The following is a 57671-nucleotide window of genomic DNA, read 5'->3' as shown; positions in this document are numbered from 1 at the left end:
CAGAAGATAGAGACATCGATTTCCCGTTCAAGCAATATTGGAAAACGCAACTATGCTATGCTATTATTATGCTCCCGTCTAGGGCTGCGCGTCTCGGATATAGCCAATTTGAGTTTTAGCGACATAAATTGGGAAACCAATAAAATAACGCTTGTGCAATATAAGACCGGAAATCCATTGACACTTCCACTTTTACCTATAGTTGGTAATGCCATTATCGACTATGTTCGGTATGCACGCCCAAAATCCATGTCAGACAAAGTGTTTTTAAGTTGTCGTCCTCCATATGGGGCACTTAATGGAGGAGCGGTTCATGGAGCCATCTTAATTGTTTTTAAGTCTTCTGGAATCGAATTCGGGAACAGGCATCATGGAGGGCATGCATTGAGATTCAGTCTGGCGCAAAGAATGCTGGACAAATCCACGCCAATCTCAATTATATCGGAAACACTGGGTCACTCCGAAGCAGATACAACAAGAACCTATGTCCGGATAGACCTGTCACATATGCTGGGATGCGTACTAGATGTTCCGGAATCCAGCGATTGCTTTTATACGCAGAGAGGAGGGTGGTTCTATGACTGATCCATTTGACTATCGGGGAGTATTGGCTCCTTATATGAAAGCCCTGATCCGGATCAAAGAATCCTGTGGGTCCACCGTGCTATCAACCAAATGGACTTACAAAGAGTTTGACGAGTTCACCATAATATATGGTTTATCAAATCCAGTTATCACGAAAGATCTGATAGGTGCCTGGGCAAAGTCCAGGGAAAATGATTGTAGTAGAACATTCTATGGAAAATGCTCCCGTCTGGCCCAACTGGCGAAATACATGAATGAGCACGGGGTTAAATCATATATCATGCCTTTGCCAAAATGTACGAACGATCGTGGTTTTGTACCCTATATCTTCACTGAAGAGCAGATGCTGGCCATATTCCGGGAATCTGACGGGCTTCAGCGAGGAAGCCATCGAAAAGATGACCCAATTATATCCCTACCCTGTCTTTTTCGACTTTTATATAGTACAGGCCTAAGAATCACAGAAGCAACCTCGCTGCGAAACAAGGATGTGGATCCCGACAGGAATGTATTAAGGGTTGGCACTTGGGGCAATACTAAAAATGGAGAAGAACGCCTGGTTCCCATATGCAGCTCTTTAAAGGAGGCCCTTCTGAAATATTTACATTACAGGAGCATGCTCCCCGTAAAAGGCGTTACTGATAGCGAACGTCCATTCTTCATTAAATTGAATGGTACAGCCGTGTCTTCCGCCAACGCATACAACTGGTTCAAAAAGGTATATACGAAATGTGGAATTGCATATAAAGGTGAATGCTTTGGTCCTCGGGTGCATGATATAAGACACACCATGGCAACGCATTCTCTTGCAAAAATGATAAGAAAAGGGCTTGATGTGTACACTGCCCTTCCATTACTGGCTGCTTGTCTGGGACACAAGTCTCTTACATCCACCGAAGAATATGTGAGACTCACCTGCAACGAATATCCCGAACTATTGGAAATGTGTATTTCCCTCAATGAATTTATATATCCCCAAAAAGATGGCAACGAATAACATAGCAAAATATATCACAGGTTTCCTTGGTGTGTATCTTCCGCACGAGCGAAACGTCAGCCCCAATACCATATCCGCGTACCGCGATGGTTTTGTCTCCTTTTTTTCCTTCTTGAGGGATGAGAAACAGATAAAGATTGAAAATGCGATTTTGTCAGATATTAATAGGGATAATGTGGTTGAATATCTACGATGGCTGATTGAGCGGCAGGGAAACAGTATTGCGACGCGCAATAATAGATTGGCAGCGATACATTCCTTTGTAGCATATCTTCAGTATGATAGCATCGAATACCTGGATCAGTGGCAAAAAGTCCTGAAGATTGGAAATCTGAAAAAAGCACATCCTACCCCGGTATACTTTACAAAAGAAGGAATAAAGCTTCTACTTGAACAACCGGATAGTGCATCTTATCAAGGGCTGAGACACCTTACGGTCCTTGCTTTGATGTATGATACAGGTTGTCGGGTACAGGAACTGGCTGACCTGACGGTAGTGTCAATGCGAATACAGTATCAGCCATACTCGATCAAGGTATATGGAAAAGGAAGAAAAGTGAGAATAGTACCGCTTTCTGAGCATGTCGTCGTAATACTCAAGAAGTATATGGAAAGGTACAATGTTGACTACGAGATTGATATAAAAAGACCGATCTTTTGTAATAGCGCGGGGAATAAACTCACCAGAGCCGGTATAACTTATATCTTAAAGAAATATGCAGATATGGCCCGTATATACGATTCTAATCTTATTCCCGAGGTTACCAGTTGCCATCAGTTAAGGCATAGTCGCGCAATCCACCTGTTGCAATCTGGTGTAAATCTGGTTTGGATAAGGGATCTTTTGGGGCATACCTCGGTCCAGACCACAGAGATATATGCAAGGGCCGACTCAAAACAGAAAAGAGAGGCTATAGAACAGGCATCGGAATGCCTTACACCTAACCAGGTTACCGGAGAATGGATCGATAACAGTAACTTGATAACTTGGCTGAAAGGGCTGGGTAAGAAATAACGATTATGTAAAGTCCAAATGTAAAGCCGTAACGCAATGCTCTGTGAATCAATGTACCTTTCAATGGACTTTACATATCCATATTGTTGTCATAGCCATTGCGTTGTAATCGATTTGTACAATCTATTAACAAGTCGAAACGGCCATAAACCAAAGTAGAGGTATTTCACCAACCAGCACAACAAACAATCAAACTTATTTTTTTAATTAGACGCTTACAAATGAAAAGAGTATTTATACTCGCTAGTTTGGCTATTAGCTTATGCCAAATCGGGTGTACTTCCAAAAAGGAAGAAAAGGAAGAAAAAGAAAAATTTACAGCGACCTCTCCGGTACAAATGGATACAACTATCCGTAAGGATTTTGTCTCCCAGATTAGATCCTTCCGAAATATTGAGCTTCGGGCTCAAGAGAAGGGCTATCTTGAACAGATTTTCGTGGACGAAGGACAATTTGTCCATCAGGGGCAACTACTTTTTCGGATTATGCCGAAGATGTATGAGGCCGAATACCGCAAATCTTCCGCAGAAGTTAATGTAGCAGAAATTGAAGTTCAAAATACAAAAACATTAGCTGATAAAAATGTTGTATCGCCCAATGAACTCGCTATGGCCAAGGCAAAGCTTGAGCAAGCCAAAGCCGAGGCAGCGATTGCAAAATTACATCTCTCTTTTACAGAAATCAGGGCACCTTTTGACGGAACCATTGATCGGATTCCATTGAAATTGGGAAGTTTAGTGGATGAAGGTGAATTATTAACAAGTCTGTCCGATAATAGTGAGATGTTGGTTTATTTCAATGTTTCCGAACCAGAATATTTAAGTTATCAAACTAACGTTAGTAAACGCGGGGATACCCATGTGGGCCTGTTACTTGCCAATAACGAGCTATTTGCTCAAAATGGTCTTGTAGAGACCATAGAAAGTGAATTTAACAGTGAAACCGGAAATATTGCTTTTAGAGCGAAATTTCCCAATCCAAACCGTCTATTAAAACATGGTGAGAGCGGCAAGGTGGTGATGAACTTTCCGTTGAAACAGGTTTTAATTATTCCACAGAAAGCGACATACGAAATGCAGGACCGTAAATATGTGTTTGTAGTCGATAAGGATGGTAAATTAAAAGCTCGTCATATCACAATCGGTAACTCCCTACCAGATCTGTATGTGGTAACGAGTGGACTTCAAAAAGATGATAAATTTTTGTTGGACGGTATTCAGAAAGCGAAAGAGGATGATAAAATCAGCTACAGCTTTGTGCAACCTAAAGACGCCATTTCAAATTTGAAGTTAAAAACAGAATAGACCCCTTACACTTAAATTACTATGTTTAGTCGTTTTATAAATAGACCAGTACTTTCGATCGTTATATCACTGATCATTGTGTTTTTGGGTGTGCTTTCTATGGTACAGCTTCCTGTAACACAATTTCCATCTATATCGCCACCGAAGGTGAATATCACTGCCGAGTATCCTGGAGCAAATGGTGAGTTGATGATTAAATCAGTTATCATTCCGCTAGAGCGGGCGATAAATGGGGTTCCGGGCATGAAATACATGGCTTCTGATGCCGGTAACGACGGGGAAGCAAGTATCCAGGTGGTATTCAACCTAGGAACAGATCCGAATCAGGCTTCATTAAATGTGCAGAACCGTGTGGCTTCTGTGGTGAATAAGCTTCCTCCAATTGTGGTACGTGAGGGGGTGAAGATTACACGTGAAGAATCCAACATGCTCATGTACATCAATCTCTATAGCAAAGACAAAGAGCTTGATGGAAACTTTATGTATAACTATGCTGACATGAATATTGTCTCCGAATTACGTCGTGTAGACGGTGTTGGGGTGGCTAATATTCTTGGAACGCGCGAATTGGCGATGCGTATCTGGTTGAAACCAGATCGTATGACAGCCTACAAGATTTCTGCAGAAGAGGTGATGAAAGCCTTATCAGAGCAGAGTTTGGAAGCTTCACCAGGTAAAGCCGGCGAGTCGTCTGGTATGACCTCCCAATCTTTCGAATATGTATTGAAATACCCGGGACGCTTTACGACAACTGAAGGCTATGGCAATATCGTGTTACGTGCGGGTGAAAATGGTGAAATGTTACGCTTAAAAGATGTTGCGGACATCAAATTCGGTTCGGCGATGTATGATATCTATTCTACGTTGAACGGAAAACCATCCGCAGCGATTGTCTTAAAACAATCCTATGGAAGTAATGCTTCTCAGGTAATTCAAGACGTTAAAAGCAAAATGAAGGAATTGAAGGCATCTTTTCCTAAAGGGCTGGATTACGAAATTAGCTATGACGTTTCAAAATTTTTGGATGCATCCATGGAAAAGGTAGTCCATACTTTATTGGAAGCATTTGTGCTTGTTGCTATTGTCGTTTTTCTATTCTTAGGAGATTGGCGCTCGACCTTAATTCCAACCATTGCAGTGCCGGTTTCATTGGTGGGATCATTTTTGTTCATGCAATTTTTTGGAATTACCATTAACTTGATCACCCTGTTTGCATTGGTGCTTGCCATTGGTGTGGTCGTGGATGATGCGATTGTGGTTATTGAAGCCGTCCATGCCAAAATGGAAGAGCTTCATATTTCGGCCTATAAGGCAACCAAAAAAGCAATGCATGAAATCAGCGGTGCCATTGTTGCGATCACCTTCCTTATGGCGGCGGTTTTTATCCCCGTTGCCTTTATGTCGGGTCCCGTAGGGATATTCTATCGGCAGTTTTCCATTACCATGGCGACATCTATCATCTTATCGGGTGTTGTGGCATTGACACTGACTCCTGCATTATGTGCGATCATGCTGAAGAATAATCATGGCAAGGCAAGAAAGAAATCCATTATCGACAAGTTTCTTGATTCCTTCAATAGATTGTTTGATAAGATGTCCAACAAATATGTTTACTTGTTGAAAGGGATAGTGGATAAACGGGTGTTTACATTTTTAGTATTAATTGGTTTTTGTATTGGAGCCTACTTTTTGAATAATGCTGTTCCTGCAGGTTTTATCCCCAATGAAGACCAGGGGATGATTTATGCCATTATTCAAACGCCGCCAGGATCGACATTGGAACGAACCAATTTAGCGGCCCAGACATTGCAAAAAGAAGCTGAAAACATTGATGGTGTACAATCGGTATCGTCGTTAGCTGGTTATGAAATCCTGACTGAAGGAACTGGAGCAAATACAGGTACTTGTTTGATCAACTTGAAAAGCTGGGAAGAACGTAAAGAATCCTCGCAAGAGATTATTGAGCAACTAGAGGCTGCTGCCAAAAATATCCCAGGGGCGTCTATCGAATTTTTCCAACCACCGGCCGTACCGGGCTATGGTGCCGCGGGTGGATTTGAGCTTCGTCTTCTGGACAAAGCCGGTTCTGGTGACTACAAGAAAATGGAAACGGTAAGTAAGGATTTTGTACGTGAATTGAACAAGAGGCCTGAATTATCGTCTGTATTTACCTTCTACAGCGCGAGTTTTCCGCAGTATATGTTGCATATAGACAATGACCTGGCGCAACAGAAGGGTGTTACCATTGATAATGCGCTGAATACGCTTTCGACTTTGGTTGGTAGTAATTACGAAACGAACTTCATTAAGTATGACCGCCAATATAAAGTTATGGTTCAGGCTTTGCCCCAATACAGGGCTTTGCCGGAGGATATCTTAAAGCTATATGTGAAGAATGAAAAAGACGAAATGGTCCCATTTTCAGCATTTATGCATATGGAAAAGGTTTACGGTCTTTCTGAGATCACTCGGCACAATATGTATATGGCGTCCGAAATCTCAGGCTCTGCCGCACCGGGTTACAGTAGTGGTGAAGCCATTCAGGTGATTAATGAAGTCGCTGCCAAAACGTTACCTCGAGGTTATGGCATTGACTGGGCTGGTATCTCCAAAGATCAGGTAGGTCGTGGAAATCAGGCAATTTATATCTTCTTAATTTGTCTTGGTTTCGTTTATTTGATACTTTCCGCTCAGTATGAGAGCTTTATTATGCCTTTTGCGGTATTGCTTTCTTTACCAATAGGAATCTTCGGTGCCTTTCTATTATTGAAATTATTGGGATTGGAAAACAACATTTATGCACAGGTCGCTTTGGTCATGCTCATAGGTTTACTTGGTAAAAATGCTGTGTTGATTGTTGAGTTTGCTGCTCAGCGGCATTCGCAAGGATTGAGTATTATTGAAGCTGCCTTGGATGGTGCAAAAGTTAGGTTTAGACCTATTTTAATGACATCTTTTGCCTTTATCGCAGGGTTGATTCCCTTAGTTATGGCGTCTGGCCCAGGTGCAATAGGAAACCGTACGATCGGTACGGCAGCAGCGGGAGGTATGTTGTTTGGAACAGTGTTCGGTATTTTAGTGATACCAGGCTTGTACTATATCTTCGGAACTATTGCCTCTAGACGTAAGCTTATTAAACACGAAGATGAAAATCCATTAACTGAAGAACTTGATAATAATGACTAATCGCAGAAAAATACAATGGGTCATTGCATTTTCGCTTTCAGCAGCAGTGACGGGATGTAAGGTTCCGAAAGCGACACAAATACAGGAGAATAAATTTGTTCCGCAGCAATTTACTGACGTAGATAAATCTGACACAACGAATTCAGCATCGGTTAAGTGGCGTGAATTTTTTACTGATCCAAATCTAGTTGTATTAATAGATACAGCCTTAAAAAACAATCAGGAACTGAATGTTACTTTGCAGGAGTTGGCAATCGCAAAGAATGATATTCTTTTACGAAAAGGGGCGTTGAAACCTACGGTTGGTTTACGTGCCGGAGGAGGTGTTGAAAAAGTTGGACGATATACCAGCCAGGGGGCGGGTGATGCCAGTACAGAAATTGCTCCTGGAAAGGAAATGCCGGATCCACTAGGAGATTTGACAATTGGTGCGTATGCAAGCTGGGAAATCGACGTTTGGAAAAAACTTAAGGACTCCGAGCAAGCCGCACTCAACCGTTATCTTGCTACTGTGGAGGGGAAAAATTTTGTCCTGAGTAGCCTTATTGCCGAAGTTGCCCGTTCGTATTATGAATTATTGGCATTGGACAATCAGTTGACCATTATCAAACAGAATATCGAGCTACAGGACAATGCGCTTTCGGTAATCCGATTGCAGAAACAGGCTGCTCGTGTAACAGAACTGGCGGTTCAAAAGTTTGAGGCTGAAGTGTTGAAAACCAAAGGTATGGAATTTGAGACGAGACAGCAGATCAAAGAAACTGAAAACCGCATTAATTTTCTATTGGGGCGTTTTCCACAAGAGATCAAACGCGACAAAAGCAATTTTGTCGATTTGATCCCGGCGAAGGTTCAAACAGGCATACCGAGCCAATTACTGAGCAATAGACCTGATATTCGTGAGGCAGAGTATGAGCTCGCTGCCGCGAAGTTGGACGTACAGATCGCGCGGAAAGAGTTTTATCCTTCTTTGGAGATTTCGGCGGCTTTGGGTTTACAGGCATTCAAGCCTTCCTATCTATTTAAGATGCCTGAATCAGTTTTATATAATCTAATAGGGGAGCTTGCAGCACCATTGATAAATAAAAATGGGCTTAAAGCGGAATTTAATACGGCCAACGCGAAACAAATACAGGCTGTATATAATTATGAGAAGACAATTCTGAATGCTTACTTAGAAGTCTCTACACAACTTTCTAATATTGAAAACCTAGGGCGCAGCTACGATTTCAAAACAAAAGAAGTTGAGGTTCTGAATAATTCCGTGTCTGTGTCCAATGATCTCTTTAAATCAGCGAGGGCAGACTATATGGAGGTTTTAATGACACAACGCGATGTGCTGGATTCGAAACTTGAATTGATAGAAACGAAGAAGCAGCAGCTCAATGCTGTTGTCAATATCTATAAAGATTTGGGAGGAGGCTGGAAATAAGTTGTTTGTTTGAATGGACCCCGCTAGGCGGGGTTCTTTTTTTATAAGCCTATGCAAACTTCTTTCTTGTGGAAATAGAATTAATGCTTATTTTTAATCCTTATTTAATCAATCGTATTTGTTTTATGGAATCACAAGAGTACATTCTTATTAATGATGACGCTGAAAGGGGAGTGTTTTATAAAAAAACCTATCTTCATGTTGCGCTTTCGATTTTAGCATTTATCGTTTTGGAAACTTTGCTGATCAAATTGATCCCTTATGATTTTATCGTTTGGATGGTTAGCGGAAAATTTATTTGGTTATTCTTATTGGGATGTTTTTGGTTAGGGTCCACACTTTCATCAAGATGGACGCTTTCGCAAAGCCGTCAAACCCAATATCTTGGACTAGCTTTCTATATTGTACTGGAAGCAATTATCTTTCTGCCAATGATTTTTATGGCGGTGTTTATGACAGAAGGAATTAGTGTCATTTATCAAGCAAGTATAATGACTTTGGCATTGTTTACTGGGCTTACTGTCGTAGCATTTGTATCCAATAAAGATTTTTCATTCCTCAGGAATATCCTGGTAATTGGAGGCTTCTTATCCTTGGGGGCAATTGTGGCTGGTGCTATTTTTGGTTTTGAGCTTGGATTATGGTTCTCGGTTGCAATGATTGGCCTCGCTTCCGGAAGCATACTCTATCAAACTCAAAATCTGAAGTATAGTTACAGCAACGAGCAATATGTTGGGGCGGCCCTACAGCTATTTTCATCAATAATGTTGCTGTTCTGGTACATTCTACGAATTTTAATGCGCAGAAGATAAATTTTGTTCCTTTTAAAAATAAGAAAAGGTGGTTAAAGTAAAGTTTATTTTAATCACCGTTTTTTACTTTGTATAGTCTCTATTTTAGTCTGTTTTTTAGATTTTTCAGTCCTTGATCGAAATCTTTGTTCATATTCATAAATAAGTTCATAAAGTTCCATGGATAGGGCGATTTTCCTGAAATCCCCCAAGTCACTGAGGTTTGATTAGGCGAGATCTCTTTTAGGATAAAATAACCTTTGGCTGGTTCACCCATACCGAAATCGAGGGATGTTTCGATCGTTTCGCCATCGACGATTTTTGTAATAGTCTGCGAACCTTTCCCAACTTTCTTACCATCCCAGCTGGATTTATAACCAACTTGACCGTCTACACCCTGTTCAGTTTTTTTCATTTCCGGGTCTGAAAGCTGCCATACACCAAAGTTATCTTGGTTCTTAAGCATTTTTACATAGTTGAACACTTCCTGTTTTGGCTTATCGATCGTGATCTCACTTTGGGCCGAGAAGTCTTTACTGACGAAGATCGCTGTAATTAAGGGGATAGCGATGATGATCGCTAAAACAATGAGGATTTTTTTTATAATTTTCATAATCATGTATTTATATAGGTTTTCCTAATAAAGATAAATGATAATTGGGATTTTAACAGGAAAATAAAAGGAAATTATTTGTAAATGAAAAAACCTTTTCCAATATTGGAAAAGGCTTTTTTGCGAAAGCGCCTAAAACTACTTTAATAGTTCCAAGTGCGTGCTGATGCCAATTCTATTCCACGCATTTATGGTAATAATTGCCATAATAATCTGTGCAATCTCCTTTTCTTCAAATATTTCTTTTGCTTTTTGAAAAGTGCTTTCTGTCAATCCCTTTTGATGTATCAATGTGATCTCTTCTGTCATCTCCAACAATATCTGCTCTTCCTTGGTGAATAGATCCGTTTCTCGCCAGGCATTTAATAAAAATATCCGTTGTGGAGTTTCACCATACTTCAGCGCATCCTTCGTGTGCATATCTAAGCAAAAGGCACAGCCATTGATCTGTGAAGCACGTATTTTTATGAGTTCCTTCTGAATAGGATTTAAAAAAATATCGTTGAGATATGTTTCCAATCCCATCATCGCCTTATAGGCGGTTGCATCTACTTTTGCAATATTAAATCGTGTGGTCATTGTTTTAAATTTTGATAAGACAAAGTTGCATTAAACATTCAATACAAAAGTTAAACTGGTTTAAGAACGGAGATTTTACTGATGAATACAATCCTGTATGCGATTGACAAACAAATAGATCTGACTAGGCTGATACAATCAGGTAATAATTGTCGGGGTCACGTAGGATAAATTGATCCTTCAAAGAATTCTCATTGTAATGTATATCTTTCTCTATGACTGCATTTAGCAAAGTAGCGTTTTCGAAAATTTGCTTTAAATTGTCTACTCTAAAGAATAATATGAATCCATTCCCTGCATGTATTTGATTCCGCATAGTAGGGTGATCATGTTCACCCCATTTGTGTAAACAGAGAATAACAGTTCCGTTATCCGTGAGAATTTCAAATGTTTCTCCTCCATGTTGACTCGCACAGCCTAAAAGCTTTTGGTAGAATTGTGAGCTTTTGGGAACGTTATCCACTGCGATGATTGGTTCTGTCCGTATCATGTTATAGTTAACTAGAATTTACTAAGGTTAATAAAAGAGGCTTAGTGATTTCTCTTTCACCAAATCTAATATCATGCGATAAGCGGCTACCGAGTTACCGTGTTGATCCAAGGCTGGACTATAGGCCCCTATACCCATTTTATTCGGTACACTTACCGCGATTCCACCACCCACGCCCGATTTACTTGGAAGTCCCACAGTTCTGGCATATTCGCCGCTAAATTCGTACATACCTGCAATGAGCATTTGCGATTGAACTAGCTGAGATAGACTTGGATTATTGTATTGCTTATTTCCGTCATAACGCACGCAGTGATTGGCAAAAAAGAAACCTATTTTAGCTAGATCCTCTGCGGTTATCTCAATTGAGCACTGTTTAAAATAATTATTTAGTTTATCTTCACCTTCACCATCAATGAGTCCATTGTTGCGCATCAGATAGAACATACCTCTGTTTCGATTTCCAGTCTCCCGTTCCGAATTATATACGGGTTTACTATACTCAATCTTTTCATTATTTGTTATAAAACGAATCATATTGAGTATTTTAAGAAAAGGTTCCTCACCTGTTCCTTTAATAAGCGATGTCGTTAAAATGGCACCAGCGTTCATCATTGGATTGAGCGGTTTACCCGATGTTTCCAAATTCGCAAAATGATTGAAAGGTTTGTCTGTACCAAAGTACCCCATTTTATCAAAAATATTTCGTTCTCCGTTTTCCAATACAGCGACCATTAATGAAACAATTTTTGAAATACTCTGAATTGTAAATCTTTGTTGCACATCTCCGATACTAACGATTGTTCCATCACTATTTACAACCGAAAGAGCGATGGACGATGCGTTGGCTTTACCCAATTCCGGAATATAATCGGCTACTTTACCTTCTTTGAACGACTGTCTATTTTTATCCAATATTTTATCCAATAATGCTTTATCAATAATTGCGGTTTTAGCATCCTGCTGATTTTGAATGCCATTTTGAGCAAAGGCTACAGGAATTGATCCACAACATATCAAGCCTATAACACAGGCTACCAACCTAACATTTTTTCTCATTTTTTAATTATTTGTTCGTTCCAAAGATAGGGAACAGTGTATTAAAAAGAAAAGAGGTGCTAAATAGATAACATTTTAGCACCTCTTCCTAGTAGGTCATCCCTTAGGCTGCATTTGGAGCTGGATCAACATTCCAACCGGAAAGTATACCGCCATAGAAAAAGAAGGTGACGTAAAAATTCTTTTTGCTCACTTTATCAGTAACCAGGTATTTTTGAGTCACATCATATGCATCTATTTTTTTATATTTTGATAATGCTATCGGACTCGCAGCAGGGTTTTCTGAACGGACCAAATCTTGTATCTTTTGGTTGATTAATTTCATAATCCCTTCTTTTTTGAAGGGATTATTTTCGATTTTCACGTGCGCCAAGCGTGTTAAAGTTCCATTATTTTGAGCTTTTCTCGCTTTCGCAGCAGCTGTATAGGCTCTGAATTTTTCCTTGATTTGAGGATCTTTTAGGCTATGGATGGTAAAAATAGAAATTCCCTGCGCACCATTATTTAGCGCTTCATCCATATCGGTAAATATTTCCTCATTATTTTTAGCCATCAACCCACAGTATAAGGTCGTATTTGCACCTTTGTCGCGCACATTTTCTAAGGTACAATCGCTAATAAAGCTTGGATCTTCTGTATAAAAATTGCTGTACACCATCGGAAAAACAACATCTAAATTCCACTTACCCCAATCTTGACGTACCATACGTGAAGCCATTTTTGGGGTCGGGAAAGGGGATGCCGCCATTGTTTTGCCATGAGAATGAACAATTTCTGCAATCATATTGGCGATATCTGTTATCTGATCGCAACGAAATTGGCGCCATTTGAGATCTTTCGATGGATCTTTTTGTGCACGAGGGTCATAGCCATATTGTTTTTTAAATTTTTCTATAGCAATGGGATGGTATCCGTAATCCCAAGCGGGATACTCGCGATCTTGGACAATATTGTATTTAGGCCAAAGGGTTGTGGGGAGGACAACATCCACATAACGGTTGTAGTCAATAGAGATACCCTCCAATCCCTCAACTTCACAATAGGATTCAATTTTCTTTTTGATGTATTCTTTTACTCCTGGTACTACAGGCGATAAAAACTTATAATAACCAACGTATGCAGTGGTATCTGCGAGACTTTTTCCGTTGCGATTGACGCTGAACCAATCTGGATGTTCTTTGAGTATTTTATCTCTATCATGTTCCAGGTTCATCGTCCAAAGCCAGGCGATAACTTGAATGCCATATTTTTTTGCAATGGGAATCGCTACACGATACTCATCTGGACTAGCAGCATTTAACATCACGCCATCGATCCCCAGATAGTTCATCTCACGGCAAATAGAATCAAAGTTTGTTTTAGCGTTGTAATCTAGCCAGGTCCAAAACATAGCGGGTTTTTCTTTGTCTGTGGCGTGAACGCTTGATACTGAAAAGCTTTGGATCAAAAGGAGCGCAAGGCCAATAAAGCATGTTCTGATTAGTTTTTCTTTCATAATATATTTATCGATTCTAAAATGTATTACATATTTAAATGATGAAGTTTTTTCATGAAGAACAAAATTCATAAAAAGATCAATCTATAGGTTTTAAATTTAGATTGTATTGAAATTCGCTTGTGAAATTACATAAAAACGTGGAATTTATACCTGATCTTTTTTTAATCAGTTTGATTTTCTTACAGTTATTAAATTTTATTAGAATAACAAAACATTTTTTTAAGCTATGTGTTGTACCTACAACATTAGATTTAGAACGACAAGATTATTAACAATGAGAAGTAAGCTGGGCTACTGGCTAAGAAAAAAATTGTTTAAGTATGAAGAAACGCTACATTCCAATTTCTATTGCATGTTTATTGAGCTATACCTTGGTCAAAGGGCAAGAACCAGGTACTGTACAAGAGCATAAAGTTGATTCTGTGCAACAAAAAAAAGATGACACGACTTATCCCAAGCTTCAGGTGAAAGGTTTGTTTCAGGCCCGTTACCTTGTTAGTGCTACAAAAGATGTCGATGTCAACGGGCTACATCACAGTGATGGCTCAGGTACGGATAACAATTTTATGGTGAAATATATGCGGGTACAGATGCGCGCTCAAATTAGTAAGCGTACTGAAGTTGCCGTATTAGCTAACCTTGCCGATTTCAAAAGTGATCCCAAAACAAAAGTGCTCGAAAATGCCTACTTGAAATATACATTTAGTCCCAAATTGGCAATCACAGTGGGCCAATTTCGTCCTTGGTTTGGCATCGAGGAAACTTATCCTATTGACATCATCAAATCTTTGGACTGGTCGAACCAGTATCTTGAATTCGGTAAATTAGGTTGGGCAAGTTTTCAAATCGGGGTTGCTGCGACAGGCGAGACTACGCTAGGCGATATGCCCTTTAGTTATTCCCTATCTGTGGTGAATGGGAACGGGAAGAATCAAGTTGTTGATAACGATAATGGTAAGCAATATGCCACTCGTCTGGTTTTTGGACTTTCAAAGAAGTACGGTGTCAATTTAGGACTTAATGGTGGCGTTGGCGATGTGATGAAGAAACAGGTACATGCATTGGGGGTAGATCTAACTGGTAATGTCAGTTTTGGCAAACGATGGAATCTTGATATGCAACTGGAAGCAAAGCAGGCGATCAATCATAACCTGTATTATTCTTTGGAAGAAAGTGCGCGAACATCCAAGTTGAGTGACTATTTGGTCCGCGGCATCTACTTTCTACCAAACTTAAGGTATGAAGTAAATTATTTCAATTTAAGCGCTTTCGAGCTATCTTGTCGATATGAATACATTGATCCTAATTATAAACTCAATGCAAATGCGCGTCAAACATATACGCCGATGTTTGGTTTGGAATTTTTAAAAAATTATGGTGCAAGGATACAGTTGGGACTTCAATTGGACCGATATAAAAAGCAGACAGAGAATACCAGCGAATTCAACAAAAATTTATTTATTGTTCAAGTACAAAGTCGATTCTAATCTATTAAACTACGTTTATCATGAAAGAAATCAGTATTAAAAATGTTGCCATTACTTTTCTGGTAGCACTCATTTTATGGTTTATCCCAATACCGAAAGGCGTCAGTCCGGAAGCCTGGCATTTATTTGCAATTTTCGCTGCAACCATTCTTGGGATTATTTTAAAAGCAGCTCCAATGGGTACCATGTGTATGATGGCCATCGCGTTTACGGCCCTGACACAAGTATTAGCCCCTGGAGATGCGGGTAAGTCGATTACTAAAGCTTTGACGGGTTTCGGAGATAAGGTAATTTGGTTGATTGGTATCTCCTTTTTCATTGCCCGGGGTTTTATTAAAACTGGACTGGGAAATCGAATTGCCTTTCTTTTTATTCGAGTTTTTGGAAAGAGTTCATTAGGACTTGCTTATGGATTGGGCTTGGCGGATGTTTGTTTGGCTCCGGCGATTCCCAGTAATACAGCCCGAGGGGGAGGGATTATTTACCCCATTATGAAATCGATGGCAATTAGTTTTGATTCTGTTCCAGATAAGCCAGAGACACATCGAAAATTGGGATCCTATTTAACTTTAAATAGTTATTATATGAATCTAATTGCTTCTTCGATGTTTTTGACGGGAACGGCCAGTAATCCAATGTGTCAAAAATTTGCTGCGAACCTAGGAATTGATATTACCTGGATGTCCTGGGCGATTGCTGGATTTATACCCGGTATTGTCGCATTTTTTGTAGTACCGCTTGTTCTTTATAAGTTATATCCACCTGAATTGAAAAAAACAGGTGATGCACCTAAGATGGCGGCGCAGAAATTAAAAGAGATGGGACCAATTTCCAGGAATGAATGGTTAATGCTTTTGGCGTTCTTTATCTTATTGGCATTATGGATTTTTGGTGGTTCTTTTTCAATTGATGCTACAACCACAGCCTTCATCGGTTTGACACTACTTTTACTGACCTCTGTCTTGACCTGGGAGGATGTTAAAGCCGAAAAAGGAGCATGGGATACGATTGTTTGGTTTGCTGTTTTGGTTATGATGGCCAGTTCCTTAAATGAGCTTGGCTTTATCGGCTGGTTTAGCGACCTGATCAAAGTACAGATTGGTGATTTAAGTTGGCAAATAGCCTTTCCGGTAATCATTCTTGTTTATTTCTTTAGTCACTACATTTTTGCGAGTGCTACCGCCCATGTTGCGGCTATGTATGCGGCCTTGTTGGGGGTTGGTGTTTCTTTGGGTATTCCGCCAATGTTGCTTGCAATGATGCTTGGATTCCTGGGCTCTATCTATGGTGTTTTGACACATTATGGCCATGGCCCTGCACCGGTATTTTTTGGAAGCGGATATGTAGATTTAAAATCATGGTGGCTGCGTGGACTGGAAATTGGTATCGTGTTATTGGTGATTTATATGGGCGTTGGTGGATTGTGGATGAAGGTTATAGGCTATTATTAAAATTAAGATCTTATTATGTTATCTACATTGTCAAAGAAGATGCTTATGTGTCTGACGGGTTTATTTTTAGCGTTCTTTTTACTGATTCACTTTCTAGGGAACTTACAGCTATTCTTACCGCAGGAACAAGCACATCTACAATTTAATGCCTACTCCCATTTTTTGGCAGGCAATATCTTGATCAAAATTATTTCTTACGTACTCTATGCTAGCATTATTTTGCATGCGTTGGACGGATTGATCATCACCGTAAAGAATAAAAAGACCGGTGCCCACTATGTTTCAGATCATCGGGGAAGAGCAAGTAAGTGGTATTCGCGCAATATGGGGATTTTAGGGACCCTGATCCTCATTTTTTTAGTTATCCATTTCCAGAATTTTTGGTACGTGTACAAATTTGGCGCTCCTCCACTTGATGAACGCGGTAACAAGGATTTATATGTGCTTGTAATCGAGGTTTTTCAGCAATGGTGGTATGTTCTTATTTACGTTTTATCTATGGTTGCCTTGTGTTATCATCTTATTCATGGAATTCATAGTGCGATTCGAACTTTAGGCTTATTCCATCCCAAATTTGTTAAATGGTTTAAGATTATTGGTATCAGCTATTCGGTCATCATCAGCATTGGTTTTGCTTTGATGCCTATTTATATATTTTTTACAGTTAAATAAGGGGGAGAAGTTATGACATTAAATTCAAAAATACCGGATGGACCATTGGATCAAAAATGGACCCGTTATAAAAAGACTGCCAAGCTTGTTAATCCTGCAAATCGTAAAAAACTGGATGTTATAGTTATCGGAACCGGACTGGCAGGTAGCTCCATCGCGGCTTCTCTTGGGGAGATGGGGTATCAGGTAAAATCCTTCTGCTTTCAGGACAGTCCGAGAAGAGCACATTCTGTGGCTGCTCAAGGTGGTGTAAATGCCGCAAAAAATTATAAAAATGACGGAGACAGTGTTTATCGTATGTTTGTTGATACGCTTAAGGGCGGTGATTTTCGTGCCCGTGAGGCCAACGTCTATCGTATGGCCGAATGTTCGCTCAATTTAATCGACCAGGCAGTTGCACAGGGTGTTCCTTTCGGTCGTGAATATGGAGGTTATCTGAACAATCGATCTTTCGGAGGAGTACAGGTAAGTCGTACATTCTATGCGAGAGGTCAAACTGGACAGCAGCTTCTTTTGGGAGCGTATCAGGCACTTATGCGTCAGGTCGGCAAAGGTGCCGTACAGCTTTTCTCCAGACATGAAATGCTCGACATCGTTGTAATAGATGGAAAGGCCCGTGGCGTTATTGTTCGAAATCTTGATACAGGGGAGCTTGAACGACACGCTGCACATACCGTTATATTGGCAACTGGAGGTTATGGTAAAATTTATTATCTATCGACATTAGCAATGGGCTGTAATGGCTCTGCCATTTGGCGGGCACACAAGAAGGGGGCATTAATGGCCTCCCCGAGCTGGATTCAGATTCATCCGACTTCGTTGCCGCAGTCTGGCGATTATCAGTCTAAATTAACACTAATGTCAGAGTCGTTACGTAATGATGGAAGGATTTGGGTTCCTTTGAAAGAAGATGAGAAGCGGGAACCGAACGCTATTCCTGAGGAAGAGAGAGATTACTATTTAGAGCGTCGTTATCCCGCATTTGGTAATCTTGCTCCAAGGGACATTTCATCTCGAGCGGCCAAAGAACGGATTGATGCTGGCTTTGGGATTGGTCCACTTAAAAATGCTGTTTACCTTGATTTTGCGAAAGCTATTAGAGAACAGGGGAAACAGAAAATACAAGAGAAATATGGTAATCTGTTCGATATGTATGAAAAGATTACGGGATATGATGCTTATAAAGAACCGATGATGATTTCACCTTCCGCGCATTTTTCAATGGGGGGATTATGGATAGATTATGAGCTGATGACAAGCCTACCGGGTTTATTTGCATTAGGTGAAGCTAATTTTGCAGACCACGGTGCAAATAGATTGGGTGCCAATTCCTTGCTCCAAGCCTCTGTGGATGGTTATTTTATTGCGCCCTATACGATTGCAAATTATTTGGCAAACGATATTCACACGGGCAAAATTTCTACAGACCATATTGAGTTTGAACGTGCAGAGGTAGGTGTTCGGGCGCAAATTGATCGATTTTTAAAGATTAAAGGCAGTAAAACCGTGGATTATTTTCATAAAACACTGGGTAAAATACTCTATGACTATTGTGGGCTCGCGCGTAATGAGAAAGGCCTCCGTTATGCTATTGTGGAGATTAATAGGCTGAAGCAAGAGTTTTATAAAGATGTTATTGTTAGTGGTGAAGCCAATACCTTAAATACGGAATTGGAAAAAGCTGGACGTGTAGCCGATTACTTTGAAATTGGAGAATTGATGTGTTATGATGCGTTGACGCGGAACGAATCCTGTGGGGCACATTTCCGGGAGGAATATCAGACTGCAGATGGGGAGGCATTACGGAATGACGCTGAATACCAGTTTATTTCCGCTTGGGCCTGGAAGGGAGAGGGGCAAGAACCTGAGCTAATTCGGGAACCATTAATTTTTGAAGAGATACAACCAACTGTAAGGAGCTATAAATAAATAGAACGATTATGGATTTACACCTTAAAATATGGCGGCAAAAAGATCGCGACGCTGCAGGAAAATTAGTTACTTACACCTTAACAGATCTCAATCCACATATGTCGTTTTTGGAGATGTTGGATACCCTAAATGAACAGCTTATTACGCATGGAGACGAACCTGTAGAGTTTGACCATGATTGTCGCGAAGGGATCTGTGGGCAATGCGGTATGATGATCAATGGCATCGCACATGGACCTCTTAAGCATACAACCACCTGTCAGCTACATTTACGTTCATTCAAAGATAATGATACGATTCTTATCGAACCTTTTCGATCAGCAGCATTTCAGGTTAAAAAGGATTTGAAAGTGGACCGTTCGGCATTTGACCGAATTATTTCTTCTGGGGGATTTGTATCCATCAATACTGGTCAAGCCCCAGACGCGACAGTGATTCCTATTTCACATGAGTTAGCTGAGTCAGCATTTGACTCAGCGGCCTGTATTGGCTGTGGTGCTTGTGTTGCAACGTGTAAAAATGGTAGTGCTGCATTATTTACCTCCGCAAAGATTACCCATATGGCTTTGCTTCCACAGGGAAAAGAAGAGCGCAGTGAACGTGTTTTAAATATGGTGAAGCAAATGGATTTGGAGTCATTTGGTCACTGCACGAATACAGAAGCCTGCGAGGTGGAGTGCCCACAAGGTATATCAGTTTTGAATATAGCACGCATGAATTTTGAATATAACAAAGCACTATTTTTTAAAAAGAAATAGAGACCAACTGTCGAAAAAAGTGGCACGATTGTTTCTTATATCGGATTTATAATAAAAACTGAAGCCATAAAAAGAGGTGTACGGGATTGTTGAAGGTTACTAACCTTATCCCTGAAAGTAGGGATTTGTAAGATTTTATGGTTAATAAATAGGTTTTTGTAGTAATTTTGAAAAAAGAAATTCATTAAAGTTATAGCGATTGATATGAAGTGTAGTAGGTTGTTTGTGGTACTTTTCATTTGTAGTACAATGTTTAGTGTAACCGCATGTAGGGATTTTTCAAACAAGGTCTTGGGAAAAGGCGAGCTGAAGGACACACTTACGGAAAAATTGGTTGTCAAGGAAAAAATACCACATTTGTTAAATAGGTGGGATTCACTTCAGAAAAATCAGATTCAATTTACAGTAGATAGCTTGCATCCTGTTCCGATCAAACAACAAAAACGAGAACTTAAGGATTCCCTGCGGAAAGCATTTGATACGTATCCAAAACATATCTACCTGACTTTCGATGACGGACCATTGATTGGTAGTGCCTTTATTGATTCTATTGCGAAAGAAAAAAACATTAAAGTGAGTGTATTCTTGATTGGTAAGCACGCTAATATGAGCAAAGGGAGGAAACGTGATCTTGCCCGTTATGAATCCAATCCGCTTATAGCCTGTTATAATCATAGCTATACACATGCAAACAATCAGTATTCTCGATTTTATAATAACCCCCAAAATGCTTTTGCTGATTTTGAAAAGAATGAAAAAGATCTCAATCTAAAACATAAGATCGTTCGACTTCCAGGCAGGAATATTTGGATATATGATGATGTTCGTAAGATCGACCTTAAGAATGGATCCAGTACCGCCGATTTGTTGCATAAGAACGGATATACAATTTATGGTTGGGATGTCGAGTGGCGGCTTAATAGCATCACTGGTGCACCTATACAAAGCCAGGAGTCTACTTTGTCACACATTCGGAATTATATGAACAATAAAAGCTCAATGGTGCCTAATAATGTTGTTTTCTTGATGCATGATGATATGTTTCAAACGCAAAAGGGACAGCAGGAGTTGTCTTCTTTAATAGATGCATTGAAAAAAGATGGTTATCAGTTTGAATTTATGCAAGACTATCCGATTAAATATTAAATGGGATTGTTAATTGGCATCAAATCATAATGAAGAGTTTGGTTTATTAAATAACACCAAACTCTTCTGGATAATGGACAGTGCCCTGTATACCTTTTAAGGAATTGTCTGTTAGTTCTTTTATCATACAATTTTCATCAGGAACATCAAATGGAAATTGTATACCATAGACTGATGCAGGTACATATCCAAATTTAGGATAATAGTCTGCATGTCCGAGCACAACTACCGATCCAAAACCCAATTCTTTTGCAATCTGATGGGCAGCAAGAATTAATTTACCGCCAATTCCTTGTCCTTGAAACTGAGGTAGCACAGCGACAGGAGCCAAGGCGAGAGAATCGAATGCTTTTTGATTCTCTTTATCAATAATCTGCACCTTTGTCAGGAGGATGTAGCCTACTATTTCTCCTTCAACTTCTGCTACGATTGACATTTGTGGTATAAATTCCGCTCTCTTTCTTAGTTTTTCTACTAAAATGTGCTCTTGATGATCGCTATACTGTTCGTTTTCAAAAGCGATTCGGATCAGTTCGAATACAATAGTTGGGTCACTTGACTTTTCTTGCCTAATTTTTATGTTCATAGTTTTGTTTGTAGATACAACTATTTCTTTGTTATTAATAGATCCGTATTGAGCTCCATTGTTTGTATATACATAGTTGTTTTAAAAAAATCAATTACAGATCTAATTATAATGGATAAAGATGCATATTATTATTTAAAAAATTGATAATATACTTTCGGTATACTAGAGTTTACTTTTCTTGTAAAAATTTCTCTTAAAGACGAGCTGTTAGGTGTTTTTTGTCCCAAATATCATCCTCATAAGGCCGGATTATACATGATACAAAAATAAGGTTAGCCAGTTTGTTTTTTCAAATAGTTTACTTTCAATTGATTAAAGTTTAAATGTTAAATAGTGTAAAATTAACACTTGCTTTGTATATTTATTTTCGTATTTTCATGTCAGATAAACAATTATAAACCACTCCTGATAAGACACCTAAACCGACATGTCTTTAAGGGGTAAAAAAATAACTAATTAAATACAAAATTTAAACAATTAAACAGTTTTTATGATTAACTGCCATTATTTCTCAAATCAATGGAAGAGAGCGTTTTGGACTGGATCATTGTGCTCTTTAGTGGCCCTGAGTCCTCAAATCGTTGATGCTGCAACCCTCGCAAGCTATGGAATTCTCTTTCAACAGGAGCTAAGTGTTTCTGGAACGGTACATGATGAAACAGGAATGCCGATTCCTGGAGTAACAGTATCTGTAAATGGAACAAGTCTAGTAACAAAAACCGACAATCAAGGTAAGTACAAATTGGATAAGGTCCCTATGAATGCGATCATTAATTTTCGTATGGTGGGTAAGCAGTCTATGGATGAATCTGTAAAAGGACGGCATGCGATAGATGTCACGCTTTTGAATTCGGAATCCAATCTCGAAGAAGTCGTTGTTGTTGGTTACGGGAAACAACGCAAGGAAACAGTTACAGGGGCTGTAGCTACTGTTAAGGGAAGTGACCTTGCTCAATCTCCGGCATTGAACGTTTCGAATGCATTAACTGGACGAGTACCGGGTGTAACTGCAACTAACGGAAGTGCTGAACCAGGATACGATGGTTCGAATATCAAAATACGTGGTACAAATACATTAGGTAATAGCAGTCCTTTGGTCGTTATTGATGGGGTTCCCGCGCGCGAAGGCGGGATAGATCGTATTAATCCCCGTGATATAGAAAATATTTCGGTATTGAAAGATGCATCCGCTGCTATTTATGGTGCCCGGGCAGCAAATGGGGTTATCCTTGTGACGACAAGAAGAGGAAAGACAGGGAAGCCACAGTTTTCTTATACTTTTAATCAAGGTTATTCCCAACCGACTGTAATACCTAAGTTAACAGATGCCTCGCAATTTGCGGAGATCCGAAATGAGTTGGAGATTTATAACCTACCTGTTGAAGAATGGTCCGCCGCTTATACGGCAATAAACAACAAAGGAAGCTATAATAAAAAGGATGGTGGGGTATTGGATGCTCCATTTAAACCAGAAGATATCCACAAGTTTAAGGATGGATCAGATCCCTGGGGACATCCGAATACAGACTGGTATAAGGCAACTTTAAAAGACTGGTCCCCCCAACAACGGCATAATTTGCAGATCAACGGTGGTACTGAAGATGTTAAATACTTGATGTCTCTGGGTTATCAAAACCAAGATGCCTACTATAAGAACTCGGCGACAGGCTATAAACAGTATGACCTAAGAATTAATCTTGACGCCAACATCAGTCAATATGTTAAAACTCAATTTGGCGTTTTGGGTAGGCAGGAGAATAGGAGCTTCCCGACAAAGAGTGCGGGTACAATCTTTAGGATGTTGATGCGTGGAAATCCGACACAACCAGCAATTTGGCCTAATGGGAAGCCTGGTCCAGATATTGAAAATGGTGAAAACCCAGTAGTTATTACGACTAATGCAACTGGTTATGATAGAGACAAACGTTACTACTTCCAAACAAATGGGCAAGTGGATATTACCAATCCTTGGATAGATGGCCTTAAATTAACATTGAATGCGTCAGTTGACAAGTATGTGAAAAATCAAAAAACATGGGTTATGCCATGGACCTTGTATTCGTGGCAGGGGGCTTATGAAGCGGATGGTACAACGCCTTTGCTGGAGGCTGGCAAACGAGGTCCCGCTGATCCGAATTTAAATCAAAGTAATGAAGATCAGTTGAATATTCTACTTGGTGGAATTTTGAGTTTTGAACGGAAATTTGGCGATCATCAATTGAATGTTATTGCTGGTGTTAACAGAGAAACTATCAACAATGATAAATTTAGTGCTTATCGGCGCTATTTTCTTTCAAATATGATAGATTATCTATTTGCTGGTGGCGACGCCGAAAAAAATAATGATGGGACCGCATGGGACAGAGCGCGTTTAAACTATTTTGGACGCTTCGGTTATAATTACAAAAGTAAATACATTGCGGAGTTCCTTTGGCGCCGGGATGGTTCTTACATGTTTCCTGCAGATTCTCGTTATGGTTTCTTCCCTGGAGCGATGGCAGGATGGGTCGTATCGGAAGAAAATTTCTGGAAGGAGAACATTCCTGTTGTTAACTATTTTAAAATACGTGCCTCCTATGGTCAGATGGGTAATGATAATATTTATTATAAAGATCAGTTACAAGAGTATCAATATTTCTCGACCTATTCATTTGGGAACTATGTAATTAACGATCAATTGATGAAAACGCTATTTGAAACTCGTGTTCCAAATGAGTTGATTACTTGGGAAGTTGCCAACAATTATAACCTTGGTTTTGACTTTCAATTTTTCCAAGGAAAGTTAAATTTTGAGTTTGATATTTTTAAAAATAGACGTAATTCAATTCTATGGCAGCGAAATGCCTCAGTTCCTCAAAGCACAGGTATGACACTACCGGCTGAGAATATTGGTAAGGTGGATAATAAAGGTTGGGAGTTTAATCTGGGGTATAAAGGGAAAGTAGGAGAGCTTGGATATACCCTTGGTGTGAATGGAGGCTATGCTAAAAATAAAATTATCTTTTGGGACGAGGCCCCAGGTGCCCCAGCATGGCAGCAAAGCACTGGTAAACCAATCAAGACGGATATTTATTATGTCTATGATGGCGTATTCCGTGATATGGAGGATATTGCCAACAATAAACTGGACTATAGTGCAATTACAAAAACCCTGCGTCCAGGCGATATGAAGTATCAAGATTTTAATGGTGACGGAAGAATTACGCCAGATGATAAAGTCAGACGAGACAAAAACAGTGACCCAACTTTCCAGGGCGGATTCAATTTTAGCTTGAGCTATAAAGATTTCGACCTTTCGGTCTTATTTCAGGGGGCTACAGGTGGAGAGATCCGTGTCGGAACAGATGAATCGGGATCAATTGGTAATTTCCTTGAAGAATTTTATGAAAAACGTTGGAGTATTAGCAATCCAAGTAGTGTCTATCCTAGGTTGACGGACAGAAGCAATCAATATTACTCGTACAATAACACTTATTGGATGCGAAGTACAGACTATTTGCGATTGAAAAATGTCGAGGTCGGTTATAATCTTCCTTCTAGTATTTGTAGTAAAATTGGTATAGGCTCCTTACGAGTATACGCCAATGGCATGAATTTAATCACTTGGAGCAAGATCAAAATGTATGATCCAGAAGCTGTTAATGCTTTAGGACAATATTATCCACAAGCGAGATTAATCAACGCAGGGGTACTATTATCGTTTTAGATCATCTTAGGTAAAAATTTAATGAAGTAAAAAAATGAAAAAAATTGTAAACATATCTGTTTTATTACTCGTGCTGTCATCTGCACTGCAATCTTGTAATGACGACTTTGTCAATACAAAGCCGCTTAATGAGATCCCTGATGAGACAACATGGTCAGACGCGGCGTTATCCGAAGCCTTTGTTACCGAAATCTACAATGGTTTTGGTGTCGGCGGATTTTATGAGCAAGAAATGGCATCCATGACAGACGAGGCTTTATTTACACATCCAAATCGTGGAATAAATACCGTCACTGAATCGCGGTCTAATCCGGCAGATCAGGGTTATATCATGGATACCTATGAATATGGCCGTATGTATTCACGTATTAGAGCCGCAAACATTGCAATAAAGAACCTGGTTGAGCCAAAATTTGATAAAGGGAAAGCGAATAAATTACTCGGAGAAGCCTATTTTTTTAGAGCGTACTATCATCAACAATTGTTGCGTTTTTACGGTGGGGTTCCTTTTGTAAAAAATGTAAGCCGTCTGACGGATAACGATTTTATGGTTTCAAGAAATACCTATGAAGAATGTGTCAATGCGATCGTGAGTGACCTTGATAGTGCTTCACTTTTATTGAAAACTGCGACTTTTATCAAAGGTCGTGTAAGTGAGACAGCTGCATTAGCTTTAAAATCTAGAGTACTATTATATGCTGCTAGTGACCTTCATGATGCAAGTAAAGCAAAAGCAAAGTCTACTTTGTTAGCTGGATATACAAATCCTGAATATTTAATGTACACCAGCGGTAACCAAGCCGAGCGTTGGACGAAGGCAAAAAATGCTGCTAAAGAGGTGCTAAATCATAGTGAATTTGCGTACAAACTTGATTTAAGTGCTGCAGAATCATCAGATAATGGTACGGCAAATTACATGGCTTTATCCCTGGGTGGTGGAAGTAAATCGGCTGATGCGTCAGCTATAAAAGATCTGATTTTAGGAAGGTTTTTTATTGATGAAAAAGATGAGCGGGGTGGTTGGGTAGGACGTGACAATGGGCCAAATGGTTATCACAACTGGGCAGGAAATACACCGATTCAACTTCTTATTGATGATTACGAAACGCAATCTGGTCAACGATTTGATTGGTCCAATGCCACTATGGCGGCTAACCCATATCAGAATCGGGACCCACGATTAAAAGCAACTGTACTCTATGATGGTGCTGATTGGAAACCAAGGACAGCTGATGTTAAAACAAGAGATCCTTATAATCAGATCCAGACTGGTCAATATGAAATTATAAATGGACAGGGACAAAAGACGATTCAATTTGGCTTAGATACAAGAAAGAGTCCGATTGAAGACTGGAATGGATCTCGAACAGGTTATTATATTCGTAAATTTACTGATCCAGATCCAGCGATGGAAGACCAAAATACAAGACAACGTATTCCTTGGCCATTGTTCCGCTATACGGAAGCCGTATTGAACTATGTAGAAGCTTGCATCGAGTTGGGCGAAGATGTGGAGGCTAAGACTTGGTTAAATAAAATTCGTTTCAGAGCAGGTATGCCCGCAATTACCGAAACTGGATCGGCATTAAAAAGCCGTTATAGAAATGAACGTCGGATTGAGCTAGCTTACGAAGAACATCGCTTTTTTGATGCTAGACGTTGGATGATTGCCGCTGAGACATTAGGCCGAAAGGCGAATATTATCAATATTACGGGAACACTAAAAGATGGTAAAAAAATAACCATTTATAAATATGATCCGAGCAATTACACGTATAAATACGTGGTATCCAATATAGATCCAGGAATTGAAAATAGAAGTTGGGACGACAAAATGTATTTTACCTCTATACACAGAGATGAGATGAATAGAAATACTAAACTAATTCAAAATCCAGGTTATTAATACTGAAAAGCCCTTCTTTAATAGTAAGAAGGGCTTTTTAAAGAATTAATTTTTCTTTTGAGTAATATTAGGCAATAAGCCTGTAACTATTCCAATTAGTGGAAGATAAGCACAGATGTTGAATACATATTCAATTGAAGTACGATCTGCGAGCCAGCCCAACACAGCTGATCCAATACCCCCCATGCCAAAGGCAAAACCAAAAAATAAGCCTGCAATCATACCAACCTTTCCGGGGATAAGCTCCGTCGCATAAACCAAGATAGCTGAAAATGCCGAGGAGATGATCAAACCAATTATAATAGCAAGGATAATGGTTAGTCCAAGTCCTACATGAGGTAATAGCAAGGTGAAAGGCGCCGCTCCAAGAATAGACACCCAAATAATTAGTTTACGACCATATCGGTCTCCCAAGGGACCACCCAATATGGTCCCGGCGGCAACAGAAGCAAGAAATATAAATAAATAAATCTGAGATTCCTGAACAGAAACATGGAATTTATTGATCAAATAGAAGGTGAAGTAGCTGGTCATTGAAGCCATGTAAAAATATTTGGAGAAAATGAGTACCAATAAAATCACAAGTGCAAATATTACTTTTGATTTCGGCAGGTCAGCTTTTAGAGCACTAACAGAAGTTGTTTGTGTCTTAGGCTTGAGGTGTATTTGATACCAATTACCAACGTAAGTAAGAATCATAACGGCTATAATGGCCAATACGCCAAACACGCCGATGTATTGTTGGCCCAAAGGGATAACAATAAGCGCTACAAGAAGGGGACCTATTGCACCACCAGCATTACCGCCGACTTGAAAGATAGACTGTGCGAGCCCTTTTTTGCCGCCGGAAGCTAAATGAGCAACTCGAGATGCTTCTGGATGAAAAATAGACGATCCCATCCCAATAAGGCTTACAGAAAGGAGAATGTAAATAAAGTTTGACGCAAATGAAATGCATATCAAACCGGCTAAAGAGAAAAACATCCCAATGGCAAGTGACCGAGGTGTAGGGTTTTTATCTGTATACAAACCAACGAAGGGCTGCAAAATAGAGGCGGTAAGCTGAAAAACTAACGTTATAATACCAATTTGGGTAAAACTAAGGGCATAATTTGACTTTAACATGGGATACACTGCTGGGATGACAGATTGAATCAGGTCATTGAGCAAGTGTGAAAGACTAATCGCAAATAAAATCGGATAGACAGTTTCGGAACTTTTCCAAGATCCACTCGGGTTTAGTGATTGTGTTTTCATAAAGGAAATATTCATCAGGTCATCTGATGTTTTAGTTGATAAAAATAGAATATATTGAGATTGATAGTTTGCATATGCTACAGGAAAATTACAGTTGCTGGATAATTCGGTTCGCAATATCAACAGCTTTTTTCACTTCTTTATCTTTAATTGCCAACATCAGTTCCTCGTGTTGCTGTTGTGAAGTTAAGAAGGGGACTGTATCCTTATAAATAGTCATGAAGAACTTATTGACATGCTCAGACAAGGTTGTATATAAAGCGGTCAAAATACTATTTCCACATGATTCAGCAATTGCACTGTGAAAGGCAATATCAGCATTAACGCATGCGGTCAAATTTCCCATTTCGGCATATTTAGCTCTATTTTTAAGTGCCTGCGCCATATCTTTGAGACCTTTCGAAGTACGATTTAAGGCTGCTTTTTCAATAATTCGCAACTCTAATACGTGTCTAACTTCAAAAATATCGTTAAAATTGGCTTTTTCAATTTTTGAATCAAGGGCATGATGACCCGTACTACTTTTGACAAAAGTACCAAGCCCCTGTTGCACATTTAGATAGCCTGATTGACTTAAATATTTGACAGCTTCACGAATGCTGGATCTGCCCACAGCAAATTGCTTCATCAATTCTGGTTCCGTAGGAAGTTTAGATTCTACAGGAAATTCACCCAATTTGATTTTTTCTTCTATTGCCGCGGCAACTTCCTCCGCCAAGGATCTTCGTACGATAGCTTCAGTCTTCATATAGTCATATCATCTGATGATTGTAAAGGTAGTAGAATTTTTTGAATTCTTAGTTATTTTCAAAAATTTGATCAAACTAACCGAATATTGTTACGACTACAACAGATATTTATTACAGGGTTTGCTGAATTAAATTTATTAGCAGTTTTGGATTAATTAACAGAGAGGCTGGTCCTCCAATGTATTTATCTAAAACTTAAAAACATGAAAAAATTAATGATGAGCGTCGTAGCCTTGGCTTTAATGTCATCTGCTACTTTTGCAAAAACAGGTCCAAAAGCGGTCGACAACAGCGTTGTTGAAAAATCAATGATTTACGAATCACAAACTGGAAAAACTAATTTGAATATTGTGAGCGAAGCCAAAGAGATCAAGCTCGGAAAGTCTCGTACGCTATGTAGATTGACGATGAGTATCTATAATACAAGTGGTCAGTTGATCGAAACTCAGGTTCTAACATACACCAGCTATGGAGCCAATGATATGTATTATAGTAGCTGTGGTGCATGGTTTAGCGCTACCATTCAGAATTACCAAAACTACTATGGTAATCCTAATCATTAAGTATCAATTAATCAAATGATGTAGCGGGGCTAGTATCCCCGCTCATATTTTCCGCAATACAACCAAAAGGAAACTTCTATTTACGATCCTACTACGACAATGAAGATGGCTGCTACATGCGAACATGGGATGAGGTAGACAGGTGACGATGTTAGAAAATCGAGGTACCACTTAGCTAATTAAATTGATCGTATTCGGACATTACATGTCCGAATACGATCAATGCATATTAAAACACTATGATATCAAACTGTATTATAGCGACTTATGTTTTTGGCAATAAAATTGGCATTAGATTAAAATGAAGAATTACAAAGCTAAAGATTGATAGGATAGAAGCTTTGTATTACCATTTAAATGATCATAAATAAAATGAAAGCTTTACCAATTACTGGAATTTTTGCGATACTAGTGTCAACCGCATTTGCTCAAACGACCCATCAAAAAATAAATGAGATTTCTCATGTAGAATCCAGTCTAATACCCCCTGTTCGTTTTGAGGGTGAACCGACATGGAATATTATATCGCGTATGGAATTCTATCAGGTTCCAGGGGTAAGCATCGCTGTGATAAAAAACTCTGAAGTATTATGGAGCAAAACTTATGGCTTTGCCGATCTCGATTCGAAAACGCCTGTCAGGTCAAATACCTTATTTCAGGTGGCCTCCATGAGCAAGCCTGTAAGTGCATATGCCGCACTGAAGGAAGTTGAGCTTGGCAAGTTGGAATCCAATGTCGATGTGAATTTGTACCTAAAATCTTGGAAAATACCTGAAAATGACTGGACCAAAGGGGAAAATGTTACACTAAAAAATATCGTTAGCCATACTGCGGGACTTACTGTAAGTGGATTCCCGGGTTATCGGATAACAGACCCAATTCCTACAGCTGTTGAAGTACTGAGTGGTGTAAAGCCAGCTAATACACCTATGGTTTATGTTGATAAACTTCCTGGCTCAAATTTTCGATATTCAGGCGGTGGGTATACGGTACTTCAACAGATGCTCGTTGACATTGAAGGAAAAGATTATGGCAGTATTATGGAAGAAAAGGTACTCTCACCTTTGGGTATGAAAAATAGCACTTTTGCCCAGCCTCTTCCTGAATCGAAAAGACAATTTGCGGCGACGGCTTATACGATGGATGGCAAAAAGGTCGAAGGAAGATATCATGTCTACCCGGAACAGGCGGCTGCGGGCCTATGGTCAACAGCAGAAGATTACGCTAGATTCGTAATCGATATTCAACGGACCTTAAATGGCAAAAGTAGTCTTGTTATCTCTAAGAAGATGGCAGAAGAATTCACAAGTCCCTATATTGAACCTATTATAGGATTAGGTGTATTCCTAGAAGATTATAACGGCTCATCTTATTTTTGCCATGGTGGATGGAACGAAGGCTTTAGCTCCTATTTTATTGGAAATAAAACAAGCGGTGATGGAGTAGTTATTCTTACGAACACAAACAAACCTGAATTTATCAACGAACTTGTCCGAGCGGTCGCATTAACTTATCAATGGCCCAATTATCTAGCTCCAATAAATAAAATTTTGCCACTAAGTCCTCAAGAACTACATGACAATAGTGGACGTTATAGATCTGGAAGATATGGTGTTATAAGGGTCTATAATCAAAATGGCAAGCTAATGTCAGCCCAAAATCTAGACAAGCCTGTAGAATTGGTTAAAGTGTCGGCAAATACATTTGCTATGCGAGATCGAAACGTAAACGTCATATTTTCAAGGGATACCGAAAGCGGTCAATATGAGCTTGTACAGATTTTGCGCGATAAAAAGATTTATTCCAGAAATCCGAAAGTCAATGCAAATGACCGGACTCCGCTGGAGCTTATTTTAGAAGGGAATTTCGAGGATGGATTAAAAGCTTATCAAAAAGCAAAAGAACAGGATAGTTCCAATGATTTGCTTTCAGAAGGTTTCCTGAATGGCGTAGGTTATGAACTGCTCAATCAGCATAAAATAAGTCAAGCTGTTGATATATTTAAAGTGAATACGATGCTATATCCTAAAAGTGAAAATGTTTATGATAGTTTAGCGGAAGCCTACCTGAAATCAGGACAAATAGATAACGCTAAAGAGAATTATCGAAAAGTTTTTGAAATTAATCCTAAAAATGAAAAAGTCAGTAAGATTTTAGAAACGTTATGACATAAATATATTGAGTTTTTTTTTGCTAATTTGCGACCATGTCAAATCAAGCTAATAATTATCGATTGTTTTCCAAGGAAATTCTCTCACTTTGGAAAAGCCAGGATGTATCATATATTAAAGTTGAAGAATTATCCATTGTTGAAGGAATCACTTTTTTTGAACTTATACCAGATTCCGAACTGTTGGATGAAGGTGGGGTAGAAACACTTTATGCTATAGATTCTGAAGATGTGGAGGATATGTTGGTGTTTAGCAAAAATATTCGTTTTGTTGTCCACGACATTTATTTGGATGAAGATTAAGTAAATTAGCTATTAATGATCGACAATTCAAACGGTATTGTCGGTCATTAATGTACAGCATTAGGCTGATCTAGGGATAAACTAACTTCTCATATTCAATCTTTCTTCCTGAAGATCTAGTAAACGAAGGTGTTTTCGAATGATCTCTTCGTCCAATAAAAGTTCCTCACGGTTTTTATTGATAAGCCAAATGCGCTGGGTTTCGAGGATATCGATATAGATTTTACGATATTCGGCGTAATTAATGATGATCTCGGAGCTCCGCAGTTGATTTTCATACTTCTGTAGTTGATCCTTCAAGGTAGGAAAACTTTCAACTTTGTCCGCGTAATCATTACGAATCTTGTCAACGGCGACTTGGGCCAATCTGTTCTGGATTTCATAATCGATCTCCTTTTCACTTCTAATAAAGTCTCTATCTACTAATTTGATTTTTCTTAATATAAAAGGGAGCGTCAAGCCTTGAACGAGTAGGGTTAACAGAATCACAACAAATGTGATGAAAAGAATAAGGTTTCGTTGAGGGAAAGGAGATCCATCAGCTAAAGTTAATGGGATGGATAGTGCTGCTGCCAAAGAAACGACACCACGCATTCCCGTCCAGCCGATAATCATTGGCGTTTGCCAACCCGGTGATTGAGCATCTGCAACCGTTATAAAATTTCTCATAATCAAGGTGGTAATTACCGCAGCATACCCTGCAAAAACTCGTACAAGAATAAGGACTATTGTAACGGCTACGCCATAGCCAATAGCAGTAGAAATATTGGTATCACCCAATCCAGAAACAATTTCTGGTAAATCTAATCCGATAAGCATAAAGACGATGCCATTCAACAGAAAGCAGAAGCTTTCCCATACGGTTACTGTCCGGATCCGGGATGCACTGCTCAAAAAATCGTGACTACGATAAGAGAGAAATAAGCCGCCACTGACAACCGCAAGAACCCCAGAAGCGTGGAGCTGTTCCGCTACCAAATACATCGAGAACGGTGCAATAAAAGTTAGCAATATATCTGTATTGGAATCGGTTGGCAAAAGTTTGTGCATTTTCAGAAAAACATAGGCAATTGTCAGTCCGATTCCCACGCCACCAATACACATCCAAATAAAGCTTCCGGCGGCTTGGTACCATACATATTGGCCAGTAGCTGCAGCAATCATTGCAAAGCGAAAAATTATTAAAGAGGAAGCATCATTCAACAAACTTTCACCTTCCAGTATGGACGCCAGCCTTTTGGGTACCTTCACGAATTTTAAAATTGCACCGGCACTAACCGCATCAGGAGGGGAAACTATTCCACCCAATAGAAAACCGAGCGCTAAAGAGAATCCTGGAATAAAATAGTTGGCAAAAACGGCAACGGATAATGCTGTAAAAAAGACGACAACAAAGGCAAAGCTGAAGATAATCCGACGCCATCGCCAGAGTTCTTTCCAGGAAGTTGACCAAGCTGCCTCGTAGAGGAGTGGCGGTAAAAAAATAATGAATATCAATTCGGGTTCTATCTTTATAGGAGGAACTCCCGGGATGAAACTTATTACAAGTCCCGCTAATACGAGTAAAACAGGGTATGCAACCTGAATTTTCTTCGCCAGCATGATCAACATAGTGATTAGTAGGACTAAAAAAAGGTAAAACTCAAAATTCTCCAACATATGTAAATTTTAGGTACATAAATATAGATCAAATTCTAGAAATATTTAAACTAGCTAGGCGGTATTCACGGTTGCCTGCGAATTGCTACAAGCAAATCATCTACCAACTGGATAATTGAAGACAACATGTTTTAACTTAGATTCCTATGGTAAATGTTCCTAAATTAGGCAAAATTTGTCTTTGACTTTACCCCAAGATTTAAAATATTGGATGGTGTCACTATAAACAAAGCTTCGTCTTTTAGGAGTTTTTACTTAAAATCTTGTTTAAACAGCTGCATAGGGCTATATTTTAGAAGTAACAACGCGAAGTTGTTAGAATACAACGATAAGTGGCATAATTACAACTGGAGGTATTTCTCTTTTCGCCGTAATTACAGATTACCCTGAATATCTTTGTGACGTTGAAAACCATAATAGACAATAATTATGAATAACAAAAAATTAGGCAATAAAATTGCCAAGGTGCGCAAAGAGGGAAATATGTCGCAAGCGCAGCTCGCTGAACTTTTGTTCGTTAGCCCCCAAGCGGTTGGAAAATGGGAGCGGGGAGAGTCTCTGCCAGACTTTATATCACTAAACAGGCTTACGGAAATATTCGCAGTAGATCTAAACTACTTCGCCGAAAATTCAAAAATAGAAGATAGTGAACGAAGTCAAAAGGTAGTAATTGGAACGCTAAAGGAAAAGGCCGAAAATTCTCTAGAAGATGCAAAATTTTTTATTACTGAGCAAAAACAGTTACTGACTGATTTTAGCGGTAATACGCTAGCCGAAACTAATTTTTCCGGCGTAAATGCGCCAAAGCGAAAATTTCTCGGAAGTGAGCTTCGTGGTTCAGACTTTAGTACGGCAGATTTCACAGCAAGCATTTTTAAAGGAAGTGATATCCGCGATGCTAATTTTGATTCCGCAAACCTTACGGACTGTGCATTCTCCGCTAGCAATATGACAAATGCAAATTTCAGCAAGACTATCCTAGTAGGTACAGAATTCTGCGCATCGGAATTGAACAATACTAAATTTAATGGTATAAAGTTGACTGATGTAAAATTTACAGCGTCGGATCTCAGAAGAACTATTTTTGAAGACTGTGAATTTAATGGTGTTAGTTTTAAGTCTTGTGATATGAGAGGCATAAGCTTCGATGGGCAAGTTTTTGTGGATGTAAAATTCGATAATGCAGACCTAGCAAACAGTTCATTTAGCGGGGTGATTCTTAGAAATGTTTCCTTTCGGCCAACCTTTGCGCTTACGAATAAATATTATAAGAGTATTAAAACTATTGATTTTGACGGAGCATCAATGGACAAATTAACCTATGCAGCTCTGAAGGGAGTAGGCGTAACGCTTGAGAATATTGTCCTCCTATAAACAACACTGTATATACAAAAGGCATGGTTCTGCAGGTATGAACCATTGCCTAAGTGTAGTTGCTATACCAATGAAATCCATCAATTTTGGGAGGCTAAATTAGGAGAGTCAATAGTGCAGAATCGGAAAGCTGAATCATTTGAAATCCAAAATACGCTAGACTAAATTATCAAAGAAAGATTGGGAGACGAGTAGTATTCACGATTTCTTTCATCACAAAATAACTTTCCATATGTCTGATTCCTTTGATTGTTGCCAGCTTATTAAAATTGAATTCGTGATAGTGATCGACATCCTTAACCATGACCTTTATTTGATAGTCAAATGCGCCCGTTACGTGAAAACACTCGACTACTTCCGGAAATTTTTGTATCTCTTCCATAAATAACAAGGCACTTTCATTGGAATGTTTTTCCATACTGATGGATACGAGCACCATTAGATTAAGATCAAGTTTTCTTCTGTCCAGCAGAAAGACTTTCTGCTTAAGAACAGAGGTTGCTATTAATTTCTTAATGCGTTCGTATACGGGAGTCATCGATAAATTAACACGGTCAGATATTTCCTTGTTACTTATATTAGCATCCTGTTGCAACAGGTCCAGAAGCATGAGGTCTTTCTCATCCAATTTCATGATCGTAGTAAATTAAATCTAAAAAAAGTATATCTAAGACTATAGTTAGATCGTATATACTAGTAAATGATATCTAACCATATTATTTTACTAAAATAGCTATAATTACAGATATATAACACTATCATTTAAACTATATGTAGTAAATTTAGGTTAGTTAATTACTATCAATTTACCAACCTAAATAAAATTATGAGTGAGCCTCAATTAAAAAAAGTCCTTGGTCCTGTTATGTTATGGGGATTAGGTGTAGGCTATGTTATCTCGGGAATGTATTTTGGATGGAATCTCGGTTTGGCGGAAGGCGGCACATTGGGATTGGCCATTGCTACAGTATTCGTTATTATCATGTACCTTACATTTACCTTCAGCTATACAGAGCTGGCTTGTGCGATCCCTCGGGCTGGCGGAGCCTTTGAATATGCCAATCGAGGCCTGGGCAAGCATTTGGGATTTGTCGCCGGTATTGCACAAAATATCGAGTTTGTTTTTGCACCGCCTGCCATTGCCGCTGCTATAGGTGCTTATCTACATTTACTACATCCTTCGGTTGACTATCTTATTTTTGCGATTGGGGCCTATGTGATTTTCACTTCAATGAATATATTGGGGGTTAAGCTCGCTGCATCATTTGAATTGGTTGTAACTGTTCTTGCGGTTATTGAATTACTGATATTTGCAGGCGTTACATTTCCAGCTTTCGAATTTTCCAACCTTAAGCACAACGCATTGCCCAATGGGTTCTCGGGTATTTTTGCTGCTATTCCGTTTGCCATCTGGTTTTTTCTCGCTATTGAAGGTGTGGCCAATGTCGCTGAGGAAACTATCAATCCACAGAAAAATGTATTAATCGGCTTTGGATCGGCCATAGTGACTTTAGTTGTGCTTTGTATCATTACATTTTTATCGGCGGTGGGTGTCGGCGGTTGGGAGTCTGTTGTGTATCCTGTCGGAAGCACTGAACCGTCAGATTCCCCGTTGCCACTTGCTATTGCACATGTCATTGATAATCGCCATATTCTTTATAAATTACTTATAGGTGTTGGTCTATTGGGTCTTATAGCCTCATTTCATGGTATCATTCTCGCTGGTGGCAGAGCTACCTTCGAATTTGGGAGAATGGGTTATGCACCGTCGATTCTTGGAAAAGTACATCAACGATTTAAGACTCCGGCCAATGCACTCTTAATCAATATGGCTATTGGCATCATAGCATTATTGACCGGGAAGACCGCAGGCATTATTACCATCGCATGCTTTGGGGCAATCTGTCTTTACATTATATCCATGTGGTCATTTTTTGCTTTGCGAAAAAAGGAACCTGACCTGGAACGCCCATTCAAAGTTCCGTTGTATCCGCTGTTTCCATCGATTGCGTTGATTATCGCTGTCGTGTGTCTCATTGCAATGATATATTATAACCCATTGACAGCTCTATTATTCTTTGGGCTTGTCATCTTATCATACCTTTATTTCCTAATCTTCCTTGACAAGGACAAAACCATCGAATTATGATAACTAAAAATGAAATTATTTCCAAACTGAAAGCATGCACAAGTACTCACGTTAAAGTTGCCGTTGCAGATATAGACGGGGTCTTACGTGGAAAATTCATGCATCGCGATAAGTTTATCTCTGCACTGGACAATGAATTTGGATTTTGTTCGGTGGTGTTTGGATGGGATGTTAACGATCAGGTTTATGACAATGTGGAAATTACAGGCTGGCATACGGGATACGGCGATTTCCCGGCACGTATTGATAGAAATACTTTTCGACAGATTCCCTGGCAGGAGGATATTCCCTTTTTTCTAGCTGATTTTGAGTCTCCGCTTTCTCAGGACCAAAATGTGTGTCCAAGAGCTCTCCTTAAAACCATAATTTCACAATCGGAGACTGCTGGATTTAAACCAATTTTTTCACAGGAATTTGAATGGTTTAATTTCGTGAAAGCCAATGATGTCTCTTCCCAAAATAGTTTTAGAGATATGACACCAATCACATCAGGTATGTTTGGCTATTCTATCTTACGGATGTCCGACAATTATGGCTTTTTTCAGGATCTTTTAGCCATGCTCGAAAGATTCGACGTACCTCTTGAGGGTCTACATACGGAGACCGGGCCAGGTGTACTGGAAGCAGCTATCCAATGTAGTGATGCCCTTGAAGCTGCTGATAGGGCTACGCTCTTTAAATCTGCCGTTAAAGAAATTGGGAAAAAACATAATATTACCGCGAGTTTTATGGCTAAACAGACAAAGGATTTACCAGGTTGCAGCGGCCATGTGCATCAAAGTCTTTGGGATCTCAACAAACAGAGTAACCTCTTTTATGATAAAGAAGATGAACTCGGAATGAGCCAGTTGATGAAGCATTTTCTTGCTGGGCAATTGTATTGTTTACCTGATATTCTACCGTTATTGGCGCCTACTGTTAATAGTTATAAAAGGCTGACTGAAGGAGCATGGGCACCTACAACCCTGACCTGGGGCATCGATAATCGTACTACAGCACTCCGGGTCATTGAAGGTGGCCCTAAAGCCACGCGCATTGAACACCGTGTTGTCGGTTCAGATGTGAACCCTTACTTGGCCATAGCAGCATGTTTGGCTAGCGGGTTGTACGGCATCAAACATAAATTGCCATTGGACAATCGACATACTATCGGAAATGGTTATGAAGATCTGCAACATGGCGTATTACCAAGAAATCTCTACGATGCGACCACTCGAATGGCGCAATCGCAAATAGCATCCGAGTTGTTTGGCCAAAAGTTTGTCGATCATTTTTGTAAATCAAGGTTATGGGAATGGCGACAATTTTCAGAGCAAGTAACAGATTGGGAAACAAAAAGATATTTTGAAATTATATAACTGAACGATGGATACAGCAAAAATTTATGGTTTTAATTTTCCTACACCGATCCGTTTTGGTGCTGGAGTGATCGACGAGCTCCCAGGCTATTTATTGGCCAATGGACTTAGTCGCCCTTTATTGGTAACGGATCCGACTATTGCCGAACTGCCATTTTTTAAGGAAGTTCAACAAAAGCTGACGAACAAAGGGATCGACGTTATTGTCTTTCATGATTTGCACAAAAATCCAGTAAAATCTGATGTCCTTTTGGGAGGAGATGTCTTTAGAGGGCAAAATAGAGATTCAATTATTGGCGTTGGTGGTGGAGCAGCACTCGACGTAGCACGGGCAATTGCCTTGCGCGCAAATCATCATCGTGATTTATTTGATTACGACGATCTGATCGGAGGCGATATCTATGTGACCAATGAGATACCACCATTGATTACTGTACCTACGACCGCTGGGACCGGGAGTGAGGTGGGCCGTAGTGCTATTATTTCAGAAGATGAAACCAAGAAAAAACGAATTCTGTTTAGTCCGAGATTGATGGCAAAAATTGTATTTGCCGATCCTTTGCTTACAATGGACCTGCCACCGTTTATTACGGCGGCAACGGGAATGGACGCACTTACCCACAATATGGAAGCATATTTGGCCAAAGGGTACCATCCAATGTGTGATGGTATTGCGCTTGAAGGAATGGCCATGGTGGCTACTTCGATTGAGTGCGCTACAAAAGAATCTGACTTACAATCGCGCTCTAAAATGCTTTTGGCATCATTGATGGGAGCTGTTGCATTTCAGAAGGGATTAGGAGTCGTTCATAGTTTAGCGCATCCGCTTTCTTCGCTCCTCGATACTCATCATGGACTGGCCAACGCGGTAAATCTTCCTTATGGCATGCAGTTTAATTATGCGGGTTTTGAAGATCGTTTCGATAAGATGGCCATGGCTTTGGGGCTTGGCAACAATGCTGGAGACAAGGTTGTTGACTATCTGTTTGACCTCAATGTGCGTTTGGGACTGCCTACACAGTTATCCGCAATTGGCGTAAAAAAGGAACATTTGCAACCTTTATCAGAACTTGCGCTTGCAGATTTCTGTCACCCATCGAACCCAAAGCCTGTTAGTAAAGCAGATTTTCTTGCAATTTATGAAACCGCATACGAAGGAAAATGATATGTTAAAAATCGGTATTAGTGCCTGTTTTTTTTATCCAGACCCCGAGAGGACAGTCTTTGGCCACAAATCACTGAGTTATATGGAAAATGATATGGCTCGATGGATAAGTAAAAAAGGTGTTCTTCCTATATTATTGCCGGATCTTGAAGAATCATTATTAGCGGACATCTTACACCAGATGGATGGTATAGTTCTTCAAGGTGGAAGCGATATAGCTCCTCAACATTATGGCGAGGAACCTATCGGCCCCTGGAAAGGGGACCCTTATCGGGATCAATACGAGCTAAAAATATTGGATTATGCCATCAGAAATCATAAGCCGGTCTTAGGCATCTGTCGGGGATTTCAGTTGATGAACGTGTATTTTGGAGGTACAATGTATCAGGATATCGTTAGTCAGCTTCCTCATTCGGCTGTTCATCGCTCAGCAAGTTTATATGATACAATCAATCATCCGGTCCATATAGAGGCAGGAACACTTTTCGACAGACTATATGGCCATGTTGCCAATCCATTGGTCAACACGGTACATCATCAGGCTGTTAAAGATCTTGGCCGTGATCTCGAAGTCTATGCACGCTCGGAAGACGGATTTATCGAGGCCTTTGGTTATACCAAAGAAGCGGCTGGGAAAGTTATGGGTGTTCAATGGCATCCCGAATTTTCCCAAACACAGAAGGGAATACTTTTAGATGAAAATTTGATTTTTAATGTTTTTATTGAACATGCAAGACAACATAGAAATTAGAAATCCTGCAACTGGCGCTGTAGCGGCAACGTTGCCTTCCACCACAACAGTTGAGTTGGAAAATACACTATCCTTACTAAAGCAAGGACAGCACACATGGGCAAAAGTTCCTTTAAAGGATCGTTTAGAGTGCATCATACAATTTGGGCAGCTGACCTTGGCAAATAAACAGGAGCTTGCAGAGATCCTTACCAAAGAAACGGGCAAACCCATAACACAATCGCTTAATGAAATTAACGGAGCACAGAACCGCATTGAACATCTCCGAAAAAATGCTGAAAGATGGCTTTCAGAAGAAGTTATTGTGCGTGATGGCGCAACGCTAGAACATATTCGATATGAACCACTTGGTGTAATTGCCAATATTTCTGCATGGAATTTCCCTTATAATGTCGGCTTCAATGTTTTTCTCTATGCCTTGGTTGCGGGCAATGCTGTTCTCTATAAACCTTCTGAATTTGCCACGTTGACAGGCTTGCAGTTTGCAAAATATCTTTATCAGGCAGGCGTACCTGATAATGTATTTCATTGTGTTGTAGGAGATGGGCGGATTGGCGAGCATATCTTATCATTGCCATTGGACGGCTATTTTTTTACTGGATCCTATAAGACAGGAGTACATATTGCCAAAACCGTAGCAAATAAATTAGTTCCAGTCCAGCTTGAGTTAGGCGGGAAGGATCCGCTGTATGTCACTGAGGATGTCAAAGATATAAAACAGGCGGCAGTGTCGGCAGCTGAAGGCGCTTTCTACAATAATGGGCAGAGCTGTTGTGCTGTTGAACGTATCTATGTTTCAGAACAGATATACGATCAGTTTGTCGAGGCATTTATTGAGGAAGTGGCGTCCTATCGGGTGGGCGATCCATTCGCTGAAGATACATTTATTGGCCCTTTAACCAGAGCTGCTCAACTGGACGTTCTTGAAGAACAAGTGAAAGATGCCCTTGAAAAGGGAGCAATACTGCGGTTGGGCGGACACGCATTAGAAGGTGAGGGATATTATTATGCCCCAACTGTATTCGAACATTGTAATCACAATATGGCACTTATGCGTGAAGAGACTTTTGGTCCGCTGATAGGTATACAAAAGGTATTTTCAGACGAGGAGGCAATAACGCTGATGCAAGATACGACGTATGGCCTTACTGCAGCAGTGTTTTCTTCCGATCAGGACAGAGCAATGGATATCCTTGGCAAAATGGATACAGGAACAGTATATTGGAACTGCTGCGATAGGGTAAGCCCTAATGTACCTTGGTCCGGGCGGAGAAATTCTGGTTTAGGTTCAACTTTGTCGGCTCAAGGTATTCGGGCATTTGTTCAGCCTAAAGCCTATCATTTAAGACCCCTATAATTCATATCTATTTTACAGATATAGCCCATTATGCCGATAGTTCATCGGATAATGGGCTTTCCCATTTATACGATGTTATAAGCCTAGGTCCATAAAATATTGAAACCATATTATCCTCTTAAAGAGCTATTCAAAATGAAAGATGAGTGCGTAGGGATTATTAGCTCGCCGCGTGGTAAAGCTGTCACCAAAGCGATTTATGTCGATGAGATAGATACGCAAGTCGTCACTTAGGAGATATAAACTAAATGAATTCGCTAAAAATGCTTGAAGACTCTCGCAACATTTTCTATTTTTGTTACAAACAGAATAGAGATGAGCAATGAAGTGACAGGTTTGAAGCGCGTAGCCACACTATGTATATTAAGAAATAAAGATAAGTTTCTATTGCTAAAGCGCCTTAAAGAACCCAATAAAGATATGTATGTTCCCGTTGGTGGGAAATTAGACCCATTTGAAAACCCGGACGATGCAGTGGTTCGTGAGGTCATGGAAGAAACAGGAATCCATATCACTTCAAAACAATTTTGTGGCATGTTAACCGAAACATCACCGGTCAATTACAATTGGATCAGCTATGTATATGTATCGGATATCGAATATATAGAGGCACCCTATTGTAATGAGGGTGACCTCGAATGGATCTCTGCAGACGAACTGGAATCTATTCCGACCCCTTTAACCGATCTTTATATTTATGATTATGTGGCTAAGGGAAAACTGTTTGCTTTTAATGCCGTATATGATTCAGACCTAAACTTGACGGGGCTATGGGAACAATATGATGGTACCAAGATCAAGTAAACTACTTAAATTGAATTAAAATTAGAATGATTATCAATAAAACTGCCATTAAAGTCATTGCATTCGATGCAGATGATACATTATGGATAAACGAGCCATATTTTCAAAAAGCAGAACATGATTTTTGCGCACTATTGGAAAATTATCTTCCACAACATGCAGTATCAAAAGAATTATTTGAAACAGAAATGAACAACCTGTCCCTCTATGGGTATGGTGTGAAAGGCTTTATTCTTTGTATGATAGAGACTGCCAGCCGTATTTCGGCTGGACAGCTATCGCTGAAGACAATAGACAAGATCATAGCGATTGGACAGGATTTATTAAAGATGCCGATTGAATTATTGGAAGGTGTCGAAGATACGCTGGTAAGGCTTAGTCCACATTATAAATTAATTGTAGCCACAAAAGGTGACCTTTTGGATCAAGAAAGAAAGCTAAAAAAATCGGGGCTCCAAAAGCATTTCCATCATGTGGAGATTATGAGCAACAAGAAAAATGAGGATTACATAAAATTATTGAACAAAATTGAATGCCCCGCCGAAAATTTTATCATGATCGGAAATTCAATCAACTCCGATGTGCTGCCAGTATTGGAATTGGGAGGGCAGGCAATACATGTCCCTTACCATGTGACCTGGACACATGAGCAAGCTAGTGATGAGATTAAACCAAGCAATTTTCTTCAGGTAGAAAGTCTGAATCAACTACTACCGATTCTGCTTTAATCTAAAATGCGTATCTAGATGCGCATTTTTAGTCATTTCAATACCACTATTTTTAATCGTTATCCTCCATACCGATCTGCAGTCGGTTCAGTGCATTCGTCAAAATGATCCTCGCGGTTAGGTCGACGATCTGTTTATCGCCGAACACAAAGCATTAACTGACTATTCCCCTGCAAAGAGCTGCGAAACAATTAACTGATTTCTTTTGTTATTCATTAGTACAGTTAACCTTTCACATGGCAATAATTACGAAATATCTATTTTTCTTTTTACCTCTTTTTATTTTAAGCTGTAAGAGCAACCAGCAAAAAGGGGATACTTTCTATTTTGGTGGAAATATTGTAACGATGGAAGATGATTTTCCTCAAGTAGATGCTTTAGTATTAAAAGACGGGAAGATTCTTTTCGTTGGTAACCGGAAAGAAGCAGATCCCTATATAGGAGAAAACACCAAACAGATCGATTTAAAAGGAAAAACTTTATTGCCTGGCTTTATTGACGCCCATGGCCATATCAATTCAAGAGCAGGGATGGAACAGGCAATAGATTTATCTCCAAGTCCATACGGTACCGTTAATTCAATACCCGATCTTCAAAAGGCTCTATTAACAGTTATTAAGCAAACAAAACTGGGGGCGGCTGTTCCTGTATTAGGAAATGGTTATGATGACGCCATCATGCGTGAGCATCGTCATCCGACTCGTCAGGAATTGGATGCCGTCAGTACGACAAATCCCATTATTGTCATTCATGCTTCTGGTCATGCAAGCGTTGTCAATAGTGCGATGTTGAAGTTATTAGGTATTGCCGAAAATGTGAAAGACCCCGAGGGAGGGCATTATGGCCGAAGCCCTGATAATCGACTAAACGGTAAATTGGAAGAAAATGCTTCTTTCGCCGCGTTGGTGAAGTTAACGGATATGATTCCCAAGCCCAAACAGGCAGAAGATAAACTATCCCAATCCCTAAAAGATTTTGACAAAGCGCAGGACGAATGGCTTAGTTATGGTCAGACAACGATCTGTGATGGACGTTCGATGGGAGTGAGTGTTGGCCTGTTAAAGGAAGCCGCTTCGAAAAATCTTTTAAAGGCTGACGTGGTTTATTTTCCGGATTTTGAAGCAAACAAAGCCGAATGGAAATCCTTTAAACCCGATTACATGAAATACGAAAAGCACTTGAAATTTGGTGGATTTAAATTCTCGGACGATGGTTCCCCTCAAGGGAAGACAGCCTGGTTGACAGAACCATACCTCATTCCCCCAGAAGGCCAATCGGCCGACTACAAAGGTTTTCCAATTTTTTCAGATGAGACCCTCTACAATGATTTAAAAACAGTGTTTTCAAATCATATTACGGCGCAATTACATGTTAACGGCGATGCGGCTATTGATCAAGCACTTCGTGTGATCGGCAAATTGAAAACCGAAGGAATTTATAAGCCTGAGCTTAGGGCAACCTTGATACATGTGCAGAACAGCCGACCTGATCACATCGCCAAGATAAAAGAGATCGGTGTTATTCCTTCATATTTTTCGTCCCATGTTTATTTATGGGGGGATTGGCACTATCAAAGTGTTTTTGGCCCCAAACGTGCGGCATTTATTAGTCCAGCTCAATCAGCAAAAAAAGCAGGAATATTGTTTACCATCCATCATGATAGTCCAGTAACACCTCCCGATCTAATGACTGGGGTGTATGCTGCGGTCAACCGGACGACACGTTCGGGTATGTTATTGGGGCCAGATGAACGTATTGATGTAAGAGACGCGCTCAAAGCAATTACGATCAATGCTGCCTATCAGTATCAGGAAGAAAAAGATAAAGGCTCTCTTAAAAAAGGAAAACTAGCTGATTTAGTTATTTTGGATCAGAATCCGTTAACAATTGACCCAAAAAAATTACGGGATGTCAAAGTAGTTGAAACCATCAAAGAAGGGAAGACAGTCTTTAAGCGAAATTGATCAATCTGCAAATCCCGTAAATAGAAAACATCATTGTAAACCACATTTTAATTCGCAATTGTTTGGGAAAAACCCACTATTATCCTATGTTTTTGCTATTCTGTTGGGAGGATGACGCTAAGTAGAAGTCCTCGTTTTCAAGCGAACCAATTGTTGAAATAAAGTAGGAGAGTTGCATAACGATACAACAGCATCAGATCTTCTTCTCTAAAAAAATTAGCGAATAATAAATCGCAGCATGCAAATATTAAATGGTCTTTAACTTTTGTGGTTTGTGACTTATCTTTATAATATAATCAGTTCAAAATTTAATTTTTTAATGAATAATTGATCTATTTTGTCATGCGGTGCAGGGAAGTTCATCTCACATAGAATCCTGCTGTTACTAAAATCAAGAAATAAATATGAAATTGATGTTGATATTTCTTTTTTCGATAAACCTTGTTTACGGTCAATCTATACCAAATTTAACAGTAGGTTATGGAGATCGGTATGATAGCCTTCCTAAATTAGTATTCAATACGGCTACAATAGAAGACTATCGTAAAACAATTAGCTCCAATAATATTGTCAATAAAACTCCTACTGTTGAAGGAAAAAACCTTTTGATTCAAACTGGCAAAGGCGAGTTAAAGTTCAAGAAATATAGTTTTTCAGCAAATCAGGGTGATGGATTTCGGGGCTGGGCGTATAAAGGCTATCTTCGCCAACTCAAAATGCATATTCTCGTAAGCAATCATGTTTCCGAATCACTAGGTTTTAGCGATTTGGTTTTACTCGATAGCGTCAACGGTACTCAGCAGACAATTGCTTCAATTGGCGACGGTGCAGTTGAAATACCTATTCCTTCTCCCAACGGATATTTTCTTGCTTACTATTACAATCAGGTATATACTTCGAATAGTTGCTTTATTGGGGTTCTTGCCGTACATAGTGGAAAAGCTCCTTTCCGAATTAAACTTTCCGAATACAACAGTTTTGAAACGGACAATTGGGCAGTGGAAAATATCAGATGGGTCGATAATACGACAATTATCATAAAAGCTTATACGCTTAAGAAAATTGACAATGCAAACAGTAAGCAGTTTGCATACTACACTGCCCGATTAAGCCAAGAGAACGCCAAGTAAGGTATAGTGACTTGCTGATCACTTGAGTAATAATGGATCAATTTATTTAATTAGGTAAAGTAGTATGTACTTTACTTCTTAAAAACTTTATGAAAATACGACATAGTATCATCATTTTAACTGCTGCAATTTGCTCTTGTAACAACCCTAACATATACCAACAAAAACGAGATGTGAAGCAATCAGAGCATCCTATTGACAGAGAAGTAGCAACCTCCCAGCAGCAGATAGATATAGTTCCAACTTCAAATACTACGAATAACGGTGGAGCTACGACATCAATAAAGTTCAATGAATTTGTTGTTTCGATTCAAGGAATGGCCATTTTTGATCTAGAAAAGATGGATCAGCTACAAAGGGATACGGTAGAGATCGATGCAGAAGTCGGAGAAAGCATCGAGGGAAGTTATATTTCTATTTTAAATGATCAGATTAGTGATTTGAAGGTGGAACAACGCTATGAAACCAGCGTAACTATTATGAACGAAGGGCCTCATTGTGATCTTACTGATTGGAAACATTTTAACTCAGACTGGAAGTCTTTAAAACAAAATAAGAATGGACTATTTTTTAGTGAAGAATATACCGATCAGGACTATCGAGCCTTTCCCAGCGTGTCTATGGACGAGTTGAGACAAAAAGTAAAAGAGCGCTGTGGTGAAGAATGGTTTAAACTTTTGGCTAAAGTAAAATCGCCAACTGAATATCCATCAACAGTCAGCGTAAGCCGGTATTTTTTAAGGATCACATGTCGTCGTAAAGACAACGGGAAAGAACTTACCAAATTTATCATTATCAAAACTCCTATGGGATGTTAGTAGTTTAGTTGCTGAATCACAAAACTACGATTTTCCAAGTTATAAATATCTATGTGAAGGAATTATGAGAAAGTAATGTACCTTCAAAAGAGTCCGTATTATTTTAACGATGGTTTTATTATTTTTGCCACCTATTGAACCAATGAAATACCAATTCAAGAACACAACGATGAAATTAAGCCTATTGACTAAAGCTATTTTTACTATAGCATTCTTATTTTTAACAGAGAATAATATTTTCGCTCAAACCAAATATCAAAAGGATTTTTACGAGTTTTGGTCTGACATCAATAAACATTACGCCTATTTAGAAAGTCAAAATATCGACTGGAATAAAGTCAAAGAGATTTATTCAGCACAAGTAGAAAAAGTTACAAACGACAACGAGTTTATTCAGTTACTTGAAGATACGTTGAATGAGCTGTACAATGGACATTCATCATTAAGCATAAATCTTAATACATCAAATAGGTTAATTCCATCGTGGTCTGACATACGTATCGAAAAAGATCAGAACAAATATTTAATAAAAGACTTAAGAAAAGGTTTTGGTGCAGATTTAGCTGGGTTAAAAATTGGTATGCAAGTAACTCTTTTCAACGGAGTATCAATAGATGAACAGTTAAAAAGTTTCTTACCTCAATTTACAGATTATCACAGTCCAAAGATGTATCAGTATGCTTTAGATATGCTTTTTGCAGGAACTCACGATAAAAAACGAGTGATTACCGTAGTTGAAAACGGAGAACGAAAAACATTTGAACCAGTGAGCTATGCCAATAGGAATGAATTGTTGTATTATAAAGTTATAAATGAAAACACGGGGTATGTCAAAATCAATAATTCATTGGGGAATAACAACTTGATTGGTGAATTTGATAAAGCTCTTGACAGTTTGATTTCTAATAAAAACCTTATTTTGGATTTGACTGAAACTCCTAGCGGCGGAAATTCAACTGTTGCGAGGGCCATTATGGGGCGGTTTGTCAATAAAGTTCTGCCTTATCAGATTCACGAATTTGATGAGAAGGATTATGACACAAAACGACATTGGGTAGAGTATGTAAGTCCACGTAAGAAAACCTACAAGGGTAATGTGTATATCCTCGTGGGGCACTGGACAGGAAGTATGGGAGAAGGGATAGCTATTGGTTTTGACGCGCTAGATAGAGCTACAGTTATTGGCACACCTATGGCGGGACTATTAGGCGCAATTTCAAATTTCCGTCTCACAGAAACAAAAATTGGATTCCAATTTCCGACTGAAAGATTGTATCATATCAACGGAATACCAAGAGAGGAATTTATTCCCAAGATTTTATGTAAAAATATCGAAGAAACATTAGAAAAAGCTAAGGAGGTGGCTTTTTAGATTAAGTAGGGGATTCCGACTCAGTTTGTCCTAAAACTTGTGGAGCAATGTTATGATCAATGTGAACAAATAAAAAGTTTATGCTTAATAAAGTTAACAATACTTTTATCCTTCTTTTGTTTATGCTTCTTTCCAACTACTGCAAAGCACAAACGGAAAATAAGAGCTTAAATATACCTGTATTTGTTAAAGGATCTACCTTTTTTAACGCGGATAAAAAAAACTGCATAGCGCTTCCATTTGGCTATTCAAATATTTCAAAACAACTGCCTGTCGACTCCATATTGTCTGCTATACAAGATCATCGCGGCTTAGAAAATCTTTATGCGCTCAAATTTGAGCAATTACTCAAAAACAATCTCGTGGTGCTACCAGAAGCATATGACGTCTCTTTTCCATTTGAGCAAGCTATCGGCAAAGAATATAATCAGATTGGAATTGCCTCTAATTTTATCCGTTATAGGGGGGATTCGCTGCATTTTTTAGCTGTATATAATGCAGTCCGTTATAACGAACCATTCGTGGAAAAAATATATCTAATTTCAGTAAAGAATGGGAATCCAGTTGATGTAAAAAGAATATATCTTTATCATGAGGGAGAAATGGGATTCACGAACTATACATTATTTTATATAGATAAAAATTTTATAATCTCATTGCGGGATTATGAGTTTAATGAGAATCCCTTTAGACAAAAACCTGTTTATCAATTTCAGCTTTTACGTAACGGAGTATTTGTCAGATATTATGCTCAGAATGGTTTATATAAAACTGATGAAGAACAGGGCTCAATAAAAAATCACCACAAAGACGGAAATTGGATAGAATTTAAAGCAAATCGGTATGTGGATTTACAAGAATATCCATCATTTACAGATTCGTATACGTACTTGGAAGCAAGGTATAAAGGAGGTCTTCCTGATGGCAAATGGAAGTGTTATAAATTATTACAAGAATATAATGAAGAAACGGGAGAACCAATAATCAACACAAGAAAAAGAGGCCCGTTGGTTTATACTGAACTATACAAAAATGGGGTATTGGAAAAACGAGAGTATGTTCTTGATAAATAGGCCGTCTGTTATAAGTGATAAAACATGTAACTTGTATTTGAAAAGGCAAAAAGGTTCTTAAGTTCCTTTCTACAAGAACTTAAAATATGAAAATAATACTATAGTTGCTATTCGTTTTGTAATTTGCAAACAGTGGATATAGCCAACAAAAGGCAAAATAATAGACGTAGATTCTTAATTATGGAAATAATCATCAGACAAGCAAAAGAAAGCGAAATCAATGTATTAATTGAGTTTGAACAGGGAATCGTTGAAGCGGAACGACCTTTTGATAATACATTAAAGTTAGGCGAAATTCATTATTATGATCTCCTAGAACTGATCAAGTCCAGGGAGGCTGAAGTTCTTGTTGCAATTGTTGACGATCAAGTTGTCGGATCAGGATATGCGAGATTATTGGATGCAAAACCTTATCAAAAATATGAAAAGTATGCTTACCTCGGATTTATGTTTGTTAAACCCGAATATCGAGGTCAGGGTATCAACAAAATGATTTTACATCGATTGATCAACTGGGCAAAAGAAAGAAATATTTCAGAAGTAAGACTTCAGGTTTATGAAGAAAATACGAGTGCAAAAAAAGCCTATGCAAAGGCAGGATTTAGACCAAATCTTCTGGAAATGCGTATGGAAATCGACGACTGATACTAATGAAAATTCATTGGGATAATTTCTATAACAAATTAAAAAAAAGACAGCTTTTAAAAATTTAAAAGCTGTCTTTTTTTTGGCGTTATGCACTCATTCGAAACCGATTTATTCATTATTATGCTCAATTTCGGCAATGATTTCTTTAGCAGATTTGATGACTTGATTATTCAGCTGAATAATCATATTTGCTTGAGATGCTGCATTGATAAGGATTCCTTTTACTTTTGGCGATGCATTAACTGCTTTATACATCATATCGGGATTTATATTTGCATTAGGGATGGATACTAGTTCATCGGCGAGCTTAAAAACCAATGCGTTGTAGTAGGTTTGCCAATCGTCTTTTGATGGCACTACGGTTTGATAATATTCCAAAATTCCTGTTTTTAATTTTCGATCCTTGATGAGACCAATTTTCCCACTAGATCGGAATCCTTCATAATTTCCGGTATTTCTGATCTTAAAGATCGGATTAAGGTTCATCTTAATACGGTCATTCGGGTTGACTTTCACCAAGCTATCAATTTTTTGTTGGTTTAGTTCTCCGTAAAATTTACAACCTTCAGCTGTATTTGTCAAGTAGGAATTTTGCTTTTCCAAGTCGTGGACATCTTTTTGGAGGTCGACTTTTAGATCTTCCAAAAATTCTTTTACTTCTTGTTGTTCATGCCGATGCTCGCTCCAGCCGTGAAGCCATATAGAAAGTGATACTGCAAAAACGATAATGAAGATCTCAATGGATATTTCTTTCAGTTTTTCAGAGAGGCTATGCTTTGGCTCTTTTGCGGTTTTATAAATTTTCTTCGTGTGCTTAATGATCTCGTCTTGCATTTTACAGCTTTAAGTTAATATAAAGGTGATTTTGTTAAATATTGGTGCTAATACACAAAGATGCAAAAGTTTGGTAAAACACACAAATTAATAACTTGTCCATTACTTTTTTGAGGAAGAAAATAGTAACGGGCTCAAAACAGAGAAATTGCGTATATTTATGATAGTAAATTACCAGAAAATAGGCTATATTATGAAAATATGGACAGGATTGCTATTAATAGCGGTTTTTATACTTCCTTTCCTCGCTTGTGGACAAAATCCCTATCAGATCAATGGGGTAATACCTCAATTGAAGGACGGTTCCAAAGTATTTTTGATCTACGAAATAGAAGGTAAGTCTGTTGTTGATTCCACTATTTCAAGAGGTGGAAATTTTTCGTTTTCTGGGACGGTAGACTATCCTGTTTCATCGTCGCTATATCTCGATAAAAATCCTTATGTAAATAGACCCTCTCGCAATGAGCAAATGGATTTTTTTCGTTTTTACCTTGAGCCTGTCACTATGCAAATGCAAGCAAGCGACTCCTTGAAAAATATAACGATCAGTGGATCTCAAATTAATCTCGACCAAGATGCTTTTAAAAAGATGCGTAGCTCCGTAGATGATAACTTTACAGCACTTAATAAAGAATTTTATGCACTTTCAGCCAATCAACAAAACGATCCTAAAGTACGGGAGGCTTATATTGATCGGGAAAAAGGATTAATGGATGACCTATATCGTGTTCATTTAGCATTTGCTCGTCAGCATCCATCGTCCTACCTTAGTTTAATCAGTTTATCCTTTGTTGCTGGACAGGAGAAATTTATAGACGAGGTTAAAAGGATATATGCCGATTTAGCTGAGAAGCTCAAAAGCTATCCTTTGGCCAAAGAGATACCCATGCAGTTAGAATCGTCAATCAGGACCAAAGTTGGACAGGTTGCCCCCGATCTCGAACTTCAAACTCAAATGGGTACAAGTCTAAAATTATCTGAATTCCGAGGAAAGTATCTATTGGTAGACTTTTGGGCTAGTTGGTGTGGACCATGCCGCGAAGAAAATCCAAATCTAGTAGCGCTTTACAATAAATACAAAGATTCGGGATTCGAAATCTTAGGAGTATCTTTGGATAAAGTAGCTCAACGCAAACAATGGGTCAAAGCAATTGCAGATGATAAGCTGAGCTGGCCACAAGTATCTGATTTAAAAGGTTGGGATAGCCAAGCAGCAAAACGTTATGGCATCAATTCCATACCAGCAAGCTTCTTGTTGGATCCTACAGGAAAAATTGTGTACCGCAACCTCAGGGGGAAAGATTTAGAAGAAAAATTACAGGCGATCTTTTCAGATAAAAGCGATCCTAAATAGCCAGTTTAGTAGTATATACAATAAGCTCTATTAAGATTGGGATATTCTCGTTAGGGTCGCGAAACCTAAGTGTGAAACCGACTGAGGGGGGGCTGGTAATAAAAATAGACTGATCAAATCGCTCATTAATCTAATCTATAAATAAATTCCTCAATTTCGATTTGGCGTGCATTAGCAAAACCGCGATCTGTACCAACCCTAACAAAACCACAATTTTCCAATACTTTTTGGGAACCGAGATTATCGAAAGCGACGCGCCCATACATAGGGCGGTTTGTTTCAATTGAAAGAAACGCTTTAAGTGCCTTTGTTGCAATTCCACGTCCCCAGAATTTTCGGTCAATCCAATAAGTGATCTCAGCATCACCTTCAATAACAAACTTCGCAATACTTCCTACAATTGTCCCATCAATCAGAATCGTTTGATTGTTTATACTTGGCTCATTGAGAAATTTAGCATACTTCTCAAGGTAAGCTTTCTTATCTGAAGAACTACTTGAGGTAAAAGCCGCGAGATAATTTGCTTCTTCATCAAGCTGAAACTGATAATGTGTTTCTAAATCCGTGTATACTGTCGGTCTAAGAGTAAGTTGAAAGTTGAGGTCATCCATGCTTTTTATATTCGGTTTATCCCCAAATATAGTAATAAATACTTTTCCTTTAGTCTTCATCGAAGTCAACCGACGACAACTTGAGGAAAAGCCGAACAGTGCTCGAACAAAGATAGAATTTAAGCCAATGTGATGTTCTTTCATTGAGCCCATATGGGGAGATGTGTAGATACCTCGATCTCTGAAACAGCATCCTGGTATTTAAACACAGTTTCAGGTACCATGTCGTTTTCGCTTATATCGACCCCCTTAACAGAGGAAAAGAGATTTAGATGCCTTTTCACAAGCGGAATGGTATGAATATATAAATGAGTTATTTTGTCCGTGCTGGAGTCACAACTAGTACTTTTCTTAGCCTTAGACCTCGCATGGCATATATGCATATTATCGGTGTAAAAAAAGATCATTTCAATCTTATTTTCAGGGTACAAGGCTTTAATATCTTGTAGCATTTGAAGATGCGTCTTATTAACGATATTGATCTCCACAGCAAAATCTTCATCGTTACTTAACAGCAACAACAGTTGTTCCTCAAATCTCCTATATCCATATTTTAAACCAAGTGCAGCATAGCTTTGAACAAAGAGATTAGGGTCAAGTATCTTGATCCCTTCGGGAATGAAATACTGCCCACAAGTACTTTTCCCAATATGAGGAGGACCAGTTATCACATATATTGTTGCCATGATCAGATACTTTGAATTGTCCCATCGCTATGCTCTTCAACCATTTGGCCATCCTTGCTATAAACCAACGGCTGTTCACGGGAAAACAAGTAGGAGCGAATGCTCGTTTGTAATTCTTGCCTCCATTGAATCTTTTCATCCGCAGACATAGTGAATGGGTCTTTTTTCATCTTTCCAGTTTTGACAAGTTGTTCTTCTTGAATTATCCTTTTCATTTAAAAATTAATTAACATTAGCTTATACGATCAATTAAATATAAACATATATTAATATAATATAAAAAAATATTAACACAAAATACGCAGGAAATTTGATAGACCGACTTTAAATTGGCAACATAATCCATTATAAAAATTAACAGACGCCGTATATTCTTTTTATCAAGAAAGTATACAAAAGAATTATACAGTTGATTGTTTAAGTTATATACTGATTTGAATTTTTTAGGGGCTGAAGTCAAAATTTAGACAACTAACTCAGAAAACCGACAAGGTATAAAGAAGTACTTTTCACTCGGGCAACTATTTCGTTTTCTTGAAGATCGTGAACTCAGTTTATTTCTGCATCCTTGGAGAACGTAAAACTTTTTTAAACTCATTAAGCTACCTCAGAATTTCGTATTCATAAACGACTCCCCAGATTTGGCTCTTATTATACGTGGGATTTTGTAAGATGAAATTCTAATAGAACGTTTCCTCCTTTGGTTTGATTTTGGTGCTGGTATAACACTTAAAACAGAAAAACCGTTTTTAACAGTGTTAAAGACGGTTTTTTTTTTGCGGAAAGGGAGGGATTCGAACCCTCGATACAGTCATCCCGTATACAGTCTTTCCAGGACTGCTCATTCGACCACTCTGACACCTTTCCGTGTTTCAGTGCACAAATGTAGCAATTTTTTAATTTATTGCAACCTTGTTCGTGTTATTTACCATCGGATTTGTTATATTCTATTGAGAATAAGCGTATTGTTTTTATTTTTTAATGAATAAAACTTATTCCTTATTTTTCGGAATGACAAATAATTATTTCGACATAAAAGGGGCGATCCTCGACATGGCACTAAAACGTACTCAGGAACGTATCACAATGATAGCATCTGCTTTAGAAACAGCAAGAGATTCAAGTAATGACGATACCAAAAGTAGTGCTGGAGACAAATATGAAACTTCGCGTGAAATGATTCAACAGGACATCAATCGCTACCAGAAACAACTCCTGGAAGCCAATAAAGATCTACAGCAGCTAATCAGTATAGAATCATTACCAAATGATGTAATGGATGTAGCCAGATTAGGAACGCTTGTTCAAACCAGTGTTGGTCTATATTTGATCGCCACAAGTATTGGAGCTGTAAAAATAGGGACCAATAATATCTTCGTCATTTCGCCTGCATCTCCAATTGGACAACTACTTATCGGAAAAAAAATAGGTGATAGTTTTGTTTTTAACAACGTTAATCAGAAAGTTATTGCAATCTACTAAGTGATGAAAATACCGAAAAATTAAACAATATGTCGATGCATCTGTTCTTATTTAGTACAGAAACGAAGAATGACATGAAATTGAATAATTTACTTTTAATCTTCTTACTTGGCGCTTTACTGTTTATTCACTCTTGTAGATCGCCCGAATCGGACGAAAAACTAAGATCAAAAATCGAGGCAGCGTTGGAAACTACTGCAGGCATCGAAGTAGATGTCGAGGAAGGGAATGTAACGTTGGATGGACAGATCGGTTCGGATTCGCTCAAGCAGGATATAGAAAACAGAACAAAATTAGCGGGGGGAGAGGGTATCAAATCCATTCACAACAATATCATTGTAAATCTTCCTGAACCAGAAGATGCCCGTGAAAAATATCATGAAATTATGGGCGGCGCGATAGATTCTACCTTAACGAGAGACGTCAATCTTGTTCTGGAAGATTTTCCAACCATTACGGCTCAGGTGAAGGAAGGAATTATAATTGCGACAGGTAATCTTGAAAAATCAAAAATCGATACACTAAAGAAAAGATTAGAGCATATCAAGCCCAAAGGTATTGATATGAAAGGTGTCACCAGTCGCTAAACAACGAAAAGAAGCTATCCATCGATTAACGGGTAGCTTCCTTCATTTGTTCATATGTTTATTTAATACCTAAGTTAAGCATTTTCTATTAGATCTCGTATAGCAACAGAAGCTATTGCCCCGCCAAAGGCTGCTGGTAGATATGACATGGTACCATAAGCAGACTTTTTAAAGTTACTCCCATCAGTATATAATAATGAATCCTTGTTTGGAAGTTCAGTTGAAAATGCCACTTTCACTCCATCACGTATACCATGTTTACGCAATTTCTTACGGATATGCTGGGCCAACTTACAATTATAAGATTTACCGATATCAGCAATTTTTATTTTTGTAGGATCAACTTTGCCACCGGCGCCCATTGAACTGACAAATGGTATATTGGCTTCTAATGCTCTCCGAATAAAAAATAGTTTAGGTGTAATACTATCAATAGCTTCCACACAATAATCTGGCGCTAAATCTAGCAAAGCTGGTATTTTTTCCGGAATAATAAAATCCTGTATCACAGTTAAATCTAATTCCGGATTGATCGCCATTAATCTTTCTCGCATAATCTCAGCTTTTGCTTCACCATGATTAGTTGCCAAGGCAGGTAGCTGCCTATTACGATTGGATGGATCTACGGTGTCTCCATCAATAATGGTCATTTTTCCAACACCTGCTCGGCATATAAATTCGGCAGCAAATGATCCAACACCGCCTAATCCCAAAACCATCACATGCGAATTTGCCAATTTTTCAACCGCTGATCGACCTATCAATGCTTCGGTACGTGACAGCCAACTTAAATCTTTCATTTATCTAAATTTGTTTTTTATATTATAATGAAACCTTATAGCTATCCGACAACGTGAATAAACAGACTATAATGGCCTCATTTATTAAATACATTCTTATAATTTTGGTATAAAACCCGCTTTAACTCTTCCAATTCGATCGATCTGATCTGAGCAACGTATCGGTAAAGTGTAGCAATTTCTACGGTCGTATCTGTATCCGTTTCTAGAAACAAATGACTGAGTGAAATATTTTCTAAAAGTTCGTCTTGACTTCCGTTTAAACAATGTTTTCCTATGGAAAGATAATACCCTTGATCGATTAACTGTTGAGCCAAGGTCCAGTTCTTACGATATCCATGAAAAACAACAGCGTCGCTAAAATTCACTTTTTTCAAACAACCAACAATCTCCTGAAAAGCTCGAACACAATGAATGATCAAAGGCTTCCTATACGTTTTAGCCAAGCGAACCTGTTGATCAAATACAGGCTGTTGATCGGCGAGGGGAGTGGCGATATTTTTGTCCATACCACATTCACCTATGGCTAAAACCTGACTCAGCGCTAATGCATCCACCATGAGTCCCAAATCATGTTCAGTATTCTCATTGATATACCATGGGTGCAAACCTACTGAACAATCCGCTTCAGAAATTATCTCCGAATGGTTCAAGGTGATATTCTTAATGGAAAGAGTAGCACGTTCTTTCATCGGATAATTCCGATGCGTGTGTAGATCGATATAGGG

The 57671-nt window shown here is 38.9% G+C and carries 51 protein-coding genes and 1 tRNA gene (2 of these 52 cut by a window edge); 35 read left to right on the top strand and 17 right to left on the bottom strand.

The genetic code is table 11. The features are described 5' to 3' along the window. The 7 genes from CBM24_RS13355 to CBM24_RS13325 form a co-directional block, all read left to right on the top strand. Window positions 1–585: the end of a tyrosine-type recombinase/integrase gene (locus CBM24_RS13355; RefSeq protein WP_070568339.1), read on the top strand. Its footprint begins 648 nt before the window's first position; only the last 585 of its 1233 coding nucleotides appear in the window; its start codon lies off the left edge, out of view; it ends in the stop codon at window positions 583–585. Further along, a complete protein-coding gene (locus CBM24_RS13350) occupies window positions 578–1582 on the top strand; it encodes a tyrosine-type recombinase/integrase (protein WP_070568342.1) in 1005 nt (334 codons plus the stop codon). Before CBM24_RS13355 ends, CBM24_RS13350 begins: the two co-directional genes overlap by 8 nt. Then, entirely contained in the window at window positions 1569–2597 is a 1029-nt protein-coding gene (locus tag CBM24_RS13345; RefSeq protein WP_088159862.1) for a tyrosine-type recombinase/integrase, read from the top strand. Before CBM24_RS13350 ends, CBM24_RS13345 begins: the two co-directional genes overlap by 14 nt. A 221-nt stretch (window positions 2598–2818) precedes the next feature. Next, window positions 2819–3901 (top strand): efflux RND transporter periplasmic adaptor subunit, encoded by a 1083-nt coding sequence (locus CBM24_RS13340; RefSeq protein ID WP_088161596.1) that lies wholly within the window; start codon window positions 2819–2821, stop codon window positions 3899–3901. Between the two features lie 21 nt (window positions 3902–3922). Continuing rightward, window positions 3923–7087 (top strand): efflux RND transporter permease subunit, encoded by a 3165-nt coding sequence (locus tag CBM24_RS13335; protein WP_088161595.1) that lies wholly within the window; start codon window positions 3923–3925, stop codon window positions 7085–7087. Then, a complete protein-coding gene (locus tag CBM24_RS13330; protein ID WP_088161594.1) occupies window positions 7080–8519 on the top strand; it encodes a TolC family protein in 1440 nt (479 codons plus the stop codon). The genes CBM24_RS13335 and CBM24_RS13330 overlap by 8 nt, the downstream gene beginning before the upstream one ends. Before the next feature lie 68 nt (window positions 8520–8587). Beyond that, window positions 8588–9331: a Bax inhibitor-1 family protein gene (locus CBM24_RS13325; RefSeq protein ID WP_198386115.1), complete on the top strand. Its 744-nt coding sequence runs from the start codon at window positions 8588–8590 to the stop codon at window positions 9329–9331. A gap of 79 nt (window positions 9332–9410) precedes the next feature. On the opposite strand, the gene CBM24_RS13320 is transcribed toward CBM24_RS13325, so the two are convergent. The 5 genes from CBM24_RS13320 to CBM24_RS13300 all read right to left on the bottom strand — a co-directional run bounded on the left by CBM24_RS13320 (window position 9411) and on the right by CBM24_RS13300 (window position 13546). Beyond that, entirely contained in the window at window positions 9411–9923 is a 513-nt protein-coding gene (locus CBM24_RS13320; protein ID WP_088163555.1) for an SRPBCC family protein, read from the bottom strand. Window positions 9924–10061: 138 nt separating this feature from the next. Then, the gene (locus tag CBM24_RS13315) at window positions 10062–10502 is read right to left on the bottom strand and encodes a carboxymuconolactone decarboxylase family protein (RefSeq protein WP_075992656.1); all 441 of its coding nucleotides are present in this window, start codon (window positions 10500–10502) and stop codon (window positions 10062–10064) included. 124 nt (window positions 10503–10626) lie between these two features. Further along, the gene (locus CBM24_RS13310) at window positions 10627–10992 is read right to left on the bottom strand and encodes a VOC family protein (RefSeq protein ID WP_075992655.1); all 366 of its coding nucleotides are present in this window, start codon (window positions 10990–10992) and stop codon (window positions 10627–10629) included. Window positions 10993–11019: 27 nt separating this feature from the next. Further along, the gene (glsA, locus tag CBM24_RS13305; RefSeq protein WP_088161592.1) at window positions 11020–12051 is read right to left on the bottom strand and encodes a glutaminase A; all 1032 of its coding nucleotides are present in this window, start codon (window positions 12049–12051) and stop codon (window positions 11020–11022) included. Window positions 12052–12154: 103 nt separating this feature from the next. After that, window positions 12155–13546, bottom strand: coding sequence for a hypothetical protein (locus CBM24_RS13300; RefSeq protein WP_198386114.1), 1392 nt, complete (start codon window positions 13544–13546; stop codon window positions 12155–12157). A gap of 323 nt (window positions 13547–13869) precedes the next feature. Here CBM24_RS13300 and CBM24_RS13295 point away from each other — a divergent pair, with 323 nt between their 5' ends. The 6 genes from CBM24_RS13295 to CBM24_RS13270 all read left to right on the top strand — a co-directional run bounded on the left by CBM24_RS13295 (window position 13870) and on the right by CBM24_RS13270 (window position 20995). Then, the gene (locus CBM24_RS13295) at window positions 13870–15036 is read left to right on the top strand and encodes a porin (RefSeq protein ID WP_088161591.1); all 1167 of its coding nucleotides are present in this window, start codon (window positions 13870–13872) and stop codon (window positions 15034–15036) included. A gap of 20 nt (window positions 15037–15056) precedes the next feature. Continuing rightward, window positions 15057–16487 carry an anion permease gene (locus tag CBM24_RS13290; RefSeq protein ID WP_075992653.1) on the top strand — a complete coding sequence of 477 codons (1431 nt, stop codon included), beginning with the start codon at window positions 15057–15059 and terminating at the stop codon, window positions 16485–16487. A gap of 15 nt (window positions 16488–16502) precedes the next feature. Next, window positions 16503–17159, top strand: a complete 657-nt coding sequence (locus tag CBM24_RS13285) for a succinate dehydrogenase cytochrome b subunit (protein WP_075992652.1) — start codon at window positions 16503–16505, stop codon at window positions 17157–17159. A 12-nt stretch (window positions 17160–17171) separates the two neighbouring features. Continuing rightward, window positions 17172–19088: a fumarate reductase/succinate dehydrogenase flavoprotein subunit gene (locus CBM24_RS13280; RefSeq protein ID WP_088161590.1), complete on the top strand. Its 1917-nt coding sequence runs from the start codon at window positions 17172–17174 to the stop codon at window positions 19086–19088. A gap of 11 nt (window positions 19089–19099) precedes the next feature. Beyond that, entirely contained in the window at window positions 19100–19849 is a 750-nt protein-coding gene (locus tag CBM24_RS13275; protein ID WP_088161589.1) for a succinate dehydrogenase/fumarate reductase iron-sulfur subunit, read from the top strand. A gap of 249 nt (window positions 19850–20098) precedes the next feature. Continuing rightward, on the top strand, window positions 20099–20995 hold the full coding sequence (locus CBM24_RS13270) for a polysaccharide deacetylase family protein (RefSeq protein WP_088161588.1): 897 nt from the start codon (window positions 20099–20101) through the stop codon (window positions 20993–20995). 46 nt (window positions 20996–21041) lie between these two features. Here CBM24_RS13270 and CBM24_RS13265 read toward each other — a convergent pair whose 3' ends face one another. Continuing rightward, window positions 21042–21581 (bottom strand): GNAT family N-acetyltransferase, encoded by a 540-nt coding sequence (locus tag CBM24_RS13265; protein ID WP_198386113.1) that lies wholly within the window; start codon window positions 21579–21581, stop codon window positions 21042–21044. A gap of 493 nt (window positions 21582–22074) precedes the next feature. Between CBM24_RS13265 and CBM24_RS13260 the strand changes: the two genes are divergently transcribed. Both CBM24_RS13260 and CBM24_RS13255 read left to right on the top strand, forming a co-directional pair. Then, window positions 22075–25290: a SusC/RagA family TonB-linked outer membrane protein gene (locus CBM24_RS13260; RefSeq protein WP_088161587.1), complete on the top strand. Its 3216-nt coding sequence runs from the start codon at window positions 22075–22077 to the stop codon at window positions 25288–25290. 34 nt (window positions 25291–25324) lie between these two features. Beyond that, a complete protein-coding gene (locus tag CBM24_RS13255; protein WP_088161586.1) occupies window positions 25325–27196 on the top strand; it encodes a RagB/SusD family nutrient uptake outer membrane protein in 1872 nt (623 codons plus the stop codon). A 45-nt stretch (window positions 27197–27241) separates the two neighbouring features. On the opposite strand, the gene CBM24_RS13250 is transcribed toward CBM24_RS13255, so the two are convergent. Both CBM24_RS13250 and CBM24_RS13245 read right to left on the bottom strand, forming a co-directional pair. Further along, window positions 27242–28453, bottom strand: a complete 1212-nt coding sequence (locus CBM24_RS13250) for an MFS transporter (protein WP_088163552.1) — start codon at window positions 28451–28453, stop codon at window positions 27242–27244. A gap of 88 nt (window positions 28454–28541) precedes the next feature. After that, window positions 28542–29201 (bottom strand): FadR/GntR family transcriptional regulator, encoded by a 660-nt coding sequence (locus CBM24_RS13245; RefSeq protein WP_088161585.1) that lies wholly within the window; start codon window positions 29199–29201, stop codon window positions 28542–28544. Window positions 29202–29417: 216 nt separating this feature from the next. Between CBM24_RS13245 and CBM24_RS13240 the strand changes: the two genes are divergently transcribed. The 3 genes from CBM24_RS13240 (at window position 29418) to CBM24_RS13230 (ending at window position 32239) form a co-directional block, all read left to right on the top strand. After that, complete coding sequence (locus CBM24_RS13240) at window positions 29418–29765, top strand: hypothetical protein (RefSeq protein WP_145326744.1); 348 nt, start codon at window positions 29418–29420, stop codon at window positions 29763–29765. Window positions 29766–30137: 372 nt separating this feature from the next. After that, the gene (locus CBM24_RS13235) at window positions 30138–31934 is read left to right on the top strand and encodes a serine hydrolase (RefSeq protein ID WP_158638751.1); all 1797 of its coding nucleotides are present in this window, start codon (window positions 30138–30140) and stop codon (window positions 31932–31934) included. Between the two features lie 38 nt (window positions 31935–31972). Then, window positions 31973–32239, top strand: a complete 267-nt coding sequence (locus CBM24_RS13230; protein ID WP_088161582.1) for a hypothetical protein — start codon at window positions 31973–31975, stop codon at window positions 32237–32239. Between the two features lie 81 nt (window positions 32240–32320). Here CBM24_RS13230 and CBM24_RS13225 read toward each other — a convergent pair whose 3' ends face one another. After that, a complete protein-coding gene (locus CBM24_RS13225) occupies window positions 32321–33898 on the bottom strand; it encodes a Na+/H+ antiporter (protein WP_088161581.1) in 1578 nt (525 codons plus the stop codon). A 429-nt stretch (window positions 33899–34327) separates the two neighbouring features. Between CBM24_RS13225 and CBM24_RS13220 the strand changes: the two genes are divergently transcribed. Then, the gene (locus CBM24_RS13220; RefSeq protein ID WP_088161580.1) at window positions 34328–35272 is read left to right on the top strand and encodes a pentapeptide repeat-containing protein; all 945 of its coding nucleotides are present in this window, start codon (window positions 34328–34330) and stop codon (window positions 35270–35272) included. Between the two features lie 169 nt (window positions 35273–35441). Here CBM24_RS13220 and CBM24_RS13215 read toward each other — a convergent pair whose 3' ends face one another. After that, window positions 35442–35906: an Lrp/AsnC family transcriptional regulator gene (locus CBM24_RS13215; RefSeq protein ID WP_088161579.1), complete on the bottom strand. Its 465-nt coding sequence runs from the start codon at window positions 35904–35906 to the stop codon at window positions 35442–35444. Between the two features lie 192 nt (window positions 35907–36098). Between CBM24_RS13215 and eat the strand changes: the two genes are divergently transcribed. The 13 genes from eat to CBM24_RS13150 all read left to right on the top strand — a co-directional run bounded on the left by eat (window position 36099) and on the right by CBM24_RS13150 (window position 50586). Continuing rightward, window positions 36099–37421 (top strand): ethanolamine permease, encoded by a 1323-nt coding sequence (gene eat, locus CBM24_RS13210; RefSeq protein WP_088161578.1) that lies wholly within the window; start codon window positions 36099–36101, stop codon window positions 37419–37421. Continuing rightward, complete coding sequence (locus CBM24_RS13205; protein WP_088161577.1) at window positions 37418–38779, top strand: glutamine synthetase family protein; 1362 nt, start codon at window positions 37418–37420, stop codon at window positions 38777–38779. The genes eat and CBM24_RS13205 overlap by 4 nt, the downstream gene beginning before the upstream one ends. A 7-nt stretch (window positions 38780–38786) precedes the next feature. Continuing rightward, window positions 38787–39944 carry an iron-containing alcohol dehydrogenase gene (locus tag CBM24_RS13200; protein WP_088161576.1) on the top strand — a complete coding sequence of 386 codons (1158 nt, stop codon included), beginning with the start codon at window positions 38787–38789 and terminating at the stop codon, window positions 39942–39944. Beyond that, the gene (locus CBM24_RS13195) at window positions 39919–40695 is read left to right on the top strand and encodes a gamma-glutamyl-gamma-aminobutyrate hydrolase family protein (RefSeq protein ID WP_198386112.1); all 777 of its coding nucleotides are present in this window, start codon (window positions 39919–39921) and stop codon (window positions 40693–40695) included. Before CBM24_RS13200 ends, CBM24_RS13195 begins: the two co-directional genes overlap by 26 nt. Next, window positions 40673–42052: an aldehyde dehydrogenase family protein gene (locus tag CBM24_RS13190; protein WP_088163551.1), complete on the top strand. Its 1380-nt coding sequence runs from the start codon at window positions 40673–40675 to the stop codon at window positions 42050–42052. The genes CBM24_RS13195 and CBM24_RS13190 overlap by 23 nt, the downstream gene beginning before the upstream one ends. 315 nt (window positions 42053–42367) lie before the next feature. Then, on the top strand, window positions 42368–42856 hold the full coding sequence (locus tag CBM24_RS13185; RefSeq protein ID WP_088161574.1) for an NUDIX hydrolase: 489 nt from the start codon (window positions 42368–42370) through the stop codon (window positions 42854–42856). Window positions 42857–42882: 26 nt separating this feature from the next. Continuing rightward, window positions 42883–43584 carry an HAD family hydrolase gene (locus tag CBM24_RS13180; protein WP_088161573.1) on the top strand — a complete coding sequence of 234 codons (702 nt, stop codon included), beginning with the start codon at window positions 42883–42885 and terminating at the stop codon, window positions 43582–43584. 236 nt (window positions 43585–43820) lie between these two features. Beyond that, window positions 43821–45548 (top strand): amidohydrolase, encoded by a 1728-nt coding sequence (locus CBM24_RS13175; RefSeq protein ID WP_088161572.1) that lies wholly within the window; start codon window positions 43821–43823, stop codon window positions 45546–45548. Window positions 45549–45961: 413 nt separating this feature from the next. Continuing rightward, window positions 45962–46678: a hypothetical protein gene (locus CBM24_RS13170; protein WP_157698456.1), complete on the top strand. Its 717-nt coding sequence runs from the start codon at window positions 45962–45964 to the stop codon at window positions 46676–46678. An 89-nt stretch (window positions 46679–46767) separates the two neighbouring features. Beyond that, the gene (locus CBM24_RS13165; RefSeq protein WP_088161570.1) at window positions 46768–47496 is read left to right on the top strand and encodes a hypothetical protein; all 729 of its coding nucleotides are present in this window, start codon (window positions 46768–46770) and stop codon (window positions 47494–47496) included. Between the two features lie 169 nt (window positions 47497–47665). Next, on the top strand, window positions 47666–48868 hold the full coding sequence (locus CBM24_RS13160; RefSeq protein ID WP_088163550.1) for a S41 family peptidase: 1203 nt from the start codon (window positions 47666–47668) through the stop codon (window positions 48866–48868). Window positions 48869–48948: 80 nt separating this feature from the next. Then, window positions 48949–49941, top strand: a complete 993-nt coding sequence (locus tag CBM24_RS13155; protein WP_157698455.1) for a hypothetical protein — start codon at window positions 48949–48951, stop codon at window positions 49939–49941. A gap of 180 nt (window positions 49942–50121) precedes the next feature. After that, window positions 50122–50586 (top strand): GNAT family N-acetyltransferase, encoded by a 465-nt coding sequence (locus CBM24_RS13150; protein ID WP_088161568.1) that lies wholly within the window; start codon window positions 50122–50124, stop codon window positions 50584–50586. A 111-nt stretch (window positions 50587–50697) separates the two neighbouring features. Here CBM24_RS13150 and CBM24_RS13145 read toward each other — a convergent pair whose 3' ends face one another. Beyond that, window positions 50698–51423 carry a DUF6090 family protein gene (locus CBM24_RS13145; protein WP_088161567.1) on the bottom strand — a complete coding sequence of 242 codons (726 nt, stop codon included), beginning with the start codon at window positions 51421–51423 and terminating at the stop codon, window positions 50698–50700. Window positions 51424–51616: 193 nt separating this feature from the next. Here CBM24_RS13145 and CBM24_RS13140 point away from each other — a divergent pair, with 193 nt between their 5' ends. Continuing rightward, window positions 51617–52777, top strand: coding sequence for a TlpA disulfide reductase family protein (locus tag CBM24_RS13140; protein ID WP_198386111.1), 1161 nt, complete (start codon window positions 51617–51619; stop codon window positions 52775–52777). Window positions 52778–52902: 125 nt separating this feature from the next. Here the strand turns inward: CBM24_RS13140 and CBM24_RS13135 are convergent, their stop codons facing one another. The 4 genes from CBM24_RS13135 to CBM24_RS27295 all read right to left on the bottom strand — a co-directional run bounded on the left by CBM24_RS13135 (window position 52903) and on the right by CBM24_RS27295 (window position 54941). Next, window positions 52903–53532: a GNAT family N-acetyltransferase gene (locus tag CBM24_RS13135; protein ID WP_232475783.1), complete on the bottom strand. Its 630-nt coding sequence runs from the start codon at window positions 53530–53532 to the stop codon at window positions 52903–52905. Continuing rightward, window positions 53529–54074, bottom strand: a complete 546-nt coding sequence (locus tag CBM24_RS13130) for a hypothetical protein (RefSeq protein ID WP_088161565.1) — start codon at window positions 54072–54074, stop codon at window positions 53529–53531. Before CBM24_RS13130 ends, CBM24_RS13135 begins: the two co-directional genes overlap by 4 nt. A gap of 2 nt (window positions 54075–54076) precedes the next feature. Then, complete coding sequence (locus tag CBM24_RS13125) at window positions 54077–54289, bottom strand: hypothetical protein (protein WP_075992629.1); 213 nt, start codon at window positions 54287–54289, stop codon at window positions 54077–54079. A gap of 564 nt (window positions 54290–54853) precedes the next feature. Then, a tRNA-Ser gene (locus CBM24_RS27295) sits at window positions 54854–54941 on the bottom strand. Between the two features lie 114 nt (window positions 54942–55055). On the opposite strand from CBM24_RS27295, the gene CBM24_RS13120 reads away from it, so the two are divergent. Next, window positions 55056–55556: a GreA/GreB family elongation factor gene (locus CBM24_RS13120; protein ID WP_088161564.1), complete on the top strand. Its 501-nt coding sequence runs from the start codon at window positions 55056–55058 to the stop codon at window positions 55554–55556. Between the two features lie 35 nt (window positions 55557–55591). Next, complete coding sequence (locus CBM24_RS13115; protein ID WP_157698454.1) at window positions 55592–56143, top strand: BON domain-containing protein; 552 nt, start codon at window positions 55592–55594, stop codon at window positions 56141–56143. A gap of 74 nt (window positions 56144–56217) precedes the next feature. On the opposite strand, the gene CBM24_RS13110 is transcribed toward CBM24_RS13115, so the two are convergent. Beyond that, complete coding sequence (locus CBM24_RS13110; protein ID WP_075992627.1) at window positions 56218–56943, bottom strand: ThiF family adenylyltransferase; 726 nt, start codon at window positions 56941–56943, stop codon at window positions 56218–56220. A 77-nt stretch (window positions 56944–57020) separates the two neighbouring features. Next, window positions 57021–57671: the 3' portion of a TatD family hydrolase gene (locus CBM24_RS13105; RefSeq protein WP_157698453.1), read on the bottom strand. 15 nt of this gene lie beyond the right edge of the window; the window shows 651 of its 666 coding nt (coding positions 16–666); its start codon lies beyond the right edge, outside the window — the gene reads right to left on this strand; it ends in the stop codon at window positions 57021–57023.

The organism is Sphingobacterium sp. G1-14, from assembly GCF_002196555.1.
In the GTDB taxonomy this organism is placed as follows: domain Bacteria; phylum Bacteroidota; class Bacteroidia; order Sphingobacteriales; family Sphingobacteriaceae; genus Sphingobacterium; species Sphingobacterium siyangense.
This window is presented reverse-complemented; position numbering and strand designations above follow the sequence as displayed.

What these genes read in the sequence shown, in the direction of transcription:
- CBM24_RS13255 (WP_088161586.1), top strand. Translation starts at nt 25,325, where the DNA reads ATGAAAAAAATTGTAAACATATCTGTTTTATTACTCGTGCTGTCATCT.
- CBM24_RS13330 (WP_088161594.1), top strand. Translation starts at nt 7,080, where the DNA reads ATGACTAATCGCAGAAAAATACAATGGGTCATTGCATTTTCGCTTTCA.
- CBM24_RS13120 (WP_088161564.1), top strand. Translation starts at nt 55,056, where the DNA reads ATGAATAAAACTTATTCCTTATTTTTCGGAATGACAAATAATTATTTC.
- CBM24_RS13185 (WP_088161574.1), top strand. Translation starts at nt 42,368, where the DNA reads ATGAGCAATGAAGTGACAGGTTTGAAGCGCGTAGCCACACTATGTATA.
- CBM24_RS13225 (WP_088161581.1), bottom strand. Translation starts at nt 33,898, where the DNA reads ATGTTGGAGAATTTTGAGTTTTACCTTTTTTTAGTCCTACTAATCACT.
- CBM24_RS13240 (WP_145326744.1), top strand. Translation starts at nt 29,418, where the DNA reads ATGATGAGCGTCGTAGCCTTGGCTTTAATGTCATCTGCTACTTTTGCA.
- CBM24_RS13155 (WP_157698455.1), top strand. Translation starts at nt 48,949, where the DNA reads ATGCTTAATAAAGTTAACAATACTTTTATCCTTCTTTTGTTTATGCTT.
- CBM24_RS13340 (WP_088161596.1), top strand. Translation starts at nt 2,819, where the DNA reads ATGAAAAGAGTATTTATACTCGCTAGTTTGGCTATTAGCTTATGCCAA.
- CBM24_RS13135 (WP_232475783.1), bottom strand. Translation starts at nt 53,532, where the DNA reads ATGAAAGAACATCACATTGGCTTAAATTCTATCTTTGTTCGAGCACTG.
- CBM24_RS13265 (WP_198386113.1), bottom strand. Translation starts at nt 21,581, where the DNA reads ATGAACATAAAAATTAGGCAAGAAAAGTCAAGTGACCCAACTATTGTA.
- CBM24_RS13205 (WP_088161577.1), top strand. Translation starts at nt 37,418, where the DNA reads ATGATAACTAAAAATGAAATTATTTCCAAACTGAAAGCATGCACAAGT.
- CBM24_RS13270 (WP_088161588.1), top strand. Translation starts at nt 20,099, where the DNA reads ATGTTTAGTGTAACCGCATGTAGGGATTTTTCAAACAAGGTCTTGGGA.
- CBM24_RS13150 (WP_088161568.1), top strand. Translation starts at nt 50,122, where the DNA reads ATGGAAATAATCATCAGACAAGCAAAAGAAAGCGAAATCAATGTATTA.
- glsA (WP_088161592.1), bottom strand. Translation starts at nt 12,051, where the DNA reads ATGAGAAAAAATGTTAGGTTGGTAGCCTGTGTTATAGGCTTGATATGT.
- CBM24_RS13245 (WP_088161585.1), bottom strand. Translation starts at nt 29,201, where the DNA reads ATGAAGACTGAAGCTATCGTACGAAGATCCTTGGCGGAGGAAGTTGCC.
- CBM24_RS13260 (WP_088161587.1), top strand. Translation starts at nt 22,075, where the DNA reads ATGATTAACTGCCATTATTTCTCAAATCAATGGAAGAGAGCGTTTTGG.
- CBM24_RS13320 (WP_088163555.1), bottom strand. Translation starts at nt 9,923, where the DNA reads ATGAAAATTATAAAAAAAATCCTCATTGTTTTAGCGATCATCATCGCT.
- CBM24_RS13315 (WP_075992656.1), bottom strand. Translation starts at nt 10,502, where the DNA reads ATGACCACACGATTTAATATTGCAAAAGTAGATGCAACCGCCTATAAG.
- CBM24_RS13295 (WP_088161591.1), top strand. Translation starts at nt 13,870, where the DNA reads ATGAAGAAACGCTACATTCCAATTTCTATTGCATGTTTATTGAGCTAT.
- CBM24_RS13170 (WP_157698456.1), top strand. Translation starts at nt 45,962, where the DNA reads ATGTTGATATTTCTTTTTTCGATAAACCTTGTTTACGGTCAATCTATA.
- CBM24_RS13165 (WP_088161570.1), top strand. Translation starts at nt 46,768, where the DNA reads ATGAAAATACGACATAGTATCATCATTTTAACTGCTGCAATTTGCTCT.
- CBM24_RS13220 (WP_088161580.1), top strand. Translation starts at nt 34,328, where the DNA reads ATGAATAACAAAAAATTAGGCAATAAAATTGCCAAGGTGCGCAAAGAG.
- CBM24_RS13195 (WP_198386112.1), top strand. Translation starts at nt 39,919, where the DNA reads ATGAAACCGCATACGAAGGAAAATGATATGTTAAAAATCGGTATTAGT.
- CBM24_RS13140 (WP_198386111.1), top strand. Translation starts at nt 51,617, where the DNA reads ATGAAAATATGGACAGGATTGCTATTAATAGCGGTTTTTATACTTCCT.
- CBM24_RS13290 (WP_075992653.1), top strand. Translation starts at nt 15,057, where the DNA reads ATGAAAGAAATCAGTATTAAAAATGTTGCCATTACTTTTCTGGTAGCA.
- CBM24_RS13275 (WP_088161589.1), top strand. Translation starts at nt 19,100, where the DNA reads ATGGATTTACACCTTAAAATATGGCGGCAAAAAGATCGCGACGCTGCA.
- CBM24_RS13200 (WP_088161576.1), top strand. Translation starts at nt 38,787, where the DNA reads ATGGATACAGCAAAAATTTATGGTTTTAATTTTCCTACACCGATCCGT.
- CBM24_RS13145 (WP_088161567.1), bottom strand. Translation starts at nt 51,423, where the DNA reads ATGCAAGACGAGATCATTAAGCACACGAAGAAAATTTATAAAACCGCA.
- CBM24_RS13250 (WP_088163552.1), bottom strand. Translation starts at nt 28,453, where the DNA reads ATGAAAACACAATCACTAAACCCGAGTGGATCTTGGAAAAGTTCCGAA.
- CBM24_RS13345 (WP_088159862.1), top strand. Translation starts at nt 1,569, where the DNA reads ATGGCAACGAATAACATAGCAAAATATATCACAGGTTTCCTTGGTGTG.
- CBM24_RS13300 (WP_198386114.1), bottom strand. Translation starts at nt 13,546, where the DNA reads ATGAAAGAAAAACTAATCAGAACATGCTTTATTGGCCTTGCGCTCCTT.
- CBM24_RS13110 (WP_075992627.1), bottom strand. Translation starts at nt 56,943, where the DNA reads ATGAAAGATTTAAGTTGGCTGTCACGTACCGAAGCATTGATAGGTCGA.
- CBM24_RS13130 (WP_088161565.1), bottom strand. Translation starts at nt 54,074, where the DNA reads ATGGCAACAATATATGTGATAACTGGTCCTCCTCATATTGGGAAAAGT.
- CBM24_RS13115 (WP_157698454.1), top strand. Translation starts at nt 55,592, where the DNA reads ATGCATCTGTTCTTATTTAGTACAGAAACGAAGAATGACATGAAATTG.
- CBM24_RS13190 (WP_088163551.1), top strand. Translation starts at nt 40,673, where the DNA reads ATGCAAGACAACATAGAAATTAGAAATCCTGCAACTGGCGCTGTAGCG.
- CBM24_RS13335 (WP_088161595.1), top strand. Translation starts at nt 3,923, where the DNA reads ATGTTTAGTCGTTTTATAAATAGACCAGTACTTTCGATCGTTATATCA.
- CBM24_RS13125 (WP_075992629.1), bottom strand. Translation starts at nt 54,289, where the DNA reads ATGAAAAGGATAATTCAAGAAGAACAACTTGTCAAAACTGGAAAGATG.
- CBM24_RS13285 (WP_075992652.1), top strand. Translation starts at nt 16,503, where the DNA reads ATGTTATCTACATTGTCAAAGAAGATGCTTATGTGTCTGACGGGTTTA.
- CBM24_RS13310 (WP_075992655.1), bottom strand. Translation starts at nt 10,992, where the DNA reads ATGATACGGACAGAACCAATCATCGCAGTGGATAACGTTCCCAAAAGC.
- CBM24_RS13230 (WP_088161582.1), top strand. Translation starts at nt 31,973, where the DNA reads ATGTCAAATCAAGCTAATAATTATCGATTGTTTTCCAAGGAAATTCTC.
- CBM24_RS13350 (WP_070568342.1), top strand. Translation starts at nt 578, where the DNA reads ATGACTGATCCATTTGACTATCGGGGAGTATTGGCTCCTTATATGAAA.
- CBM24_RS13180 (WP_088161573.1), top strand. Translation starts at nt 42,883, where the DNA reads ATGATTATCAATAAAACTGCCATTAAAGTCATTGCATTCGATGCAGAT.
- CBM24_RS13175 (WP_088161572.1), top strand. Translation starts at nt 43,821, where the DNA reads ATGGCAATAATTACGAAATATCTATTTTTCTTTTTACCTCTTTTTATT.
- CBM24_RS13215 (WP_088161579.1), bottom strand. Translation starts at nt 35,906, where the DNA reads ATGAAATTGGATGAGAAAGACCTCATGCTTCTGGACCTGTTGCAACAG.
- CBM24_RS13280 (WP_088161590.1), top strand. Translation starts at nt 17,172, where the DNA reads ATGACATTAAATTCAAAAATACCGGATGGACCATTGGATCAAAAATGG.
- CBM24_RS13160 (WP_088163550.1), top strand. Translation starts at nt 47,666, where the DNA reads ATGAAATTAAGCCTATTGACTAAAGCTATTTTTACTATAGCATTCTTA.
- eat (WP_088161578.1), top strand. Translation starts at nt 36,099, where the DNA reads ATGAGTGAGCCTCAATTAAAAAAAGTCCTTGGTCCTGTTATGTTATGG.
- CBM24_RS13235 (WP_158638751.1), top strand. Translation starts at nt 30,138, where the DNA reads ATGAAAGCTTTACCAATTACTGGAATTTTTGCGATACTAGTGTCAACC.